The 56,694-nt window shown below is 69.8% G+C and carries 54 protein-coding genes and 2 pseudogenes (1 of these 56 cut by a window edge); 31 read left to right on the top strand and 25 right to left on the bottom strand.

Features of this window, described 5'->3' with window-relative positions; all coding sequences use genetic code 11:
- Positions 1-120: 120 nt before the first annotated feature.
- Positions 121-1,128, bottom strand: coding sequence for a hydroxyacid dehydrogenase (locus tag AB0I04_RS06050; protein WP_360879734.1), 1,008 nt, complete (start codon positions 1,126-1,128; stop codon positions 121-123).
- 271 nt (positions 1,129-1,399) lie between these two features.
- Between AB0I04_RS06050 and AB0I04_RS06045 the strand changes: the two genes are divergently transcribed.
- The 6 genes from AB0I04_RS06045 to AB0I04_RS06020 are packed head-to-tail and all read left to right on the top strand — an operon-like array spanning position 1,400 to position 10,379.
- Positions 1,400-2,713 carry a sugar ABC transporter substrate-binding protein gene (locus AB0I04_RS06045; RefSeq protein WP_360879731.1) on the top strand — a complete coding sequence of 438 codons (1,314 nt, stop codon included), beginning with the start codon at positions 1,400-1,402 and terminating at the stop codon, positions 2,711-2,713.
- A 2-nt stretch (positions 2,714-2,715) separates the two neighbouring features.
- A complete protein-coding gene (locus AB0I04_RS06040) occupies positions 2,716-3,699 on the top strand; it encodes a sugar ABC transporter permease (protein ID WP_360879728.1) in 984 nt (327 codons plus the stop codon).
- Positions 3,696-4,598, top strand: coding sequence for a carbohydrate ABC transporter permease (locus AB0I04_RS06035; RefSeq protein ID WP_360879725.1), 903 nt, complete (start codon positions 3,696-3,698; stop codon positions 4,596-4,598). The genes AB0I04_RS06040 and AB0I04_RS06035 overlap by 4 nt, the downstream gene beginning before the upstream one ends.
- A 29-nt stretch (positions 4,599-4,627) precedes the next feature.
- Entirely contained in the window at positions 4,628-7,570 is a 2,943-nt protein-coding gene (locus AB0I04_RS06030) for a hypothetical protein (RefSeq protein ID WP_360879722.1), read from the top strand.
- Between the two features lie 44 nt (positions 7,571-7,614).
- Positions 7,615-9,258, top strand: a complete 1,644-nt coding sequence (locus tag AB0I04_RS06025; RefSeq protein WP_360879720.1) for a glycoside hydrolase family 43 protein — start codon at positions 7,615-7,617, stop codon at positions 9,256-9,258.
- The gene (locus tag AB0I04_RS06020; protein ID WP_360879717.1) at positions 9,228-10,379 is read left to right on the top strand and encodes an alginate lyase family protein; all 1,152 of its coding nucleotides are present in this window, start codon (positions 9,228-9,230) and stop codon (positions 10,377-10,379) included. The genes AB0I04_RS06025 and AB0I04_RS06020 overlap by 31 nt, the downstream gene beginning before the upstream one ends.
- 115 nt (positions 10,380-10,494) lie before the next feature.
- Here AB0I04_RS06020 and AB0I04_RS06015 read toward each other — a convergent pair whose 3' ends face one another.
- Positions 10,495-11,271, bottom strand: a complete 777-nt coding sequence (locus AB0I04_RS06015; protein ID WP_360880004.1) for an alpha/beta hydrolase — start codon at positions 11,269-11,271, stop codon at positions 10,495-10,497.
- A gap of 159 nt (positions 11,272-11,430) precedes the next feature.
- Here AB0I04_RS06015 and AB0I04_RS06010 point away from each other — a divergent pair, with 159 nt between their 5' ends.
- From AB0I04_RS06010 to AB0I04_RS06000, 3 genes are all read left to right on the top strand, one after another.
- Complete coding sequence (locus tag AB0I04_RS06010; RefSeq protein ID WP_360879714.1) at positions 11,431-13,434, top strand: alpha-galactosidase; 2,004 nt, start codon at positions 11,431-11,433, stop codon at positions 13,432-13,434.
- Between the two features lie 39 nt (positions 13,435-13,473).
- Positions 13,474-13,785 carry an SDR family NAD(P)-dependent oxidoreductase gene (locus AB0I04_RS06005; RefSeq protein ID WP_360879711.1) on the top strand — a complete coding sequence of 104 codons (312 nt, stop codon included), beginning with the start codon at positions 13,474-13,476 and terminating at the stop codon, positions 13,783-13,785.
- A gap of 106 nt (positions 13,786-13,891) precedes the next feature.
- Positions 13,892-14,746 carry an ATP-grasp domain-containing protein gene (locus AB0I04_RS06000; RefSeq protein WP_360879708.1) on the top strand — a complete coding sequence of 285 codons (855 nt, stop codon included), beginning with the start codon at positions 13,892-13,894 and terminating at the stop codon, positions 14,744-14,746.
- Positions 14,747-14,775: 29 nt separating this feature from the next.
- Here AB0I04_RS06000 and AB0I04_RS05995 read toward each other — a convergent pair whose 3' ends face one another.
- The 11 genes from AB0I04_RS05995 to AB0I04_RS05945 form a co-directional block, all read right to left on the bottom strand.
- The gene (locus AB0I04_RS05995; protein ID WP_360879705.1) at positions 14,776-16,059 is read right to left on the bottom strand and encodes a PQQ-binding-like beta-propeller repeat protein; all 1,284 of its coding nucleotides are present in this window, start codon (positions 16,057-16,059) and stop codon (positions 14,776-14,778) included.
- Between the two features lie 281 nt (positions 16,060-16,340).
- Entirely contained in the window at positions 16,341-17,009 is a 669-nt protein-coding gene (locus AB0I04_RS05990) for a Clp protease N-terminal domain-containing protein (protein ID WP_360879702.1), read from the bottom strand.
- A 6-nt stretch (positions 17,010-17,015) separates the two neighbouring features.
- Positions 17,016-17,261, bottom strand: coding sequence for an RNA polymerase subunit sigma-70 (locus tag AB0I04_RS05985; protein WP_360879699.1), 246 nt, complete (start codon positions 17,259-17,261; stop codon positions 17,016-17,018).
- A 171-nt stretch (positions 17,262-17,432) separates the two neighbouring features.
- Positions 17,433-17,981: a hypothetical protein gene (locus tag AB0I04_RS05980; protein ID WP_360879696.1), complete on the bottom strand. Its 549-nt coding sequence runs from the start codon at positions 17,979-17,981 to the stop codon at positions 17,433-17,435.
- Between the two features lie 50 nt (positions 17,982-18,031).
- On the bottom strand, positions 18,032-18,166 hold the full coding sequence (locus tag AB0I04_RS05975; RefSeq protein WP_360879693.1) for a hypothetical protein: 135 nt from the start codon (positions 18,164-18,166) through the stop codon (positions 18,032-18,034).
- Positions 18,167-18,248: 82 nt separating this feature from the next.
- Positions 18,249-18,992, bottom strand: a complete 744-nt coding sequence (locus AB0I04_RS05970; protein WP_360879690.1) for a protein phosphatase 2C domain-containing protein — start codon at positions 18,990-18,992, stop codon at positions 18,249-18,251.
- A gap of 63 nt (positions 18,993-19,055) precedes the next feature.
- Complete coding sequence (locus AB0I04_RS05965; protein ID WP_360879687.1) at positions 19,056-19,310, bottom strand: hypothetical protein; 255 nt, start codon at positions 19,308-19,310, stop codon at positions 19,056-19,058.
- 55 nt (positions 19,311-19,365) lie between these two features.
- Positions 19,366-20,409 (bottom strand): serine/threonine-protein kinase, encoded by a 1,044-nt coding sequence (locus AB0I04_RS05960; RefSeq protein ID WP_360879684.1) that lies wholly within the window; start codon positions 20,407-20,409, stop codon positions 19,366-19,368.
- A 352-nt stretch (positions 20,410-20,761) separates the two neighbouring features.
- The gene (locus AB0I04_RS05955) at positions 20,762-21,937 is read right to left on the bottom strand and encodes a hypothetical protein (RefSeq protein WP_360879681.1); all 1,176 of its coding nucleotides are present in this window, start codon (positions 21,935-21,937) and stop codon (positions 20,762-20,764) included.
- Between the two features lie 239 nt (positions 21,938-22,176).
- Entirely contained in the window at positions 22,177-23,364 is a 1,188-nt protein-coding gene (locus AB0I04_RS05950; protein ID WP_360879678.1) for a hypothetical protein, read from the bottom strand.
- 152 nt (positions 23,365-23,516) lie between these two features.
- A complete protein-coding gene (locus tag AB0I04_RS05945; RefSeq protein WP_360879675.1) occupies positions 23,517-25,349 on the bottom strand; it encodes a serine/threonine-protein kinase in 1,833 nt (610 codons plus the stop codon).
- A gap of 712 nt (positions 25,350-26,061) precedes the next feature.
- Between AB0I04_RS05945 and AB0I04_RS05940 the strand changes: the two genes are divergently transcribed.
- Positions 26,062-26,406 (top strand): RNA polymerase-binding protein RbpA, encoded by a 345-nt coding sequence (locus AB0I04_RS05940; RefSeq protein ID WP_360879672.1) that lies wholly within the window; start codon positions 26,062-26,064, stop codon positions 26,404-26,406.
- 63 nt (positions 26,407-26,469) lie between these two features.
- On the opposite strand, the gene AB0I04_RS05935 is transcribed toward AB0I04_RS05940, so the two are convergent.
- Positions 26,470-26,979: an FxsA family protein gene (locus AB0I04_RS05935; protein WP_360879669.1), complete on the bottom strand. Its 510-nt coding sequence runs from the start codon at positions 26,977-26,979 to the stop codon at positions 26,470-26,472.
- A gap of 400 nt (positions 26,980-27,379) precedes the next feature.
- Between AB0I04_RS05935 and AB0I04_RS05930 the strand changes: the two genes are divergently transcribed.
- The 6 genes and pseudogenes from AB0I04_RS05930 to larA all read left to right on the top strand — a co-directional run bounded on the left by AB0I04_RS05930 (position 27,380) and on the right by larA (position 30,718).
- Positions 27,380-27,652 (top strand): hypothetical protein, encoded by a 273-nt coding sequence (locus tag AB0I04_RS05930; protein ID WP_360879666.1) that lies wholly within the window; start codon positions 27,380-27,382, stop codon positions 27,650-27,652.
- A gap of 67 nt (positions 27,653-27,719) precedes the next feature.
- A pseudogene (locus AB0I04_RS05925) lies at positions 27,720-27,974 on the top strand (hypothetical protein); the annotation flags it as partial.
- Between the two features lie 92 nt (positions 27,975-28,066).
- Positions 28,067-28,213: pseudogene (locus AB0I04_RS05920) on the top strand (ATP-dependent DNA ligase); the annotation flags it as partial.
- 54 nt (positions 28,214-28,267) lie between these two features.
- On the top strand, positions 28,268-28,651 hold the full coding sequence (locus AB0I04_RS05915; protein ID WP_360879663.1) for a hypothetical protein: 384 nt from the start codon (positions 28,268-28,270) through the stop codon (positions 28,649-28,651).
- A gap of 213 nt (positions 28,652-28,864) precedes the next feature.
- Positions 28,865-29,305, top strand: coding sequence for a hypothetical protein (locus AB0I04_RS05910; protein WP_360879660.1), 441 nt, complete (start codon positions 28,865-28,867; stop codon positions 29,303-29,305).
- A gap of 132 nt (positions 29,306-29,437) precedes the next feature.
- Positions 29,438-30,718 (top strand): nickel-dependent lactate racemase, encoded by a 1,281-nt coding sequence (gene larA / locus AB0I04_RS05905; protein WP_360879657.1) that lies wholly within the window; start codon positions 29,438-29,440, stop codon positions 30,716-30,718.
- Positions 30,719-30,805: 87 nt separating this feature from the next.
- Here the strand turns inward: larA and AB0I04_RS05900 are convergent, their stop codons facing one another.
- The 6 genes from AB0I04_RS05900 to AB0I04_RS05875 all read right to left on the bottom strand — a co-directional run bounded on the left by AB0I04_RS05900 (position 30,806) and on the right by AB0I04_RS05875 (position 37,834).
- Positions 30,806-31,549 (bottom strand): polyprenol monophosphomannose synthase, encoded by a 744-nt coding sequence (locus AB0I04_RS05900; RefSeq protein ID WP_360880001.1) that lies wholly within the window; start codon positions 31,547-31,549, stop codon positions 30,806-30,808.
- 12 nt (positions 31,550-31,561) lie between these two features.
- Complete coding sequence (lnt, locus tag AB0I04_RS05895) at positions 31,562-33,220, bottom strand: apolipoprotein N-acyltransferase (protein WP_360879654.1); 1,659 nt, start codon at positions 33,218-33,220, stop codon at positions 31,562-31,564.
- A gap of 712 nt (positions 33,221-33,932) precedes the next feature.
- Entirely contained in the window at positions 33,933-34,346 is a 414-nt protein-coding gene (locus AB0I04_RS05890; RefSeq protein ID WP_360879651.1) for a hotdog fold domain-containing protein, read from the bottom strand.
- A gap of 46 nt (positions 34,347-34,392) precedes the next feature.
- On the bottom strand, positions 34,393-35,220 hold the full coding sequence (locus AB0I04_RS05885) for an OAM dimerization domain-containing protein (protein ID WP_360879649.1): 828 nt from the start codon (positions 35,218-35,220) through the stop codon (positions 34,393-34,395).
- Positions 35,217-36,812: a lysine 5,6-aminomutase subunit alpha gene (locus tag AB0I04_RS05880; RefSeq protein WP_360879646.1), complete on the bottom strand. Its 1,596-nt coding sequence runs from the start codon at positions 36,810-36,812 to the stop codon at positions 35,217-35,219. Before AB0I04_RS05880 ends, AB0I04_RS05885 begins: the two co-directional genes overlap by 4 nt.
- Positions 36,809-37,834: an L-erythro-3,5-diaminohexanoate dehydrogenase gene (locus tag AB0I04_RS05875; protein WP_360879644.1), complete on the bottom strand. Its 1,026-nt coding sequence runs from the start codon at positions 37,832-37,834 to the stop codon at positions 36,809-36,811. Before AB0I04_RS05875 ends, AB0I04_RS05880 begins: the two co-directional genes overlap by 4 nt.
- 100 nt (positions 37,835-37,934) lie before the next feature.
- Here AB0I04_RS05875 and AB0I04_RS05870 point away from each other — a divergent pair, with 100 nt between their 5' ends.
- A complete protein-coding gene (locus tag AB0I04_RS05870) occupies positions 37,935-39,371 on the top strand; it encodes a lysine 2,3-aminomutase (RefSeq protein ID WP_360879641.1) in 1,437 nt (478 codons plus the stop codon).
- Between the two features lie 25 nt (positions 39,372-39,396).
- On the opposite strand, the gene AB0I04_RS05865 is transcribed toward AB0I04_RS05870, so the two are convergent.
- Positions 39,397-39,627 (bottom strand): hypothetical protein, encoded by a 231-nt coding sequence (locus tag AB0I04_RS05865; protein WP_360879638.1) that lies wholly within the window; start codon positions 39,625-39,627, stop codon positions 39,397-39,399.
- Between the two features lie 33 nt (positions 39,628-39,660).
- Between AB0I04_RS05865 and AB0I04_RS05860 the strand changes: the two genes are divergently transcribed.
- The 3 genes from AB0I04_RS05860 to AB0I04_RS05850 all read left to right on the top strand — a co-directional run bounded on the left by AB0I04_RS05860 (position 39,661) and on the right by AB0I04_RS05850 (position 42,226).
- Positions 39,661-40,212: a hypothetical protein gene (locus AB0I04_RS05860; RefSeq protein ID WP_360879635.1), complete on the top strand. Its 552-nt coding sequence runs from the start codon at positions 39,661-39,663 to the stop codon at positions 40,210-40,212.
- A 202-nt stretch (positions 40,213-40,414) separates the two neighbouring features.
- The gene (locus tag AB0I04_RS05855) at positions 40,415-41,590 is read left to right on the top strand and encodes a cytochrome P450 (protein WP_360879632.1); all 1,176 of its coding nucleotides are present in this window, start codon (positions 40,415-40,417) and stop codon (positions 41,588-41,590) included.
- A gap of 105 nt (positions 41,591-41,695) precedes the next feature.
- A complete protein-coding gene (locus AB0I04_RS05850) occupies positions 41,696-42,226 on the top strand; it encodes a DUF1707 and FHA domain-containing protein (protein WP_360879629.1) in 531 nt (176 codons plus the stop codon).
- Between the two features lie 80 nt (positions 42,227-42,306).
- Here the strand turns inward: AB0I04_RS05850 and AB0I04_RS05845 are convergent, their stop codons facing one another.
- The 3 genes from AB0I04_RS05845 to AB0I04_RS05835 are packed head-to-tail and all read right to left on the bottom strand — an operon-like array spanning position 42,307 to position 44,506.
- Positions 42,307-43,923, bottom strand: a complete 1,617-nt coding sequence (locus AB0I04_RS05845; RefSeq protein WP_360879626.1) for a DHA2 family efflux MFS transporter permease subunit — start codon at positions 43,921-43,923, stop codon at positions 42,307-42,309.
- 57 nt (positions 43,924-43,980) lie between these two features.
- On the bottom strand, positions 43,981-44,325 hold the full coding sequence (locus AB0I04_RS05840; protein ID WP_360879623.1) for a VOC family protein: 345 nt from the start codon (positions 44,323-44,325) through the stop codon (positions 43,981-43,983).
- A 1-nt stretch (position 44,326) separates the two neighbouring features.
- Positions 44,327-44,506, bottom strand: coding sequence for a CopG family transcriptional regulator (locus tag AB0I04_RS05835; RefSeq protein ID WP_360879621.1), 180 nt, complete (start codon positions 44,504-44,506; stop codon positions 44,327-44,329).
- Between the two features lie 98 nt (positions 44,507-44,604).
- Here AB0I04_RS05835 and AB0I04_RS05830 point away from each other — a divergent pair, with 98 nt between their 5' ends.
- The 9 genes from AB0I04_RS05830 (at position 44,605) to AB0I04_RS05790 (ending at position 54,264) form a co-directional block, all read left to right on the top strand.
- The gene (locus AB0I04_RS05830; RefSeq protein WP_360879618.1) at positions 44,605-45,231 is read left to right on the top strand and encodes a TetR/AcrR family transcriptional regulator; all 627 of its coding nucleotides are present in this window, start codon (positions 44,605-44,607) and stop codon (positions 45,229-45,231) included.
- Positions 45,228-46,727, top strand: coding sequence for an MFS transporter (locus AB0I04_RS05825; RefSeq protein WP_360879615.1), 1,500 nt, complete (start codon positions 45,228-45,230; stop codon positions 46,725-46,727). Before AB0I04_RS05830 ends, AB0I04_RS05825 begins: the two co-directional genes overlap by 4 nt.
- Positions 46,728-46,936: 209 nt before the next feature.
- Positions 46,937-48,136, top strand: a complete 1,200-nt coding sequence (locus AB0I04_RS05820) for an ROK family transcriptional regulator (RefSeq protein WP_360879612.1) — start codon at positions 46,937-46,939, stop codon at positions 48,134-48,136.
- A gap of 42 nt (positions 48,137-48,178) precedes the next feature.
- Positions 48,179-49,501: an ABC transporter substrate-binding protein gene (locus AB0I04_RS05815; protein ID WP_360879609.1), complete on the top strand. Its 1,323-nt coding sequence runs from the start codon at positions 48,179-48,181 to the stop codon at positions 49,499-49,501.
- An 11-nt stretch (positions 49,502-49,512) separates the two neighbouring features.
- The gene (locus AB0I04_RS05810) at positions 49,513-50,454 is read left to right on the top strand and encodes a sugar ABC transporter permease (RefSeq protein WP_360879606.1); all 942 of its coding nucleotides are present in this window, start codon (positions 49,513-49,515) and stop codon (positions 50,452-50,454) included.
- 13 nt (positions 50,455-50,467) lie between these two features.
- Entirely contained in the window at positions 50,468-51,364 is an 897-nt protein-coding gene (locus tag AB0I04_RS05805) for a carbohydrate ABC transporter permease (RefSeq protein ID WP_360879603.1), read from the top strand.
- Positions 51,361-52,623 carry a 6-phospho-beta-glucosidase gene (locus AB0I04_RS05800; protein WP_360879600.1) on the top strand — a complete coding sequence of 421 codons (1,263 nt, stop codon included), beginning with the start codon at positions 51,361-51,363 and terminating at the stop codon, positions 52,621-52,623. The genes AB0I04_RS05805 and AB0I04_RS05800 overlap by 4 nt, the downstream gene beginning before the upstream one ends.
- Complete coding sequence (locus AB0I04_RS05795) at positions 52,620-53,576, top strand: BadF/BadG/BcrA/BcrD ATPase family protein (protein WP_360879597.1); 957 nt, start codon at positions 52,620-52,622, stop codon at positions 53,574-53,576. Before AB0I04_RS05800 ends, AB0I04_RS05795 begins: the two co-directional genes overlap by 4 nt.
- Before the next feature lie 370 nt (positions 53,577-53,946).
- Entirely contained in the window at positions 53,947-54,264 is a 318-nt protein-coding gene (locus AB0I04_RS05790; protein WP_360879594.1) for a hypothetical protein, read from the top strand.
- Positions 54,265-54,350: 86 nt separating this feature from the next.
- On the opposite strand, the gene AB0I04_RS05785 is transcribed toward AB0I04_RS05790, so the two are convergent.
- Entirely contained in the window at positions 54,351-54,980 is a 630-nt protein-coding gene (locus AB0I04_RS05785; protein ID WP_360879591.1) for a M15 family metallopeptidase, read from the bottom strand.
- A gap of 267 nt (positions 54,981-55,247) precedes the next feature.
- On the opposite strand from AB0I04_RS05785, the gene AB0I04_RS05780 reads away from it, so the two are divergent.
- Together AB0I04_RS05780 and AB0I04_RS05775 are read left to right on the top strand one after the other, a co-directional pair.
- Positions 55,248-55,964 (top strand): GntR family transcriptional regulator, encoded by a 717-nt coding sequence (locus tag AB0I04_RS05780; protein WP_360879588.1) that lies wholly within the window; start codon positions 55,248-55,250, stop codon positions 55,962-55,964.
- Positions 55,961-56,694: the 5' portion of an ADP-ribosylglycohydrolase family protein gene (locus AB0I04_RS05775; protein WP_360879585.1), read on the top strand. It continues 268 nt past the right edge of the window; the window shows 734 of its 1,002 coding nt (coding positions 1-734); its start codon is at positions 55,961-55,963; its stop codon lies beyond the right edge, outside the window. Before AB0I04_RS05780 ends, AB0I04_RS05775 begins: the two co-directional genes overlap by 4 nt.

The raw sequence follows: 56,694 nt of genomic DNA, 5'->3' as shown, positions 1-56,694 counted from the left end.
CCGCGTGCCGGACTGTCCACCGTCATGCTATTGGTACAGGCCGCACACGGCGGGCGGACGGCGACCTCGCCGACGCGGCGCCGAGGGGCGATGCCGACGGCGGCTTGCCCGGGGGGTCGCTCAGGCGACGCGTTCCAGATCGCTCTGGGTCACCGGGTGGGCCAGTGGTCGTCTATCCGTCAACCTTTCGATCTCCTCGACCGCGCTCCTGCCGAGCCGCTCCAACTCGTTGCCCATCGAGCCCGCGACGTGGGGAGTGAGGAAGACGTTGGGCATGTGGAAGAGGGGCGAGTCGGCGGGTGGCGGTTCGGGATCGGTGACATCGAGGACCGCACTGATCCGGCCGGTGACCAGCTCGGCGATCAGCGCGTCATGGTCGACGAGGGCCCCTCGAGCGGTGTTGATCAGCATGCCTCCGTCCGGGATCAGGGCCAGGCGCCGCCGGTCGAGCAGTCCCCGGGTCTGCGGGATGTCCGGAGCGTGCATGCTGACGATCGTGCTGGTGCGCAGCAGTTCGTCCAGTGGCAGCAGCTCCGCGCCGAGCCGGGCCGCCTCGGCGGCGTCCAGGTACGGGTCGGCGAGCGTGAGGGCCAGGTCGTAGGGGCGGAGCAACTCGAGCACCCGGCGGCCCACCCGAGAGGCTCCGATGAGGCCGACCCGGCGCCCGTAGTTGCCCGCGGCCGGGTCTTCCTCCCGGCGGCGGAATGCGGGATCGGCGCGGTAGCGCTCCCGCGCGTCGAACACGCCCTTGCCGGCCAGCAGGACTGCGGCCACGGTGTACTCCGCGACGGGCAACGCGTTGGCCTGCGCCGCGCTGGAGACCAGCAGGCCACGCTCCCAGCAGGCGTCATCGATCAGGTGGCGCACGGTGCCCGCGGCGTGCACGACCGCGCGCAGCCGCGGGGCGGCGGCGAGGACGGCGCGGTCCACACGGGGGGAGCCCCACCCGGTGATCATGATCTCGGCATCGGCCAGGGCCAGGGCGACTTCCGGTTGGTCGAACCGCTGAGCCACGAGCGACGGATCGATGTCCACCAGCTTCTCCAGGCGGTCCATGAGCGGTGCCGGGAACAGCTGGGACAGGTACCGCGCATGCATGGTGAACAGGGCCTTGGGCCGATCGGCCATAGATCACTCTCCACGATCGAATAGAAAACGGTTTCTACGTTAGGCGAGCGTTGGCGGACGGGTCAATCACTGGCCGGCGGAGACGTACGGACTCGCCGATGCGACGGACACCATTGCGTGTTACCTGTTCAGGAGGATAGGAGGAAACCCTCGCGAAACCTCGGCGCAACATCCCTGCCGCCAACCTCTTGTGGGAGTGCCAGCGGCGGCCGTACATTCCACAGCAAGCGTTTTCTATCTCAGCATCCAGCATGGACGCCCAGGAGGCCTCATGCGCACGACAGTCAAGGGCCGCGCCGGAACGGTCGCCGCCATCTGCGCGCTCGCCGCGGCCCTGGCGGGCTGCGGTGGCGGTGGTTCGGACTCGCCCAAGGCGAGCGGCCCCGCGACTCTCACGTTCTGGGGGGAGGCCGAGGGCCTGGCCAAGCAGACCGCGGCGTGGAACGCCGCCCACCCCGACATTCAGGTCAAGTTCACCAAGGTCACGCTCGGCTACCCCGACTATCAGAAGATCGCGGCGGCGGTGAAGGCCGGGAACGGTCCCTGCGTCGGCCAGACCGACGCCGAGCACCTGGTCACCTTCGCCTCCCAGGGGCTGGTCCAGGACATCACCAAGTACGCGAGCACGTACCAGAACCTGTTCACCGCCCCGGCGTGGAAGGCGATGAGCCCCGGCGGCACCACGTACGCCCTGCCGCTGTCGGCCTCGCCCAACTTCTTCGCCTACCGCACCGACCTGTACAAGAAGTACGGCCTGACCCCGCCGAAGACGTGGGACGAGTTCATCGCCGACGGCAAGAAGCTGCGAGCCGCGAACCCCAAGCTCACGATGATGAACTACGCGCCGGAGGACCCCAGCGGCTTCGTGGGCCTGGTGTGGGAGGCCGGCGGCACCTGGTACAAGCAGTCCGGCAACGGCTGGCAGGTGACCTTCACCTCCCCGGAGAGCCTGAAGGCCGCGAACGTCCTGCAGCAGTTCGTCGACGAGAAGCTGCTGTCCTCTGTGTCCTACTCCGACCCGGGCGTGTGGAAGACGTGGGACGAGGGCGGCACCCTCTCGATGACCACCTCGACGTGGCAGCTTCCGATCTACGCCAAGTCGTTCCCGAAGTCGGACGGCAAGTGGGCCGTCACCACCGTCCCGCAGTATGCGGCCGGTCAGTCTTCGACCGACAGCGGCTACCGTGGCGTCACCGTCTACAAGGGCTGCAAGGACACGCAGCAGGCCGTGAAGTTCGCCGCCTGGCTGGGCAGCGACAAGGCCCCGGTGACAGCGCTGGCCGACCCCAATTCTGGATCGGGCCTGTTCCCCGCGCTCAAGGACGTGACGCCGTACGTCACCGGCCTGGCCCCCAAGAAGATGATCCCGCAGGACGACGCCGCCCAGGTCATCACGACCGCCGCCGGCCAGGTCAACGCCGCCTGGGAGTTCGGCCCGGACTACGCGACCATGTACCAGAAGATGCAGACCTACTGGCCCAAGGTGCTGTCGGGCCAGATGAAGGTCACCGACATGCTGAACGAGATGCAGCGGTTCGTCGTCGGCGACCTGAAGTCCCAGGGCATCAACGTGGTGGCCGGCTGACCATGGCCATCGAGGCGGACCGGCGACGTCCGGCGACCACACCGAAAGCGGCCCGCGGCGAGGCACCCCGAGCGCCCCGCCTCGGGCGCCGAGCCCGGGGCTCCCGCACGGGTGCGACGAAGGGCCTGCTGTTCACCGTCCCCTACATCCTGGGCTTCCTGGGGGTCTACGTCATCCCGGTGGGCTACACGATCGTCCGGGGCCTGTACCGGCAGCAGCGGTCGGGGCTGGGATTCGGGCCGGCACGCAGCGTCTTCGTCGGACTCGGCAACTTCCTCAAGGTCTTCCACGACGGCCTGTTCTGGACGGGCCTGCTGCGGGTGACGCTCTTCGGGGCGGTGGCGGTTCCGGTCATGCTGGGTCTCGCGCTGCTCCTGGCGCTGCTACTGGATGGCATCACGGCCCGCGCCGTCCGCCTCTTCCGGGTGGGCTACCTCGTCCCGTATGTCGTGCCGAGCGTCGTCGCCGCGCTCATCTGGCTGTACCTCTACAGCCCGGAGGTCAGCCCGATCAACAGCACGGCGCGGCACGCCGGGGTCACCATCGACTTCTTCGGCCCCGTCACCACCTACCTCACGCTGGGCAACGTGCTGGTCTGGGAGCAGATCGGGTTCAACATGATCCTCATCTACTCCGCGCTGCAGGCCATACCCCGGGAGCTGTACGAGGCGGCGCGGATCGATGGCGCCTCCGAACGGCGGATCGCCTGGTCCATCAAGATCCCGAACTTGCGGCCGGTGCTGATCTTCACCGGGATGTTCTCCATCATCAACGCGCTGCAACTGCTCACCGAGCCGTTCGTGCTGCGACTGGTCGGCTGGAAGTCCATCTCCAAGGACTTCACGCCCATGCAGATGATCTACAACGCCGCATCGGCGGAGAGCAACTACGAGTACGCCGCGGCCATGTCCACGGTGCTCGCCGTGGTCACCGGGATCCTCGCGTTCGTCTTCTACCGTCTCACCAACCGGAAGGTCACCGCATGACGGCGCAGACCGCGCTCGGGCGGCGCAGGACCCGCCCGGCGCCCGTCACCACCGGAGTGCGCCCGTCCCGCGGGTCGGTCGCGCTCACCACCGCCCTGATGGTGCTCTTCCTGCTCTACTCGGTGGCGCCGGTCTGGTGGCTGCTGGTGTCGAGCACCAAGGGCCTGTCCGACCTGTACGGGTCGTTCGGCCTGTGGTTCTCCGGCGACTTCCACCTGGGCGCGAACGTCCGGGACACGCTGACCTACCACGACCACATCTACCTACGGTGGATCGGCAACTCGATCCTGTACGCCGGAGTCGGCGCGGCCGGGGCGACGCTGATCTCGCTCGCGGCCGGCTACGGGATGGCGAAGTACCGGTTCCGCGGGCGCGCCGCGCTGTTCGCGACCACGATCGCCGCCTCGCTGCTGCCCACCACGCTGATCGCGCTGCCGCTGTACCTGGTGTTCACCAAGATCGGCCTGACCGGCACCGTCTGGTCGGTGCTGATCCCCAGCTTCATCAACCCCTACTGCGTCTACCTGGGTCGCGTGTACGCCGAGAGCAGCGTCCCGGACGAACTGATCGAGGCGGCCCGCATCGACGGCGCCGGCGAACTCCGCATCTTCGGCACGATCGCGCTGAAGCTGATGACCACCGGCGCGATCACCATCTTCATGCTCGACTTCATCACCATCTGGAACAACTTCTTCCTGCCGCTGTTCATGCTCAGCGGCGAGAAGACCTTCCCGGTCACCCTCGGTCTGTACTCGTGGAACCAGGAAGTGGTGCGGGCGCAGAACATGACGCCGATGGTCGTCACCGGCTCGCTGCTCTCGATCGTTCCGCTCGCGCTGTTCATGATCTCGCTGCAGCGGTTCTGGCGCAGCGGGATCCTCGCCGGAAGCCTCCGCTAAGTCACAGACCCCCCAAGGGAGGGCGAAGCATGCCCGAAAATCGGGTCTCCCGCCGCAATGTCCTGAAGTACACCGCGGCCGCCGGCGTCGGCGTCGCGAGTGCCGGGCGGCTCGCCGGAACGGCGTCCGCGGCCGAGCCGCCCACCGCCGACGCCTCCCGGGCGTCAGGTCCGCTCGACACGCTGCTCTTCGGCGACGCGACGTCGGAGAAGGCGCACGACCTCACAGCGACGCTGTCCGACATCGTTGCCAAGGGCGGACTGGGCCAGAGCGCCCGCGTCCTGCGGCCCACCGAGCCGGCGACGTTCTGGGGCGGCAGGCTCGCGTTCACCATGGCCTGCAATCCCTCCGGCACGACGTACGTGACCGTCAAACTATGGGGCGACGAGTACGACGCGACCTCGCAGGAGGACGCGAGTGGGACCCGGATGTGGCGGCTCCAGCTGTTCTGCGACGGCAGCCAGGTCGGCTACACCGACGAGGGCGCAGTGGACGGCCTCGACATCCTCGACACCGCGCCGCGCGCACCCGGCCGCTTCTTCTTCCACACCCTGCCGCTGCCGGAGAAGCTCACCAAAGGCAGGACCACGGTCCATCTGGAGATCCGCGCCGAGGGACGGATCTGGTCCTACGGCAATACCAGCGCCAGCTTCTTCTACGACATGACGACGGCGTCCCGCGGCGTCTACCGCCTCTACACCCACACCGACCCGTACTTCACACCGCCGACCGGCGACGTCCAGGGGCCGGCGCCCGCGACACGGGCGCGCACCTCGCCGGGGGCCGAGGTGCTCGCCGCGGTCAAGGAGCGGGTGCTCAAGGACACGGCCTACCTGCTCAATGAGGCGACCCCCGCCGCTCTGGACGGCTGGGCCATGCAGCAGCTCGCCGAGGCGTACCTCTGGCCGGACGGGCCCGCATACCAGGACGACCGGGCGCTGGATCGCGCGCTGCAGGCCATCGACGGCCGCTACCACGCCTGGAAGTCCGACTCGAGCGTGCTGACGGGATCGGACCAGCAGTGGCAGGGCTTCGGCCGGGTCGGGCTCGTGCTCGCGCTGCTCTGGGAGCATCTCGGCGACCGGCTGAAGGAGCGCGTGACCGGCTCCCCGTACGCGATCGCCAACCCCGGGTTCGAGGAGGGCAGCGGGACGACGGCGACCGGCTGGGCGGTCATGGGGTGGGTCGCGAACGGCACCGCCACCCGCGACTCGACGGTCCGCCGCTCCGGCTCGTACTCGATGAAGCTGGCGCGCAACCCCTCGGGCGCGAGCGCCATCGCGGTCAGCAACGTCACGAAGGTATCCCTCGACCAGGGCGGCTACGAGTACGGCGTCTGGGTCAAGACGCAGGACGTCACCGGCCGGGGCGTCTACCTGGACGTGCTGTTCTACGACGCGAACGGAACGATCGTCGGCACCGACAACAAGGCCTACTCCCCCACCGGCACCAACGATTGGGCGTACGTGTCCCTCGAACTGGACACCCCGCCCACGGCGACGCTGGCATGGCTGTTCATCGGGGTGCAGGACGGCGGCACCGCCTGGATCGACGACGTGACCCTCGTGGCCCCCTCGTCCGGCACGCACGTCCCCCCGGTGCGCCGCGACGCGTACGTCGAGATGCTCGCTGCCAGCCGGGAGTACTGGCGGCGGCACTTCCCGCACTATTCCAACCAGTCGCAGATCTGCGCGATCGGCCTGTACCAGTGCAACCGCGGCCTGCGGCTGCTCGACGAGAGCAAGGCGTGGCCGGAGGCGAAGGCCCGCGACTTCATGTACCAGTCCATCGGCCTCAAGCCATGGACCGGCCCGGAGGACGCCGACGGCAACCCGACCAAGCCCCTCGGATCCGGCTACCTGCAGGTCACCCGCAAGGGCCTGACCCGCGAGCTCGGCTACGTCGGCAACTACGGCGAGGTCACCGACTGGCTCATCATGATGTACGAGTCGGTCACCCGCGGCCACCAGGCGCAGGAGGCGCCCGAGCTGCGCAACCAGATGATCAAGATGGTCAAGGCGCGCGGCCTCTTCCACCCGTTCGACGTGGACGCCGACGGATGCCGGGTGGCCCGGCTGGAGACCGTGATCGGCTGGCGCAACGAGGTCTACCCGGGCGAGGTCGGGTACGCGCAGCGCACCGCCTGGGACTCCCACCCGCTCCAGGCCGCCGTCGTCTTCGAAGACCCGGAGCTCATCGGCTGGACCCAGGAGATGATGGGCGACGGCCAGCTCTGGCCCCAGCTCCACCTGCTGCAGACGCATCCCTGGACGCGCGTCGGGCTCAACGCCTTCCGGCTCGTCGCCCGCGACTGGGACGCCTTCCAGAAGCTGCCACGGCACGGCGACCGGATGCCCACCGGCTGGGACCGGCCCGACTTCGTGTTCACCGACGAGGAGAACGGCGTCGTCGCGGCCAAGCACGGCCAGGAGATCCTCTACGCCTCGCTGTACTTCCGGGCCCGCCAGGCCGTCAACAACTACGCCCGCGTCCACCTCATCACCCCGGTCGACCAGCGCTCGGCCACGATCCGCGAACGGTCGGCCAGCCTGACCGATGACACCTTCACCGTCCGCGACTGGGTGACCTGGGACTACGCCATCAACGACCCGGCCGCCAGTGTCATCCCGCCCGGCGGATTCCCGCCCCCGGGCGAGACCCTGCACCAGGCCCTGGCCGGGGACGTCCTCCACCGGGCCCCGATCCCCGCCGACGTCCCGGACCCATCGCTCGGCGTGCACTTCGATGGCGTCGAGGAGATGCTGGTCGGCCGGGCGCCGCTCTATGTCTGCGAGTACGGGCCGTACGTCCTCGTGATGAACACCACCACCGACAAGATCTTCACGGTGCCGTCTCTGGGCGACGGGCAGGCACGTGACCTGCGTACCGGCAAGCGGGTGAGCCTGCGGAAGCGCCGCCGGATCGGCCCGCTCACGACGCTGGTCCTGCGCCGGGACCCGGGCGACCGGTGACCGAGGCGGCAGCCGGCTTGTGAGAACAGAAAGGACCTGACCCGATGTCCCGGCAGGTGATCCGTAACCCGGTGCTGCGCGGCTTCGAACCCGACCCGTCGATCCTGCGGGTCGGCGACGACTACTACATCGCCACCTCGACGTTCGAGTGGTACCCCGGAGTCCGGCTCCACCACTCCCGCGACCTCGCTCACTGGCGCTGCGTCGGCGGTGTCCTCGACGATCGCCGGCTCCTCGATCTGGCGGGCGTACCGGACTCCGGGGGTGTCTGGGCGCCCGACCTGTCGTACGCCGACGGCCGCTTCCACCTGCTGTTCACCCTCGTGGACGGGTACGCCGGAGGATGGCGGGACCTGACCAACCTGGTCACCACCGCACCGTCCGTCGAGGGACCCTGGTCCGACCCGATGCCCCTGCACGGACGCGGCTTCGACCCGTCGCTGTTCCACGACGACGACGGCCGCAGCTGGCTGCTGAACATGGCCCTCGACTGGCGCCCCGGGCACCCGAGCTTCGCCGGAATCGAGATCCAGGAGTACGACCGCGCGACCCGCCGCCTGATCGGCGAACCACGGCGGATCTTCACCGGCACCACGGCGGGGGTCACCGAGGGCCCGCACCTGTACCACCGGAACGGCTGGTACTACCTCCTCGTCGCCGAAGGCGGTACCGGATACGACCACCAGGCCACCGTCGCCCGAGCGCGGTCCATCACCGGACCGTACGAGGTCGATCCCGCCGGGCCGATGCTGACCGCACGAGACGACCCGAGCCTGGAGCTGCAGAAGGCCGGGCACGGCTGCCTGGTCGAGACGCAGCGCGGTGAGTGGTACGTCGCGCACATCTGCGCCCGCCCGTACACTCCGCGCGGACGCTGCGTCCTCGGCCGGGAGACCGCACTGCAGCAGGTCGTCTGGAGCGCGGACGGATGGCCACGCGTGCCCGGCGGACAGGCCGCCATCGAGGTCCCCGCACCGGACCTGGCTCCGGCGCCGTTCCCCACGTCGGCCGACCACTCCGAACTCCTCGGATCCCGTCTCGGGCCCGAGTGGAGCACCCTGCGCCGCCCCGCCTCACGCGACTGGCTGAGCGTCGACGGCCACATGCGCGTCAGCGGCGGCCAGTCGCCCACCGGCAGGCGTGCGCCGAGCCTGGTCGCCCGAAGGGTGACCGCGACGCGATGCGGGATCCAGGCCGACGTGCGGTTCACGCCCCGTACGCCCGACCACCTGGCCGGCATCACGGCCTACTACAACACGCGCAACTGGCACTACCTCGCCATCACGGCCGACGATGACGACGGTCCGGTGCTGCGGGTGCTGAGCAGCACGGCAGGAGCGCTCGCCGTCGCTCCTCGGCGCGTGCCCGTTCCGCCCGGCGCCGCCGTACGACTGCACGCCGAGCTCGACGGACCGGTTCTGCGCTTCGGCTACGACCTGGGCACCGGCCCGCAGTGGCTCCCGCTCGAACTGGACGCCACCGTCCTGTCCGACGAACACGCCGACGAATTCGAGGACGGACGGGTGCGCGTCCTCGGCTTCACCGGCGCGATGCTGGGCCTCTGGGCCCACGACCTCGACGGCGGCGGCCGCCACGCCGACTTCACGAACGTGACCTACCGAACCGGCTCCCACCCCGACCGGAGAGGAACCCACCCATGTCCGAGTCCAGCCGCCGGCAGTTCCTGAAGATCACGGCCGTCGGCGCCGGAGCGACCGCGTTGTCCGGTGCCGGCATTCCCCTGACGGCCTCTCCGGCCGGGGCCGTCACCTCCGGCATCACCTCCTTCACCCATCCCGGAGTCCTGCACAACCTGACCGATCTGCAGCGAATCAGGACCAACGTCAAGAACGGCGTCGAACCGTGGCTCAGCGGCTGGAACGCCTTCAAGTCCGATGCCTACTCGCAGTCCACCTACGCCAAGGCGGGCCCGTACACCACCGTCAGCCGCGGTACGGAGGGCTACACCGGCTGGGACGCCCTGTGGATGGACGCCAACGCCGCGTACCAGAACGCCATCATGTGGTACGTCACCCTCGATACGACGCACGCGTCCAAGGCGCTGGAGATCATCAAGGCGTGGACGAACACGTTGACCTCCATCAAGGGCTCCGAAGCGGTCCTGGCCTCCTCGATCGCGGGCGCCAAGCTGGCGGCCGCATGCGAGATCATGCGCTACACCAAGCCGTCCGGCGCCTGGACCTCTACCGAGGTCAACACGACCGTCGCGATGTTCAAGAACATCTTCGTGCCGCTCATCTCCAATTACTGGGAGGCGACGTGGGGCGTGATGTGCATCCGCGGCATGTGCCAGATGGGCGTCTTCTGCGACGACATCTCGATCTTCGACTCGGCCTACAACGCCTTCTACACCCACGCCTGCTGCTCGCTCGGCAAGATGATCCTCCCGTCCGGGCAGTCCCTCGACACCGGCCGCGACCAGCAGCACGCCCAGCTCGCCCTCGGCGCGTTCGCCGAGGTCTGCCAGACCGCCTGGATCCAGGGCCGGGACCTGTACGCGGCGTCCGACCACCGACTGCTCAAAGCGTTCGAGTACACCGCGAGCTACAACCTCGGCAACAGCGTCCCGTACACCACCCAGACCAGCTGCTCGGTCACCTACACCTCGAACTCCTCCCTCTACCGTGGACAGTTGCGGCCGATCTACGAGATGGCCTGGAACCACTACGTCAAGCGCGCCGACGCGGCGGCCCCGTACAGCTATGAGGCGATCCTGAAGATCCGGCCGGAGGGCGCGGCGTTCCAGGCGGACCACCCCGGCTTCGGAACGCTGTTGTTCACCCTCTGACGGCGGGACGCCCCGCCCGCCTGACCGCGCGCCCGTCCGCAGCGGGATCGCGTCGGGCATGAGGACGACCCGGCCGCCGCGAAACGCGCCGTGGGCCGGGTCGTCTCGGCGCCGGTCACCGGCCGGACCACTGCTCGATGAGCCGCACCGTTTCGGTGAATCGCTCCTCGTGGAGGTAGTGGCCGACGCCGGGCCAGTGCTCGACGCGGGCGCCGGGCAGCCGGAGGCCGCCCTCCCAGTCGGCGTGCGCGGCCGAGGTCCAGACGGTGAGCGCCGGACACTTCCGGAGCCTCAGGTACGCCTCGCTGTGTTCACGGATCCCCACCGCCCGCCGATCGGTGTACATCCCGGCGTACGCCTGCACGATGACGTGGTCGGGTGTGCCGAGCATGGTACGGACGTGAGCCGTGCGCAGGCCGGTCGGCGCGTTCGGGGAGAAGGCCGCGGCGACGAACTCGGCGGCGGCAGTGGCGCCGTTCGCCTGGTACGTCCTGAGCCGACGGGGGATGTCGGCCACCTCGTCGCCGTCGGCCCCGTGCGCAGGGTCGAGGGCGATGACGGAGTGGATCGCCTCCGGATGCTCGACGGCGAGCAGGTTGACGACCTGCCCGCCCATCGAGTGGCCGACCGCGACGACCGGTCCCGCCGCGAGACGTGCGATGAGCGCGGCGAGGTCCCGGGCCATCGCACGAGGCGTGTTGTCCTCGGCCGGCACGTCCGAGCGGCCGTGGCCGCGCAGGTCGGGGACGATGACCCGGTGCCTCCCGGCCAGGGCCTCCACATGCGGCGACCACTCGCGGCCGTCCCCGCCCCAGCCGTGCACCAGCAGCAGGACGATGTCCCCCGACCCGTGGTCGGTGTGGAAGAGCCGGACGGTGCCGGGATCGCGCATGGACACGGAACGTCTCCTCTTCGTACGATGCCGTAGAAACCGTTTTCTATCATCTCGACCGGAGGGTTCGTGGCCAGCCGATCCATTCTCGTCTACACCAGGACGACGGCCTACCGGCATCGGAAAATTTAGAAAGCGTTTGCTGCGTCGGAGGGTTCAGTGATCGAACGCTGGGGCGATGAGACGATCACGCTGCTGTTCGAGGACGGTGTCCGGCTCGCCGGGATCAACCGGCCGAGCCGTGCGGCGCTGCCGCTCGTCGAGATCGAACTGGCCGGTCACGGCAGGGCCGGCACCGCGGGCGGCCGGCACGTCGACGGCCAGGTGTCGCGGCGGCTGCGCCCGGTCGGTCACGACAAGGGTGATGGAACGCTGTCGGTGCGGATGCGCGATCCGGAGACCGGTCTGCGGGTCGTCGCCCACTACGAGTTGCGCGGTCAGGTCCTCCGCTCGTGGACCGAGCTGACCGCCGAGCAGGAGGTCACGGTCGAGCACGTCTCGTCCTTCGTCTGCTCCGGAGTCGCCACCACGCTCGGCGTACGGGTCTGGGAGCGCGAGCTCGAACTGTGGACCGCCCACAACCCATGGAGCGGCGAGTACCGCTGGTCGGGCTCGTTCCTGGCGGAACTCGGCCTGTACGACGTGGGCATGGTGCGTTTCGGCCAGACGGGCACCAAGAACCGGCTGTCCCGCACCGGCACCGGGTCCTGGCCGACCTCCGAGCATCTGCCGATGGGCATCCTGCGGGGTCGCGACGGCTGCCTCGCCTGGCAGATCGAGCACAACGGCTCCTGGCACTTCGAGATCGGCGACCGTTTCGGCGATCTCTACCTCTCACTCGCCGGGCCGTCCCAGCGCGAACATCAGTGGTCCAAGCGGCTCCTTCCCGGCGAGTCGTTCACCACGGTTCCGGTGGCTCTCACGCTGAGCGATGACCCGATGGGTGCCCTGACCCGGTATCGGCGCGCGGTGCGGCGACCCCACGCCGACAACGTCGAACTGCCGGTCGTGTTCAACGACTTCATGAACTGCCTGATGGGTGATCCGACGACGGGCCGGCTGCTGCCGCTGGTGAAGGCCGCCGCCCGGGCCGGCGCCGAGTACTTCTGCATCGATGCGGGATGGTTCGACGACGAGATCGACGCCGAGCCCGGTCCGGGAGGGGTGCCCGCCTGGTGGGACGCCGTGGGCACCTGGCAGCCCTCCACCACGCGGTTCCCCCGAGGGCTGGTGGAGGTGACGGACGCGATCCGCGCGGCGGGCATGACCCCTGGCCTGTGGCTGGAACCCGAGGTGGTGGGTGTCAGATCCAGGCTGGATCTGCCGGAAGAAGCATTCTTCCGCAGCGATGGCGTCCGCCTCGTGGAATGGGGCCGGCACCATCTCAATCTCGCGCATCCGGCGGCCGTACGGCACCTGGACGCCACGGTCGACCGGCTCATCGGCGAGTTCGGCCTCGGGTACCTCAAACTCGACTACAACATCGCCGTCACCCCGGGCTCCGGGCTTCTCGAGCACAACCGCGCCTACCTCGACTGGCTCGAACGGTTGCAGGGCCGGTATCCGGGGCTCGTACTCGAGGCGTGCGCGTCCGGAGGCATGCGCGCCGACCACGCGACGCTCGCGCGGGTGCCCGTCCAGTCCCTGACCGACCAGCAGGACGAGACGCTCATCCCCGCGATCGCCGCCGCCGCACCGACCGTGGTGCCGCCCGAGCAGGGCGCCGTGTGGGCGTACCCTCAGCCGGACTTCGACGATGAGCGGATCATCTTCACGATGGTCTCGGCGATGCTCGGCCGGATCCACCTGTCAGGTCGGCTCGACCTGCTGTCCGACCATCAACTCGACCTGGTCACCGGTGCGATCGATGTGTACCGGACCTACCGCCGCGCCCTGGCGAGGGGGATTCCCCGCTGGCCGCTCGGTCTTCCCGGCTGGCGGGACGGCTGGCTCGCCCTCGCCGTCGACTGTGGGCCGGAGACGTTCCTCGCCGTGTGGCGCCGTGACGACGCGGACCCGACCTGTGAGCTGCCGCTCTCCGCCGCCTCCGTGTCGCTCCTCTATCCGGCGGACGCCATGCCTTGCTGGACGTCCACCGGGCCATTGCGCATCACGTTGCCCGAGGCGTACACCGCCCGTCTGCTGCGCCTCACCGGCCAGTGAGTGCCGGGCGGGCCGACGACCCGCCCGGCACGATCGGCGATGCTCGACGACCTCACGTCGGGGATGTACCAGTACCTGCGCGACCTGGTCTACCCGACCTCGAAGGCGGCGGTGAACATGATCACCGGGCAGTACGCCAAGGAACTGCGCGACACCCTGATCAAGGTCAGCGCGGCCATCCCCGGCTACGTCGCCACCGACTTCAACGGCCACACCGGGCACCGCACCCCCGAGCAGGCCGCCGAAATCGTAACCACCCTCGCCACTCTCCCGGCCGACGCGCCCACCGGCCAGTACTGGGGATCCCTCACCGACGCCCAGGACGACGTCCACGAGCACGGCCGCTGGTGACCAGCAGGTTGATACAGCGACCCCCTGAGACCGCCTTCGATTTTCTACGCGGGCCGCTGGAAGATCTTGTTGCGCCAGGTGCTCTTCGCGCTGGGAGAATTCCGGGGTGAGCACACGTCGATCGTTCCTGCTTCCGCCGCGCACGACCACGACGGGCCGGCTTCTGGCAGAAGCGGCTGTGTGGCGGGGAATGGACGTGCGCACACTGCCCGGACATCCGATCCCTGCCGAAATGAAGGGGCACGCCCATCTATACGGCGGCGAACGCTTCGCCGACGCGGTGGCGTCCGCGCTGGACATGGCGTTGTTGGATCCGCCTCTCGATCTGCTTGCGGCCCTGCCCGCGTACTTCACCGGCAGGCATGTCGAGCTGATCACTCTGGGCCAGGCTCGGCGGCACCGCGTCCCTCGATTCGTCAAGCCGGCCGCCGGGAAGCTATTTCCGGCGGGAGTGCGTCCAGACGGCACCGGTCTGCCATCACACCTGCCCGCCGAACTCCCTGTGCTGTCCGCCGACTTGGTCGCATTCGCTGAGGAGTACCGGCTCCATGTCCTGGACGGCGAGGTGCGCACCGCGAGCCGCTACGCCGTTTCCGGGGTTCTCGACAGCGCACCGCTGCCGCCGGGGCATCCCGCGCTCGGCTTCGGCACCGAGTTGCTGAACCACCTGGCGAGCGGGCTGCCGAGCGCTGTCGTGGTCGATGTCGGAATTCTCTCTGACAGCGGCCGGTTCGCGGTCGTCGAGGCCAATGAGGCATGGTTCAGCAACGCCTACGCCGCGGACGCCGAGCGTGTTCTGGACGTCGTCCTGCGGGCGGCTGCACCCGCGCACGAAATACGGGACACCGATCGGCCCTTCGTACGAAGGGCGGCGGAGACACACAACGACGACGCGATGCCCTCGACCCAGCAACCGGGAACGTCACGCCATCGTTCCGCAGGGCGCCCGGCAATTACATAGGCGCCCAACTGCAACGCCCCGTGCCTGGCTCATCCCCCGGCGGCCGAGGTGATAGCGGTACGCCCGTCGACCCCGGCGTCGGCGACGAACACCCGGCCGCCGCCCACCGCGAGCCAGGTGACGCCGTCCTCCTGCCAGTTGGCGCCCTGCAGGCGGACTCCTGGCGGCGCCGGACCCGACCGGACGCGCTGTGCGGCCGGGTCGATCACGTCCAGTCCCGGGGTGGGCCACAGGCGTAGCCCGTACACCCCGCCCGATGCGGGAACCAGCGTCGGGTAGGCACCGGGCGCGGACACCATGGCCGGCGCTCCTCCGTGCCGGTCCGCCACGGTGACGCAGGGCCGCCCCGCCGCGTCGAGGTGGGAGACCACCGCCCGGTCACCGAGGACGGCCAGGCCGCACGTCCACCGGCAGGGATCGCCGCCGCGGATCTCGAACAGCTTCCTGCCTGAGGTGTCGATGAGCTCAACCCAGGAGGCCTCGAAGCGTTTGACCACCAGCACGACGCCCTGCCGTACGGTCACCTCGGGCTGTTCGGCCGGCGTGCGCGACAGCCGCCGCGACCACAGCGTGCGCCCGGTCGCCGGATCAATCGCGTGCAATCCGCCGGCTTGGTCCCTGGCGAGGAACAGGCTCCCGTCGGTGTCGTGGTCGGTGGTCCAGCCGGGAAGGCAGTCCCCGCCGACCTGGACCTTCGCCGCCCAGCGTGGTCGTCCGGTACGGGCGTCGGCACCCGCGAGATCGCATCGTCGTCCGTCCCGCTGCCAGGTCGCGATCGTCCCGCCCCCGGCCAGCGCCCGGAACGGATAGACGGCCTGCACCGCGAGTTCGTCGCGGCGCCACAACTGCCTGCCGTCGAGCGCGTCCAGCCCGACGAGCCGTACCGCCCACGGGGACGGGTTCTCGGGCCCGGGCTTGGCGTCCGCCGTACGCGACTGGCTGCGCACCACCACCGTGCCGCCGGTCACGCCATACGTCGTCAGGTCCATGCCGGGCTCCCGGTGACGCCACCGGACCCGGCCGGTACGCGGATCGCGCGCCACGACACCGTCCGGCAGGGTCGCCGTGACCAGCACCCGGCCGCCGACCAGGTCGAGAGCGGCTCCCTGCGCAGCGTACGGAGTGTGAACCTGCCAAGCGGTGCGCAGCGGGCCCGGGCGCGGCCCGTCGCCGGACAACGGCAGCCCGGGTTGGTCAGGGGTGCCGGGGGCGCGGGTGCCGGGGGCGCGGGAGCAGGCGGCAGCGAGCGCGAGCATCACCAGCGCAAACGCCAGAACGCTCGTCCCTGTCCGGCGTAAGGTCACACCTGCCATGGACCAAAAATCGTAACCCAATCCGCACGCGGCTATGGGCTGTTGAGCCGATCCTGGGCTACTGGACACACCGAACCGTGGGAGCGGCGCAGGCAAGATCCCTTACGGCGTCGAGATGACGCCCAGCTTAGGGGTGGACCGATGTCGCAGAGTAAGGGATCGGGCCTTGGGCATACGTGTGCGTGGTATCGACCCGAATGGACGCACCCTCTTTACCGGCCAGGCATTGGCGGCCGAGTCGGCCTGTGGGTTCGCGAACTGCGGGGTCAGTGATGACCGGCTCAGATGGTCGCGGCCATCTGCGCGAGGATCGCCTGGCGCAGGATGTCGGCAGTCAGGCCGCGCGATTGGAGCATCGCCGGGATGGGACTGGGCCGGTCGGGTTGGGGCCCGCCGCGGCGAGTCCGCATCTGCCGGGCCTGCGGCAGTTTGTAGCAACGAGGCACTTTGGCCGGGTTCTGCGCGTCGTGCAGCAGTCCGAGCAGGACGTGTTCGGGGCCGACCTGCTGGTGACGGGTTTCGGCTTCGGCCAGTTCCAGTGCCCGCTTGACGGCCATTCCCTTACCGCATGGTGGCCGGCTCCATGGGGATGTTCTGCCGGTGCCGCGTCGTGCCACACGCCGTGCGGTCTCTTCCACGATCGTGGCGCCGAAGGCGTCGTTCACGGCATCGCGTACGGCGTCCAGGTCGATCCCGAGGCCGGCCAGCAGTTCGGCGTCGTCGCGGTACCGGCCTGGAAGAACTCCGGACTCGACGAGGCGAATCAGCTCGGCTCGCGCGGCTTCGGTATCGAGGCCGAGCCGTCGAAGGGTTTGTCCGGCGATTCCCTCATCGGCGGTGAGGGCTGCCAGAACGTGCTCGGGACCGACGTAGTTGTGGCCCAGCCGTTCGGACTCTTGGTCGGCCCGTTCCATGACCTGGCGGGCCGGTGGGGTGAACCGTTCGAACACGCTGTCCTACCTCCCGGTGCGGAACAGCCGGTTACCGGCATACTTTTTGTGCACGGCCTGCTTGCTGACACCGAGCCGTTCGGCGATGTCTTTCCAGATCCAGCCCTTGGCTCGGGCGTTTTCGACCTGCAGGGCCTCCAGCACCTCGACCAGAGAGCGCAGCGCCGCCACCGCGGCGAGGCCGACGTCTGGATCCTGGCTACTGGTCGCGGCAGCCAAATTCGTCACCTCTTCCCGCCGGACATCCCTCATGGGAGTCAACCTACGTTGACCGACCCCATGCGGTCAACCCTGGTTGACCGGCTCGCCTGGCTCGGGCGGATCGGACGTGAGGTCGGCGGTGGTGAGCGCATCGCTCCGGCGGCGCTGAGCCCGAACAGGTCACACAGGCGCCGGATGTCGCCACCGCTGGCGGCGAAATGCCTACTGTTCGCGAACCCAGGCGAGGAAGTCAGCGGCGAGCCCGGGCGGGTTGGCTACTTCGGTCTGCTGGGCGATCTGCTCGTAGTACTCGAGCTCGTGGACGAGCACCGGGGCCGGCTGCCCGATGGCTTGTTTGATCTGTCCACTTTCGTGCAGGTGGCGAGCAAGCTGGGTGCAAGCCTCGACGAAGCGGGCGGTGACCCAGAGATGTTCGTCTGCTGTCGAGGCTCCCTTGATCCACTCGTCGCGCTGAGTGGCGCCGTCGGGGTCTTGGATGCTGTCGCCGACGACGGCGAGTTCGTTCTGAAGCCAGTAGGCGTAGTTCCATCGAGCCTCTGCCGGGTCTGGGTAGCGGCGGCCATGGGCGCTGTCGAGGACCTGTTGGACCTGCGCTTCGGTGTTGTAGCCGAGGGTGAGGACCGGCCGCTGCGGATCGTCGTCTTCGTTCCAGAGGTAGAAGGAGATCGCATAGATATCCGCTGCCTCGATGGGAGGGACGGAAGCCAATGCGCTGGTGACGGTCCGCTGCAGGTGATCGTTGAAGGGCATCGCGGAGGATTCTTCCGTTCAGAGTCGTCCGCTGACGTCTGCGGCCCAGTTCAGGAAGAGACCGACATGCCGACAGCAACGCGCGGGATGTCCGACAGGCTCGACATGACCACGCCTACGCCCGCGGTGGTGCCTTCCGCGTCGATCGCCAGGCCGCGATCCGCGCCGCCCAGAACTACCTGCACGCCAGCGGCTACCACGGGTCGGTCACCCGCGGTTCGCGCCGGGGGTGTCGCATGCCACGTTTTCGGCAGACCGTTTGCGGCGCTATGGGCTGGCTTCTTGGTCGTTGAGGTCGATGACGTCGGCGAGGATGCAGGTGATGTTGTCGGGGCCGCCGCCGGCGTTGGCGGCGTCGACGAGGTGGGCGACGACGTGTTCGGGGTCGGTCATGCCGGTGAGAGTTTTGTGGATCATGTCGGGTGTGACGACGTCCCAGAGGCCGTCGGAGCACAGCAGGTATCGGTCACCGACGAGGGCATTGCGCAGCTGAAGGTCGGGGGTGAGCTGGTCGCGGCCGTCCAGGGCCTGCAGCAGCATCGACCGGTAGGGATACGTGGCGACCTGCTCTTGGCTGATCCTCCCGTCGTCCAGAAGGGTCTGCACGAGTGTCTGGTCGTGGGTGATCTGGTACAGGATGCCGTCGCGTAGGAGGTATGCGCGCGAGTCGCCGATCTGGACGATGGCGAGTTGTGATCCGGACCACAGCATCGCCGTCAACGTGGTTCCCATGCCGCGCAGTGACGAATCGGCCTCGACCATGCTGTGCACTCGCTCGTTGGCCTGGCGGACTGCCTGCTCCAGTGTGGCGATGAGCCGGTCCTGGGGAACCTCGACGTCCAAGGCGCGTAGTTCTTCGATCACGGTGGCGCTGGCGACCTCGCCGGCGGCGTGGCCTCCCATGCCGTCGGCGACGGCCAGCACGTGCGGGCCCGCGTACGCCGAGTCCTCGTTCTCCTCGCGAAGCATTCCGACGTCTGACCGTGTCGCGTAACGGATCCCGATCATCATGCACGTAACCCTACCGAGCCCGGCGTTCTCGTGTTTCACGGCGAATGGGCGCGGCCGAGCCGGCTATTTCAGGATGTTCACCGCTCGGGCGATGACCAGGGCGACCGCCACGATCGACACGGCCGACCGGGCGAGCATCGTCATCTTCGCCCACCGGGCGAGCGGCATCATCGCGACGACGACCGTGACCGTCACGGGCAGCCGCTGTTCTCCCTCGGTGCAGCGCAACCAGGCTGGCAGGTGGACATCGTCGAAGCGGTGGGGCAGGTGCGCGTCGTTGTGGAGCACCTTCTCCAGGTGCGCTGTCTGGCGTCGCATCACACCACCTGGGGCGACGCATGCCTTGAGTTGAGTTCACCCAACCGGCGATACCTCAGGTCCTCAATGTGAGCTGCGAGAGGCCGGAACGCAGCTGTGCTGTTGTTGGCCTGTCCTTTGGATCTTTCGCGAGCAGGCTGATGAGCAGCTGGCCCAGTGGTGATCCTGCGCGTTGCGGGGTCCGCGGTGGGTCGGTCAGGACGGCGGCCATTACCGCTGTCAGGCTCGGCCCGCCGAACGCGGGCAGCCCTTCAACAGCGTAGAAGAGCGTGGCTCCAAGTCCCCACAGATCGATGGCGGGTGAGCTCTCCAGCCCTCGGATCTGCTCTGGGGCCATATAGGCAGGGGTACCGATGATGGCGCCCGCTTCGGTTAGCGTTGGGTCACCCTGGAACCTGGCAATTCCGAAGTCGGCGAGTTTTATTGATCCATCTCGCTGCACAAGGACATTCGCGGGCTTAACGTCGCGATGAATGATTCCGAGTTCGTGCGCTTCGGTCAGCACATCGAGCATGTCAAGGCCGATCTCAGCAACTCGTGCGTGAGGCAGCGGCCCCTCCCGCTCCACGGTCTTGGTCAGCGTCAGCGCCTTGACCAGTTCCATCACGATGAGCACCGAATCCTGATCCAGGAGGACATCGTGAACAGTCACCGCGTTCCTGTGGTCGAGCTGCGCGGCGGCCCGCGCCTCGCGGAGCATGCGAGCTCGCGTGGTTTCTCTCGCGTCGGCAGAGAGCCCAGCGGGCGGGAGCAGCTGTTTGATCGCCACTTGCCGACCCAGCACCGTGTCCCTCGCGCGCCAGACCACGCCCATGCCGCCGCGGCCGAGTTCTTCCAACGGCGTGAACCGGCCCGCCGACAAGGTGATGACCCAAGGCTCCCGCGGGGTTGCGGCCAGAGGCGGTGCGGAGTGAGGCTGCGAAGCGACGGCTGCCGGAGCTGCTGTCACCGACTGCGCCGCAGCCCTGGGATGCTGTGCTGCCCGCCGACGTTGTTGTTGACCGCGCCGGATCGCCGCGCGCCACAGGACGAGAACGACGACAAGAATCGCAGCCGGGATGATCGAGGCATAGAAGGACTCAGGCGACCCTACCGGCATGGCTAAGAATTCTCCCTGACAGGCATAACCTAGAAGGCATTCTCAACGGTCATTGTGGCTTCTGTCGGGTGATCCCCAGTGTCCTCCTTGAGGGTACTGCGGTCGCGCTTCCAGCCGATACCGCCCGGCCGACTCCAGACCGTCGCGCATCAACTCTCCTCAGCTCGGGAAGGCGAGGCGCCCACTGTATAGACACATATGTCTGCTAGAAAGCTTAGCTGCGCGGCGGCGTTGGGGTCTTCGGCGGGAGGCCGGCGCGAGCCGGAGGGCTCAATGATCGTCTGAGGCGGTGGGGACCTGGCGGAAATGGCGTGTGCCTGCGAAAACGGCGCGAGGAGCGGGTGGGCGCAGTTCAGCCGGTGCCGGGATCCCAGGTGCCGGTCTCCAGATCGCCTAGATCGTCCACGGCCACGCGGTCGTCGTGGGCCAGGGTCTGGATCATGGTCGCGGCCTCGTCGCGCGTGACGTACCGGCCTCGGGAACGGTGGTGGGCGGGCTCGGGCGTCTCCAGCCAGAGTCTCGGCTCGCCGGGCCCTTGCCACCTCATCTGGACGATGCCTTCCGACCTTCCGGCAAAGACCAGATAGTTTCCGTCGGTGGCGGCAAGCGCGTCCAGCCATCGCAGGCATTCGTCCAGGGAGGTTGGGTGGTCATCGCGGTCGTGACGTCGGCGTTCGCTGTCGCCCACACGCATCATCAGCATGTGCTCGGCCGGCCGCTGCTCCTCCAAAGCGGCGGGCTCGAAGTCGGCGCCGCCGAACAGCGGGCCGAAGACGGCCCAGGCCGAAAGCCGGGGGATGTCCACATCGACGGCCTCGGCCTTACCTGGGATCTGGAGCGTGCCGCGCAGCCGATCCCACTCGCGGTGCAGGCGCAGATCGTGGCCGCGCACGTCCATGACCGACAGCCGGACGCCGTCCGCCAGGGCGGGCAGATCGTGCTGCAACACCATCCTCGCCCCCACCAGCGCAGGCTTCGAACTCCTGCGGCTGTGACGGTTACGCCGGTACAGGCCGCCTACCCCATCGTCCAAGCGCCGAACATCAGCCCTCGGCGACGGCTCGCGGGTCCAGTCGTAGTGCCGGATGGCCAGGTTCTTGCCGATGACGCCCGGCCAGAAGGCCTCGTACTCCTCACCATCGACGGCCTCAGAACGATGCACCGGGATGACCTGCAGCCCGCGGTCCGCCAACGACCTGTTCTTGAAGAAGTCGGTCTGCCCGGGACCGAGCAGGGCGGCCCGGTCCAGCGCGAACCCCGGAACCTCAATCGGGCGCAGCCGAACGATCGAACCGAGGTCGTCGGCGTCCGCGAGATCGTCCACGGCGTCCAGCAGCGCGGCGGCGATGTCGTCACGGTAGCCCTTGTTGGCATGAACCACCAGGATCCGGTCGCCGCGGATCTGGTACACGAAAACCCCTACGAAACCGCTCTCGATCAAGACGTCGTGGTGGCCGACCCGCGCGGGCACCGCGGGACTGGCGCGGCCTTCCTGGATCAGGTCTGTGAGAGGAGCACCATCAGCCATGCGAGACAACCTAGCCCTTCTAGAAAGGGTGGCCGAGCTCTAGGAGCGAGTGGCTTTGCAGCGTTTCAGCCATCTCCGGCCGGCCCGGCAAGCCTCCAGAGCAGTCGCCCACGGTCGCTGACCGTTACAGAGAAACGCTCACTACCGCCGGGCCGCGCAAGGTCACCTCTTGACCGGCCCCGCCCCTTCAGGGATGACCAGTTACCATCCAACGAACCTAGGATAGGCTATCTATTCGGTCAGAAGCCGTGGAACTCCGCTAGCCGGATCGATGTGTCGTCCCACTCTCTTTCAATTGCCTGACGTTGCTCCTCAGGCATGTCCGGACGCCATCCTCGACGTCGCCAGAACGCTTCCCTGTGCGTTAGCCTCGATTTTTCGTGAGGCTCCGCGTGAAAGCGCGAGGTTGGTTTCGGCTCTGGTGTGTCGCTCATTGCAATCGCTTGGACCAGGCGGTCCGCGCGCCATCGGTAGTAGTCGACCCCCTCGGTGACCCCGGCGTCGGCGGCGTCGCGGACCCGAGCGAGGGCAGCGGCGTCGCCAGGATCGACCGAACGGCCAGCGTCCTCGGCGGCACGAGCACGTTCGGCAGCTTGCCGGATCGGGTCGAGGACAGTGTGGAAATTCACATCCGCAGCGGCACGGACTGCCTCGGCCGCATACAGCGCCGCATAATTAAGCGCCTCGGTTTCGATGAACGTCGCCTGGTATGAGTCGAAGGCGTCTTTGTCAGCAAAACGAGCAGCGCCCCGCATGGCCCGGACTCTCACCGACACAGCGACGAAGTCTTGGGAGTGTGCATCCGCGGCCGCGTTCACGGCCGCCACGGCACACGCGGCCGGGTCATCGGGGGTGGAGGTCTGAGCGAGGTCACCGGCAGCCCGCGCGGCCGCCGTCCATTCCGACGGCGCGGGATGGGTACCGGCCAGTTTCCGCCGGTACAGCTCGATGACCTGATCCACCGCACCGCGTTGCGGCGAGCCATCGGCGGTGTGTCGCCGTACGCCGTTGGACTCATCGCCCAGGAGTTCCAGGATCCATTGCGCGACAACAGGCCTCAGGTAAGCGCCCACCGGCATGGCTTCCAGCGCGGCCACCGCGAACGGACGGGCCTCCTGCGCCGGAACCTGTTCGAGGCACTGATGGAGTAGAGCACCGAGCACCCGAGGAATCCCCCACCGCCGCTCGCTTTCATCGAGCCAGTCCACGCCGCTGTCCTCGGCCAGCACCACCGACAGCGACACGCTCTTTTCCTCGGCAACCCGCTGCGCGTTCAAGCTGATATGCAATCCGCCGTGCAGCCGCCCCTCGGACTCCGCGTGTCCACCCTTCCGAAAATCGCCGGACGCCTGAACGGCCCGCAGGCGACCCACGGCGGCGGCCTTCAGTTCCGGCCGATTGTGCCAGGCTCGAATCCACTCAGGCATCATTAACCTCCACCCGGGCGATGCCCGGCAAACGCCCCCCATCGTCAAACTACAAGACCGACGATGTAGTGGCTGAGAAATCGGGCGACGGTGCGGGCGGCCCGCTTCGCCGTCGCGACTTCGGGCATCTGTGGTCGGCGGACGTCATCGGCTCAGGGTGCGTTGATCATCTCCACCTTGGCCAGCAGCCACCGGCCGGCGACCCGGGTCATCGTGGCCCGGAGTCGCGTGAACCTGGAATACGGCTTCTGTGTCCCCTGTGATCGGGCCTGCGTGCCGACGGCGACGAGTACTGTGGCCTGGGACGGACCGGCCGGCGCCACCAGGCCGACATCGATCCTGGTGACCCGGCTGACAGCTTGTGACTTCTCGATCGTCGACCTGAGCTGTGCCTCACCGCCGGTCCACTGATCATGAAATTCGCCGGTGCTGCAGTGACGAACCGCCGCGATCATGCCGTCGAGCCGCTGATAGTCGGTCGAGTACATGGTGCTGATACAGGACTGTGCGGCATGAAACACCGCAGATACCCGCGAGCCGGGCCAGGGGGCGCCTTTGATGGGAGCGGGGGCCGCAGATAGGGCGTCGACCTGATCGATCCGCCACTGTCCCTGCTGCCGGAGCAGCGAGACCCGAAGGTCGGACAGGCTCGTGGCCGGCTCCTGCTGCTGGGCCTTCGTGGACAACTCGTTGAGGAAGATCAGGGCGGTGGCGTGGTCGGCACCCGCCGACTCCAGGCCGGCGGCGACCACCGTGCCCGCGACGACAGCCTTCAGCCGTTGTGCCGACGCGCGGAGGTTCGGCAGGCTCGAGTCGTACTGCTTACGCATCCGGTCCGTCATCTTGCTGTGGGCCGACTGCACGTCGATGTCGAACCTGCGGTAGTCGTAGCTTCCGAGAGCCTGTACGTCGGCCGAGGCGGCTTGCAGGAGCGTCGCTCCGTCTGGGGGGAGCGCGAGCGAGTCCGCCGAGCCGATGCCGGGGGCGTACCGCCACGCGCCGACCGCCGCTGCGGTCAGGACCAGTGTCCCGCACAGGGCTGCGGCTGTTATCAGGGCGATCCGGCGACGGGGTGCCGGGGACACCACCGTGGGTGGCGCCTGGTGGGGCGGCGGTGTGGGCCGGGGTGGTGGGACGGGGGATTGCGCCGGTTCTTTGCCGGGCTCTCCTGGCCGTTCGCCGATCAACTGAAGCAGCAACTCCTGCGCCTGTGGCCGTACCGCCGGATCCTTGGCCAGGCAGCGCTCCAGCAGCGGCAGCAGCGCGACCGGCACCCCGGACAGGTCGGGGGCCGCATTGAGGATCCGGTTCATGACGCTCGGGATCGAGTCGGCGCCGAACGGCGGTCCTCCGGTCGCGGCGAACACCATCGTCGCGGCCCAGGAGAACACGTCGGCGGCCGGTGTGACCCGTTCCCCGGCGATCTGTTCCGGGGCCATGTAGGCCGGGGTGCCGACCACGCCGCTGGCAGTGGTCGAGTCGGCTCCGGACTCCAGCGCCCGGGCAATCCCGAAGTCGATGACCCGTGGCCCATCGGGACCTACGAGGACGTTGGCGGGTTTGAAGTCGCGATGCACGATTCCGGTCCGGTGGATGGCGGCCAGCGCGGTGGCCGCCCCGATCGCCAGCCGGTCCAGCTCGGTACCCTCGCGCGGGCCCTCTTCCATCACAAGCTGCAGAAGGGACGGACCCGGCACGTACTCACTGACGATGTACGGCTGGTCTCCCACCACGTCAGCGTCCAAGACCTGCGCCGTGCAAAACCCAGCGACGCGTTCGATGACCGCCAACTCGCGGGCGAACCGCGCCCGCATCGCCTCGTCGGCGACCAGCTGGGCCCGAAGCAGCTTGACCGCGACCTGCCTCCCGAGGGCATCGCGCCCCAGGTAGACGACACCCTGACCGCCCTCGCCGAGCCTGCCCTCCAGCTCGTAGCCGCCCAGCCGGAGAGGGTCACCCAGCTGCAACGGGCGAGGCTCCACCATCCGCACTCCCCATCTTCAAAAGAACGGTCATGTCTATTCCATCGGTCCAGATCCTAACCTCGATCTCATGAGGCTGGTCGGGTCGCGCGGCGCCTCGGCCGACCTATGTCCTCGGCCCGTGCCTCGGGAGCCGGTGGTGAGATGTGAGATGTTAGATCCAGGTGCGATGGTTGTTTTTGGCCTCTTTGGCGCGGCAGGAGTTGCCGGCCGCCGGCGTCGAGGGCCGGGGCGCTCGTGGCCGCCCAGGCTTGGCGGAGGGTGGCCGTGAGGGTGTCCGCCGCGTTCTTGACCTGCCGACGCCGGGAGGGAGCGGTCCGGCCGCGGGCCAGGGAGACCGCCACGGCGCGACGGGTCGGGTTCCACTGCCAGGTGCCGGCGATCCGCCCGTCGACCATGACGGTGCGCAGTGCCTCGCCGATCTGGTTGAACCCCCGACGACCACTACAGAGCGTGGCATCTTTCAAGTAACCGTTACTTGTCACGCCCTGAGCAGCGCGGAGCGGGGCCAGCTGATCTTGAACGATCCCCGTCCGTCCACACCTGCCTACGGTGCCGCTGATGGACTGTTCATGCAGCTCGAAGGGGGAAAACGGGGTTGACCCGGGAAAACGGTGAGTCTTCCCAGGGTTGGATCAAGGCCAAGACGGGAATCTTGTCTCGGTATCCAGCGTTCACGCTAGGAGAACGCAAGCCGTCTGGGAGGCACGTCACGATGGCCGAGCGCGCACTTCGCGGCACCCGCCTCGGAGCCACGAGCTACGAGAATGATCGAAACACCGACCTGGCCCCTCGTCAGGAGGTCATGTACGACTGCCCGAAGGGCCACCGGTTCACCGTCATCCTGGCCGCTGAGGCCGAGGTGCCGATGACCTGGGAGTGCCGGAGCTGCGGCGCCACCGCCCTGATGGTCAACGGTGAGATGCCTCAGTCCAAGAAGGGTAAAGCGCCCCGCACGCACTGGGACATGCTCATGGAGCGCCGCACGATCGAAGACCTTGAGGAGGTCCTGGCCGAGCGATTGGCCGTCCTGCGCGCCCAGCGCAGAAGGACCGCGTAACCGAACACCGAACGCAGACGAGCCGTGCCGCACGCCCCTCGGCGGCACGGCTCGTGCGTGTTCTCAGCGCCGCTCGCCCTGACGGTCGTCCTCGATGACCTCGCCGCGCACGACCTGCGGCCCCGGACCCGGCTCCGGCTCGTTCGCCCCGGGCCCGTACATCCCGCTCAGGTCCCCGAACCGCAGGCCGCCCCGGCGCCGCGCCGCCGACACCCGCCGCCCGATGTACCACGACAGCAGGCGGCGTACGAGCGGCCGGGTGAACGGCAGCACGAACAGGAACCCAAAAAAGTCCGTCACGAAGCCGGGCGTGAGCAGCAGCGCCCCGCCGACGAGCACGAGCCCGGCGTCGGCGAGCTCCCGGTCGGGCATGCCGCCGCCCCCGAAGGTCTCCTTCAGCGCCCGCCACGCCCGCCGGCCCTCATGCCGGATGATCCACGCCCCCAGAAGGCTCTCGGCCAGCAGCAGCGCGACCGTGGGCCAGCCGCCGATCAGCTCGCCCACCTGGATGATGACGTAGATCTCCAGGACGGGCAGCAACAGGAACGCGAGGAACAGCACCACAGGGAGCATGTCTCCATTGTGACGCGCCGAATGGATGGTTCACGGGCGCGGCCGGGGGACGAGTTGGCCGTGCCGGGAGTTCCCGCTTCGCTCCGGGCGGACACGCCGCGCCCGCGGCGGCACCGAACACCAGCGACCGATACCGGCGCATCGCCGCTGACTGCCGGAGCATGTCCCGACCCACCCTGTATCCCGGCTTGTATACGAGGGCGCGGTTCGGCGGAGACGGAGCGGATGATCTATGGCGTCGTCGACGCCGGCTGGACCGTCATCGACGGCCGCTTCGACGCCGGGCGGTAGCAGTTGGCGGCGATTTGAACACCACGTCGGCGTAGTGGCCCAGGCCCCGGGTACCGCTTCCTATCGGAGGAAAACAGCAGGTCAACAGGGGGTTACGATGCTGAGGCTCATGCGCCGCGCCGGAATCACGTCCGACATGATGTACATCGCCGGCTTCGGATCGATCATGGCGTCGGTCGCCAGCTGGGCGATATCGATGCGGGCCGAGAAGGCCGGTATGGACCGGGCGGACCGCTGGGGGATCTTCGTCGGCGAGTGGGCGCCGACCTTCTTCGCGCTCGGCGTCGCCCTGCGGATGGAGGAAGAGTACGGCGAGGAGACGCCGAGTGAGCGGGCCGAGCGGATGAAGCACCGCGTCCGGGAGGCGATGCCGGTGGGCTGAGCCCCGCACGTACCGGAGAAGGTCACCGGAGCTCCGGTTGGCCGGACTTCCACGGCTCATCCGGCCCATGACGGCCCTCCTGCGGCGGTCCCTGCCGTCCGACCAGGACGCCTACGGCTGGGAGCTGAAGTGGGACGGCGTCCGGGCCGTCGCCTACGTCCAGGAGGGCGGCCTGCGGCTGAGGTCCCGTAACGACAAGGACATCACGCACTCCTACCCCGAGCTGGCCGGCCTGGCCGGGATGCTGCCCCGCCCCGCGATCCTCGACGGTGAGATCGTCGCCCTGCGCGACGGCCGCCCGAGCTTCGCGACGCTTCAGCTGCGGATGCACGTCCAGCACCCCGGCGAGCGACTCGTCCGGTCCGTGCCGGTCCAGTACTACCTGTCGATCTTCTCCACCTCGACGATGAGTCGCTGCTGCCGCTCCCCTACACCGAGCGGCGGGACCGCCTGGACGCGCTCGGCCTCGACGAGGGGCCCGTACGCGTGCCGCCCTGGTGGCGCGACGACGGCGAGGCCGTCTTCGCCGTGGGCCAGGCCCAGGGCCTGGAGGGCGTCGTCGGCAAGCCACTGCGGTCCCGCTACCACCCGGGGCGGCGCGGGCCCTGGATCAAGGTGAAGAACGTCCGCCACCAGAAGGTCGTGATCGCCGGGTGGATCCCCGGGGCGGGCCGCCGCGCCGACCTGATCGGGTCCCTCGCGCTGGGCGTCTACGACGGGGCCCATCTGCGGTACGCGGGGAACGTGGGCACCGGCTTCACCGAGGCGGACCTGCGGGACATGGCCGCGCGGCTGGCGCCCCTGGCCCGGGAGGAGGCGCCCTTCGACCCGCCGGCGCCCCGCGAGGTCGCCCGGCGCGCGCACTGGGTGCGGCCCGCGCTGGTGGGCGAGGTCGCGTTCGGCGAGTGGACCCCGGACGGCGTCCTGCGGCACCCGAGCTGGCGGGGGCTGCGCCCGGACAAGCAGCCCCGCGAGGTACACCGCGAAGACCCCGGTTGACGCCCTTCCCTCCTGTATGCGCGAAAACCCGGCTCTCTTGTCCCGGCGCGCGGTGAAGGCCCGGGTTCGCGGCTTCTCCCGGTGTTCTTCCGGCGTGTCCATTTGCGGGATCATGGTGGCGGAAGCAGAGTTGCCCCGGCGTCCCGGCCGGTCCTGACCCGGCGTCCCGCGTGACGGGTCGCCGCTCGTTCCCCTCACCTTTGGAGTGTCCTCGTGCGCAAGCATGTGCTCGTTCTCGTCGCCGTGGCCGGCCTGGGCCTGGCGGGCTGCGGCAGCGGATCCGCGCATCATGACAAGACCGCCGCATCCGCCAAGACCGGCGGCGCGGCCGCGGGCGTTCCGCTGCCCACCGCCTCCCCCAAGGGCGACAGTGACGCCCCGACGTGCACGACCGTCTCCTACCGCGTCACCGGCGCGGACGTCCAGGTCACCGCCCAGGTGGGCAAGACCCCCATCACCCTCAACTTCGAGGCCGACGACGCCGACGACAATCCCGTCACCGGCGACCCGAAGACCTCGGGCGTCACCTACGCCTTCAAGGGCGGCGACACCCGGCACACCCTGCTGATCAAGGGCGTTCGCTCGTTGAACCACGTCACCGTCATCGGCCTGGGCACCGACGAGAACGACTCCTGCCGCGCCTACGCGGGGTAGCGCGCCCTCGAGGCGGCCCGGCCCGGGCCGCCCCGATACGCTCCACCGGAGTCGGCGTGAACCAGCGCATAACGGCATCGCCGGCGACCAGGCGCCCCCTGACCGCCGGCACCGACTTCCGGAGGACGGATCATGCGAGTGCACCTGGCGTACGGCGAGTCGGGGCTGGACATCGACGTGGACCCCGAGATGGCCACGGTGGTCGAGCCCGTCCACCACGAGGCCGCCGCCGACCAGGTCGCCCTGGTGCGCGCGGCACTGTCTCACCCGGTCGCCGGACCGCCGCTGCGCGAGCGGGTACGCCCCGGTCAGACGGTGGCGATCTCGGTCTGTGACGGCACTCGGCCCCAGCCCCGCCGGCTGGTCGTCCCGGCGCTGCTGGCCGAACTCGACGGCGTCGTCCGGCTGGAGGACGTCGTGATCCTGATCGCCACCGGCACCCACCGCGGCAACACCGACGCCGAACTACGGCAGATGTTCGGCGACCAGGTCGTCGACGCCGTACGGATCGTCAACCACGACGCGCGGCGCCTCGACGAGCTCACCTGGATGGGACGGTTCGGCAAGGACGTGCCGGTGTGGCTCAACCGCGAGTGGACCGAGGCCGACGTGCGGATCACCACCGGCTTCGTCGAGCCGCACTTCTTCGCCGGGTTCTCCGGCGGGCCCAAACTCGTCGCCCCGGGGCTGGCCGCGCTGGAGACCGTTCTCGTCCTGCACGACGCCGCCCGTATCGGCGATCCGCGTGCGACCTGGGGCATCACGCACGGCAACCCGGTCCACGACGACGTACGGGCGATCGCGGAGGCCACCGGGGTCACCTTCGCCATGGACGTGATCCTCAACCGGGACAAGGACGTCGTGGCCGCCTTCGGCGGCGACCTGTCGCCGATGCACGCCGCTGCGACGGAGGCCGCCAAGCGCATGGCGATGCGGCCCGTCGAGGCGCCCTTCGACGTGGTGGTCACCACCAACTCCGGCTTCCCGCTGGACCAGAACCTGTACCAGGCGGTCAAGGGGATGTCCGCCGCCTATCAGGTGGTCCGCCCGGGCGGCACCATCGTCTGCGCCGCCGAGTGCCGCGATGGTTTCCCCGACCACGGCTCCTACCGAGAGGTCCTGGCCTCCGCGTCCTCGCCGCGGGCGCTGTTCGACGCCATCAGCGCCCGCACCGAGACGGTGCCCGACCAGTGGCAGGTGCAGATCCAGGCCCGCATCCAGTCCGGCAGCCGGGTCGTCATGCACACCGGCCATCTCAGCGACGCCGACCTCGCCACCGCCCATCTGGAGCAGACCCGCGACATCTCCGCCACCGTCGCCGACGCCCTGGCGGCGGCAGGCCCCGGCGCCCGGCTCTGCGTGCTGCCCGAGGGGCCGCAGACGATCCCGTACCTGGCCGGGACGGCGCGATGACCCGGCCGGTCACCGGCCGGCCGGGGCATCGGGCTGAGGAAGGCCAGGCCGCCCTGGACGGTCCGGGCCCGGGCCGCCGGGCGTGGTTCAGCGCCGGCCGCGGCCGGTGAGGCGGCCCAGCCAGTAGGCGAAGCCCCACTGGGCGATCCGCTGGAACGCCTCGATCATGATCGCGCGGCTCATCTTGCTGGCGCCGTGGGTGCGTTCGACGAACCGGATCGGGACCTCGGTCACCCGCAGGCCGCCCCGCACCGTGCGCAGCGTCAGGTCGACCTGGAAGCAGTAGCCCTGCGACGAGACACCGTCGATGTCGATCTTCTGCAGGGTCGTCGCGCGGTAAGCGCGGAATCCGCCGGTCGAGTCGCGCACCGGAAGGCCCAGCATGATCCGCGCGTAGAGGTTCGCGCCCCGCGAGATGATCTCGCGGTTGATCGGCCAGTTCTCCACCGTTCCGCCGCGGATCCAGCGCGAGCCGATGACCAGGTCGGCATCGCCGAGCGCGCTGAGCAGCCGGGGCAGCTCCTCCGGCTGGTGGGAGCCGTCGGCGTCGATCTCGACGAGCACGTCGAAGCCGTGCTCGATCCCCCAGTGGAAGCCGGCGATGTACGCCGCGCCGAGGCCTTCCTTGCCGGCCCGGTGCAGGACGTGGACCCGCTCGTCGTCGGCGGCGAGCCCGTCGGCGATCTTTCCGGTGCCGTCGGGACTGTTGTCGTCGGCGATCAGGATGTCGGCCTCGGACACGGCGGCGCGCACCCGGCCGACGATGCTCTCGATGTTCTCCCGCTCGTTGTACGTCGGGATGATCACGAGCACCCGCCCGATGTCCTCCATGATCTGCACCGGTCAGGCCTTCCTCGTCCGTGTTCTCCAGCCGGCGGCGACCGCGGCCGCGAATCCCAGCAGCGCCAACACCCACTCCGGCGCGGCACCCAGATGATCAGTAAGGGTACGCGAGGTGCGCAGTGGCACGCTGCGCACCTGGAGATCCGGGGTGAATTCCTTTGACTGCGTAAGAACCTTCCCGTCCGGGGCGATGATGCCGCTGATCCCGCTCGTGGAGGCCACGAGGACGCTGCGCCCGTGCTCGATCGCGCGCATCCGCGACATCGCGAACTGCTGCGGCGGCAGGCTCGTCTTCCCGAACGTGGCGTTGTTGGTCTGGACGACGAGCAGCGGGGCGTCGGCGACGTCCCGCACGAGTCCGTCGTAGGCCACCTCGAAGCAGATGACGTCTCCGATTTTCACCGGACCGAGCTGAAGGGAACCGCGTGAACGGCCCTTGACGAATTCCCCAACCCGATCGAAACGGGTGATGAGCTTTTTCAGCAGGCCCCGGAAGATCGGGATGTACTCGCCGAACGGCAGCGGGTGGCGTTTGACGTAGTAGGCGCCGGGTCCGGTGGTGGGGCTCCAGACGATCCCGCGGTTCTCGACGTGCTCGCCGTCGCCCGCGTCGATGACGGCGCCGACCAGCACGGGCACGCCGATGTCGCGAACCGCCGCGTCGATCACCCCGCGGGCCTGATCGTCGGAGTACGGGTCGAGGTCGCTGGAGTTCTCCGGCCAGATGACCAGGTCGGGCTTTGCCAGCCGACCCGCGCGGACCTCCTCGGCCAGCCGGTGCGTCTCGCGGGCGTGGTTGTTCAGGACGGCCTCGCGCTGGCCGAGGAAGTCCAGACCGGCGCGGGGCACGTTGCCCTGCACGACCGCGACCGTCACCGTCCGGCCGCCGGTCGGGCGGGGGACGAACACGCCGATCAGCCCGAGCGCGAGCACGCCGGCCAGCGCCACCGCGACCCAGCGGAGCGGGCGACCCGGGGCGGTCCCCGGCGCGGGGTCACCGCCGACGGGCTCGGCAGCGTCAGCGTCCTCATCCGCGTCGACATGGGCGGCCTCGGGACGCGCGGCAGCGGTCCGGCGGCGCCACAGGAGCAGGGCCACCGCGGCCAGCAGCCCGCCGGTGAGCGCGGTGACGAAGCTGACCAGCGGGGCACCGCCGAGCGAGGCGAAGCCGGTGAACGGAGAGGCGCTCTGGCTGAACGCCAGCCGCGCCCAGGGGAACCCGCCGAACGGCACCCGGCCCCGGACCAGCTCCTCGGTGATCCATAGCGCGGCCGTCCACACGGGCCAGCCGGGCAGCCGGGTGACGAGGGCGAGGCCGGCGCCCAGGAGCGCGAAGTACAGCGCCTCGAAGATGCTCAGCGCGATCCACGCGTCCAGGCCGACGGGCCGCAGGCCCTCGAAGGTCGGGAAGCAGAACGCCAGGCCGAACAGCATGCCGAGCCCGAGCCCGCGCCGCCAGGTGCGGCCCCGGAACAGCAGCGCGAGCATCGCCGTGGCGACGGGCGCCAGCGGCCACCACCCGATCGGGGGGAACGCCGCGGCCAGCAGCAGACCGGCCACCACCACACCCGCCGGGCGCGGCAGCCAGGCCGGAACTCGCGACGCCCGGCCGCGTTCGACGGCGGCGGGCGTCTTCTCGGCGAGCAACTCTGACGCCACCGGCACTCCTCATCAGGTCGGACCTTCGGCGGAACGCTACCCGGGATACGGGTAGACCGCTTCTAGGGATGATCCCACTTCCGGGCAGAAGCCGCAGCGCCCGGGGATACAGAAGATGGACGCCGGGCGGAAGGCGGCCGTACGAGAGGCCTCGCCGGACAACGCAGAGTACCCGGACCGGCGGATCGCAAGGGCACGGAAACGGACGAGGACCGAGGCCGACGGAACGCAAGGAGCCGGAAACGGACCGAGGCCGGTGGGACGCAAGGAGGCGAAACGGACCGAGGCCGGCGGAACACAAAGGGGCGAAAACGGAAGAGGACCCGGGCGCTCCCTTCGAACCGGACCCGTCTCGTCGGCGGCGAGCGCGTAGTCCGTTGTCTGATGGGTGCCCAGGCCCTTACCGAGTTCCACCCCCCGCCGGCCGGGGTGCTCCGGCCTTGGGCGGGCGCGTGATCGTGCGTCTGGCACGGACGGATGGGCGCCTGAGCCGGCGCGTGCTCGCAACCCCCGTCGCGGCGCAAGATTCGCGGCGCCCCGGTCGGCCGACCGGTCAGTCCTGCGGTGGACGTTCAGGCAACCTATCGAGATCCGTAGCGATGTCAAGGCGGCCCCGACCTGCGGATTGCCACGTTTCCGCAGGTCAGCCGGGCCGTGACAGGACCTGGAAATCCCCCGGATCCGTGCCGTTCATCGCGTGTCGGTCCGCGGCTCACGTTCCGGCGTGCGGTAGGACGACCGTTCCGGTGGCGGTGACGACGACGATCGGATCTGATAGAACCTCGGCGGCGGACGGGCCCTTGTCCGGGCGCGCCCGGCACACGACCCGCGCCTCGAACGCGAGGCTGCGGCTGCGGCGCCCCGCCCGGACCACCGTCGCGGTCGCCTCCAGGACGTCCCCGGCCCGGACGGGCGCGCGGAACTGCACATCGTCGTAGGAGGCGAACAGACCCTCGTCGCCGCCGTCACGGATGCACACCTCCGTGGCGACGTCCCCGAACATGCCCAGGACGTACGCGCCGTCGACGAGGTCGCCGCCGTAGTGGGCGTGGGCGTAGGGGACGTAACGGCGGTGCGTGACGCTCAGGCCGACGCGCGGGTCGCCGTCCTCGGGTTCGGTGGTCACGCGGCCTCCAGACGCGCTGCGCTCATGATTCGCTCGCTCCGCTCGCTCATGCGCTCTCCGCGGGGTTCTCGGGGGTCCAGCTGGGCAGCAGGGCGTGCACGAGGTAGCTGGCGACCTCGCCGGGAGTGGTGCCCTTGCCGAAGATGCGGTCGACGCCGAGCTCCTGCTCGGTGACGGTGTCGAAGCGCGGTCCGCCCGCGATGAGCAGCGGCCGTCCCATGCCGGGCCCGACCGCGGTCGGGTAGGCGGCGTGGAAGGCCGCGGCCATCTGCTTGGTGTTGTGGATGTGGGCGTTCTTCTGGGTGACGACCTGGGAGACGAGCACGGCGTCGGCGTTCTCGGCCTTGGCCCGCTCGACGAGCTCCTCGACGGTCACCTGGGCGCCCATGTTGATCACCTGGATCTCGCGGTGGTACTCCAGGCCCTTCTCCCCCGCGAACCCCTTGACGTTGAGGATCGCGTCGATGCCGACGGTGTGCGCGTCGGTGCCGATGCAGGCCCCCACGACGACCATGCGGCGGTTCAGGACGGTGCGGATCGCCAGGTCGATCTCCTTGCCCGACAGCAGCGGGTACTCCCGGCCCTCGGGCACCTCGATGCCGACGTAGTCGATGAGGTGGTTGACCTTGCCGTACACGATGAAGAACGTGAAGTTCGGCCCCATCGCCTTGGAATGCACGACGCTGGCCGGATCCAGGCCCATCTTCCCGGCCAGCTGCAGGGCGGCCAGTTCGGCGCGCTTCCCGGCGGGCACGGGCAGGGTGAACGACACCTGCACCATCGCGTCGCCGGTCGTGTCGCCGTACGGCCGGATGATCGACGGCAGGTCCTGGACGTCGGGCCGGTCGGTTCTGGTGGCGTCCTGCGGTCTCACTCTGCGCTCCCTGCGGTCGTCGGGACGGCGGCGGCGTGCGGGTCCTCCGACTCGAGGATCTCCAGGACGGGGTTGAGGTAGCCGTCGGCGCGCTCGACGACGCCGTCCAGGCCCTTGCCACCGTCGGCGGGTCGGCGGGTCACTCCGAACGTCCCGTCGGCGATCGCGGCCAGCAGTGTGTCGTCGCAGATCCGCTCGAGCAGGTCGACGGACTCGGACAGCACCTGCCGGGCGCGCCGGACGATGAACCCGTCCGGGCGCGGCACGAAGTCCTCGGCGAGTGCGCCGCAGGCGTCCCGGACGTACCGGACGTTCTCGAGGGCCAAGTCGCGGTCGGACAGCCAGGGGGTGTGAATGCCCTCGGTCATCATCCCGATCAGGATGATCGACTGGCCGGTCATCACGCCGGCGAGGTTGAAGAAGGCGTCCAGCAGGTAGCCGGCGAAGATGTTGCCGGTCATGTGCTTGGTCGGCGGCATGTACTTCAGCGGCGCGTCCGGGAACAGCTCCCGTACGAGCTGGGCGTGGGCCAGCTCGAGGCGGAAGGAGTCGGGGATCGCCGGGTTGATCTCGAAGGCGTGGCCGAGGCCGAGCTGCCAGTCGGCCAGGCCCGCCTCCGTGCCGAACCGCTCGTTCAGCAGCTGGCTGACGACGACGGTGTGGGCGGCGTCGACAGCGTCGGCGGTGGTGAGGTAGTTGTCCTCGCCGGTGTTGATCACGATGCCGGCGCGAGCGTGGATCTGCCGGGAGAACCGCTGGTCGATGAAGGTCCGCCGCGGGTTGATGTCGCGGAAGATGATGCCGTACATGCAGTCGTTGAGCATCATGTCGAGGCGTTCGAGCCCGGCGAGCGTGGCGATCTCGGGCATGCACAGACCCGACGCGTAGTTGGTGAGCCGCACGTACCGGCCGAGCTCGCGGGAGACGTCGTCGAGCGCGCCGCGCATGAGCCGGAAGTTCTCCTGCGTGGCGTACGTCCCGGCGTACCCCTCGCGGGTGGCGCCCTCGGGCACGTAGTCCAGCAGCGACTGCCCGGTCGAGCGGATCACCGCGACGACGTCGGCGCCCTCGCGGGCGGCGGCCTGCGCCTGCGGGATGTCCTCGTAGATGTCGCCGGTGGCCACGATCAGGTAGATCCAGGGCTGGCGGGGGTCGCCGGTCTCGTGCAGCATCGCGGCGCGTTCGGCGCGGCGCGCGTCGATGCGGCCGATGCCGTGGCGGGCCGCGCGGCGGGCCAGCTCGGCGGCCGTGTCGGCGTCGCCTCCGGTCGGCAGGCGGAAGGTCACCGCGCCCAGCGCGGCGGCCCGCGCCAGGTCGCCCAGGTCCTCGTACGGCTCGCGCAGCAGGGCGTCGAAGACCGGCAGCGCCACGCCGTGCTCCAGGCCCACCTGGTCGCGTACGGCGTCGACGAGGTGGTTGACCCAGGGCAGGCCGTCGGAGTCCGCACCGGTCAGGCCGGCCAGCCGCAGCTGCGCCCGCTCCACGGACACGGTCGTGTGGGTGCGGGCCATCTCGATCACCGGCCGGGCGGCGCGCTCGGCCAGCGCCCGGGCCTTGCGCACCACCTGGGGGTCAAGATCCAGTTTCGTCATTCCGTCTCCACCCGATCCTCGAAGATCCTGCGCAGGCTCGGCTCGGCGCGCAGTAGGTCCAGGGCCAGCTCCGCGTGACCGGGGACGTACCCGTTTCCGATCAGCATGGTCACGTCGGCCGCGAGTCCTTCGGCGCCGAGCGCCGCGGCCGAGAACGACGTGGCCATCGAGAAGAAGATCACGGTCCCGCCGGAGGCGGTGGCCAGGATCGCGCCGTGCTCGCAGCCGGGAACGTCCACGCACACGACCGTGACGTCGGCCCCGGTGCCGCCGACGGCGTCGGCGAGCGCGATCGGGTCGCGGGCGTCGGCGAGCACGACCTCGTCGGCCAGGCCGGAGGCGCGCAGCCGCGCGGCCTCGGTCTCGTTCGGCACGACGCCGACGGTCCGTTTGGCGCCGGCGCGGCGGGCGGCCGCCAGGGACAGCGATCCGCTCTTGCCCGCCGCGCCCACCACCGCCACGACCGGCGAGGCGTACGAGCCGACGACGCGGGAGGTCAGGGCGGGTGCGCCGCACACGTCGAGGACGGCCAGGGACAGCTCGGGCGGCAGGTCGGCGGGCAGCTCGGCGGCGATCGAGCGGGCGAACAGGATCGCGTGCCCCTCGGCGGGCACCTGTTCGCTCCGCCCGTCCCAGCGGGCGAGGCCGTCGGTGATCTTCAGCGGGGTGAGCGTCAGGGAGACCAGGGTGGCCACGCGCATGCCGGGCCGCAGCCCGAGCGGGGAACGGGGACCGGCCTCCTCGACGACGCCGATCAGCATGCCGCCCGAACCGGTCACCGGGTTGTGCATCTTCCCGCGCGTCTCGATGATCTCGGCGACCTCGGCGCGGATCCGGCCGGGGTCGCCGCCGTGCTTGGTGTGCAACTGCCGGTACGAGGCGGCGTCCAGGTTGAGCCGCTCGACCCGCAGCCGTACCTCGTCGTCGTGGATCCGGGGGTCGGTGTCGAGGCGGTCGGCCGCCTGCGGCAGCACGCCCGGCGGTTCGGCGACCCGGTGCAGACCGACCGGAGAACTTCTCATCCCTCACCTCGCTGACGGAAAATCTTCTGGGTACGCTTGGCTCTAGAAGAATATTTCTCGTATCGTCAGGCTAACGCAAGAGTTCATCCTGGAGGGCATTGTGACCGCTGTCGCCGCGGAGTCCGCGCACGCGCCCGGAGGGCACCCGCAGCCGTACGCCTACCGTCAGCACGAGCTCGTCGAGCCCGACTGGCGGCGGTTCCCCGGCTGGCGGGAGGTCACCGCCGCGGAGTGGGAGTCGGCACAGTGGCAGCGCGCGCACTGCGTGAAGAACATCCGCCAGCTGCGCCAGGTGATGGGCGACCTGCTGAGCGAGGAGTTCTACGCCGACCTGGAACGTGACCAGCGCGAGCGGGCGACCATGTCGATGCTGGTGCCGCCGCAGATGCTGAACACGATGGACGTGAGCTCTACGGAGGCGTTCTACGCCGACCCGGTGCGCCGCTACATGCTCCCCGTGTTCAGCGACCGGCGCACCGACTGGCCCTCCCACCCGGTCGCCAGCCGCGACTCGCTGCACGAGGCGGAGATGTGGGCGGTCGAGGGACTCACCCACCGCTACCCGACCAAGGTCCTCGCCGAGCTGCTCCCGACCTGCCCGCAGTACTGCGGGCACTGCACCCGCATGGACCTGGTCGGCAACTCCACCCCGCAGATCGACAAGCACAAGTTCACGCTGAAGCAGCCCGACCGGGTCGAGACGATGCTGGACTACATGCGCCGCACGCCGCAGGTCCGCGACGTCGTCGTCTCCGGCGGCGACGTGGCCAACATGCCGTGGGCGCGCCTGGAGTCCTTCGTCGACCAGCTGCTCGACATCGACAACATCCGCGACATCCGGCTGGCGACCAAGGCGCTGATGGGCCTGCCCCAGCACTGGCTCCAGGACGACGTACGCGCCGGCGTCGAGCGCCTGGCCACCAAGGCGCGTTCCCGGGGCGCGCAGCTGGCGATCCACACGCACGTCAACGCCGCCCAGTCGATGACCCCGCTGGTCGCCAAGGCCGCGCGGGCGATGCTGGACGCCGGCGTCCGCGACGTGCGCAACCAGGGCGTGCTGCTGCGCGGCGTCAACACCACCGTCGAGGAGCTCCTCGACCTGTGCTTCGCGCTGCAGGACAACGGCGTGCTGCCGTACTACTTCTACCTGTGCGACATGATCCCGTTCAGCGAGCACTGGCGGCTGTCCCTCGGCGAGGCGCAGCGCCTGCAGCACGGGATCATGGGCTACCTGCCCGGCTTCGCCACGCCCCGCATCGTCTGCGACGTGCCGTACGTCGGCAAGCGCTGGGTGCACCAGGTCGCCGAGTACGACACCGAGCGCGGCATCTCCTACTGGACCAAGAACTACCGGACCGCCCTGGAGAGCGACGACCCGGAGGCCCTCAACCGGCGTTACGAGTACTACGACCCCATCCACACCCTGCCCGAGGCGGGGCAGGCCTGGTGGCGCGCGCACGCCCGGGAGATCCCCGGCAAGGCCGCCGACCTGGCCGCCGCCAGCCGCACGGCCTCCGAGGCCCTGATCACGGACTGACCGAGGGCCCCGCGGGGGCGGGCCCTCAGGACACCGCGAAGCCGTCGCAGCCGATGTAGTAGGCGTCCCCGGTCGGGTGGACGTGGTACCAGATCACCGTCCAGTCGCCGGTCTGCAGGTCGTACGCCCAGTCCTTCGGCTGGGTGAAGTCCCGCAGATCGTGCAGCGTCACCCAGTCCGATCCCTTCACCCGGACCGGCCGAGTCTTGACGACCCCGGTGACGTGGTTACCGCGCAACGCGACCGGGGGACGCATCTCGGCCGCGACGTATGCCTGCGATCATGAGATGTGCGCGACGACGAGCGGTTCCGGGACCGAGGGTGGCGGCTGTTCGACTTCGCCCAGGAGATCCTCGTGGTCTGCCCGCGCTGCGCCGGCCGGGCGCACGTCACCGTCCACCCCGACCACCGGGCGTGCCGACGGTACGCCCTCGCATTCCTCATCGAGCCACACCGTCTGACCTGCCCCGGCTGCGGGCACACCCGCGGCTGGTCCCCGCGGCCCGGGCGGAAGGGCGACGCGGACCTGTACTTCGCCGGCGGTCCCCCGCTGGCCGTGCCGCGCCTGACCGGCCCGGACGACCCGTTCTTCGGGCTGCCGCTGTGGCTGTCCCGCCGGTGCTGCGGGCGGACCCTGTGGGCCTACAACGCCGCCCACCTGGACGTGCTGGAGGGCTACGTCACGGCCCGGCTGCGCGAACGCCACCCGTACACCGGATCCGGCAGCCTCGTCGAACGCCTCCCCGCGTGGATCAAGGCCGCCGGCAACCGCGCGGAGGTCCTGGCCGCCATCCACGACCTGCGCGTCCGCGCCTCGGAAGGTCATGCACGGGAGAGGTGACGGGCGAGGTAGGCGACCTGGTCCGGCAGCATGCGGCGGCGGAACGCCGCGTCGTGGCAGCCGGCGTGGATGCCGCCGGTGACCTCGGCCCGGCCCGCGCCGCGCAGCCGCGCGAGCAGATCCCTGGTCGGGCCGGCGAACAGGTCGTCGCGCCCGCGCAGCCGAACAAAGATCCACCGGACGCGGCCCCTAGTCTGGACGCGTGGAGTTCACTGTCGGTGCCCGTGTCACCCTTGAAGAATTGCAGGCAGACCCCCATCCTGTGCTGGCCCGGCTGCGCGCGGCCGAGCCGGTCTCGTGGATCCCGGGCTTCGACGGCTGGCTCGTCACCCGGCACGACCTGGCGCTCCGGGTCATGCGCGACGCCCGGGCCTTCACCGTCGACGATCCACGCTTCTCGACGGCGCAGGTGGTCGGCACGAGCATGCTCTCCCTCGACGGAGCGGAGCACACTCGGCACCGTGACGCCTTCGCCCGGCGGTTCCGGCCCGCCGAGACGCGCGCCCGCTTCACGGCGTTCGTCGAGGGCGAGGTCGACCGGCTGATCTCGGCGGTCGCGGCGCGCGGGCACGCCGAGGTCCGGGCCGACCTCGCCGGTCCCCTGGCCGTCGCCGTCGTCACCGAGGCCCTCGGCCTGCGGGACGTCACGGCCGCCACCGTACGGTCGTGGTACGACGCGTTCGTCACGGCGGTCTCGGCGATCACGGCGGGTCGTCCGGCGAACGCCACGGACGCGTACGCGCGGTTGCGGGCGAAGGTCGAGGCGGCGCTCGCCGACGGCGGAGTCGCGCCGGCGGGCGACGCTCCCCCGCTCCTGGCCGCCGCCGCGCGCGACCTGACGACGGACGAGGTCGTGGCGAACGCGGCGGTGCTGATGTTCGGCGGCATCGACACGACCGAAGGCATGATCACGAACGCCGTCCTGCATGTGCTGAGCCGTCCGGATCTGGTGGGGCTGCTGCGCGACGAGCCGGGTCTCCTCCCCGCCGCCGTCGAGGAGTCGGTACGCCTGGAGCCCGCCGCATCGGTGGTGGACCGCTACGCCACCCAGGACGTCACCCTCGGGGGCGCCCGCATCGCAAAGGGCGACCTCGTCCGCGTCTCGATCGCCGCCGCGAACCGGGATCCGGCCGTCTTCGCCGATCCGGACCGGTACGACCTCCGGCGGGCCGACATCGACCGGCATCTGGCGTTCGCGCACGGCCCGCACTTCTGCTTCGGCGCGCACCTGGCACGCCTGGAGACGACGACGCTCCTGGGCGCGCTGCTGCGCCTGCCGGGCCTCCGCCTGACCCGTGCCGCCACGCCGGAGGGACTGGTCTTCCGGAAGCCTTCCGCGTTGGACGTCGTGTGGGACGGTTCTTCGAAGATTTCGTGAAACCGAGCGCCTTTACTTTGTAGATCAACGATCTTCGCCACGCCCTGACGAGGGACGGCGGGGCGTTGCTGGACAAGGGACTTTTCGGACCCGATACTTCCTGTCATGGAGGGCCTGCCGGTACGCGCTTCGGATGAAGATCGCGACCGCGTCCTTCGCGTGCTCCGCGACCGCGCCGCCGAGGGCCGGCTGTCCCACGAGACGTTCGAGCGCCGCGTCGAGTCCGCGCTTCAGGCGCGCACCCAGGCGGAGCTGTCCCAGCTGGTCCACGACCTGCCGCCGGGCAACCGCATCGTGCGCGGCCTGACCGGCGTCGTCTCCTCGCTGTCGTCGATGACGGCGCGCGTCGAGGCGGCCTGGCGCGCCCCACGGCTCCCGCGCTTCGTCCTCCCCCCGCGCGATCGGGCGCGCCTGGTCATCGGGCGGGCGCCGACGTGTGAGTTCGTGGTCACGGACCTGACCGTCTCCCGGCTCCACGCGGAGCTGCGCCGGACCGGGAACACCTGGCTGCTGTCGGACCTGGGATCGATGAACGGCACTCAGGTCAACGGGTACCGCATCTCCGGCCCGACCCGGGTGCGGCCCGGCGATGAGATCACCTTCGGCCGGCAGCGGTTCATCCTGACCGCCGGCTGACCTTCCGCCGCTATCCTGACCGCCGGCTGACCTTCCGCCGCTCCGGCCCGAGCGGTCAGACCAGACGTGTGTGGGACCTACTAGGCCGAGGTGCCCACGTCGGCGGTCTCCGGAGCGCCGGGCCTGGCGTCGGCCGGTCGGCGTCGTACCAGGGCGCACGAGGCGGCGCCGACCATGACCACGGCGATGGGCAGTGCCAAGGTCGGCCGCATCGCGTGGATGAAGCCGTGCTCGAACGTGGACGCCGCCACCCGCTGAACGTGGTGGGCGACGCTCGCCGGCGTTCCCGTCGACGGCGTGATCGCCGCGCCGGTCTGCCCGGTGCCGACCTCCAAGCCGCCCGCGGCGGTGTTCTTGAAGGCGGCCACGAACTGGCCGCGGACGCTCTCCGGAAGGGCGGCGGCCCGCTCGGCCGCCTCGTGCCGGAGCGAGACGGCGAGGCGATTCTGCAGCACCGCGCCGACCGTGGCACTGCCGATGACCGTCCCGATCTGCCGAATCGTGTTCAGCACGCCGGAGGCGGCCCCGGCCATCCTGGGCTCCACGTTGTACATCGCGACGGTGATCATCGGTCCGAACACGCAGCCGATGCCGAACCCGGCCACGATCAGCGCCGGCTGGAACACGTACCACGCGCGACCCACGCCGGCGGCCGCGGCGAGCCAGGCCATGCCGACGGCGAACAGGGCCAGGCCGGTCATCAGGATGTACTTGCCGCCGGTCCGATCCGCCATCCGGCCCGCGAGCGGCGACACGAATGCCGACACCACCATCGCCGGCGCCATGACCAGGCCGGCCTTCAGCGCACTGAAGCCCAGCACCGACTGCAGGTAGATCATCACTGGTAGGAACAGGCCGATCATTCCGACCTGGACGGTCGCGGACACCAGACTCATGACCGCGTAGTCACGGTCGCGGAACAGCATGAAGGGCAGCAGCGGTTCACCGCGCTGCCGGGTGCCCTGATAGATCAGGAACACGACGAGGAGCAGCGCCGCCCCGCCCAGCAGCGCCCAGATCCCGGTGTTCCAGTCGTACCGCTGGCCCTCGGTGAGCCCGAAGGTGAGGCCGAGCAGCGTCGCGGTGGCGAGTACGACGCCCGGCACGTCCAACCTGCGCCGGACGCCGTGCCGAACGTCCGGCACGAGAGTGACCGCCATCGCGAGCACCACCGCGCCGATCGGAACGTTCACGAAGAAGATCCAGCGCCAGCCGGCCGCGCTGACCAGGAAACCGCCGAGCGTGGGCCCGGCGATCGTGGCCACGCCCGCGACCGCTCCCCAGACGCCGAGCGCCGCGCCCCGGCGCTCGGGCGGGAAGGTCCCGATGATGATCGTCATCGTCTGCGGCATCAGCATCGCCGCGCCCAGGCCCTGCGCGGCGCGGGCTGCGATGAGCTGGGCCGGATCCTGGGACACCCCGCACAGAACGGACGCCACCAGGAACAGCGCGACGCCCCAGATGAACATCGTGCGCGGCCCGCGCACATCGCCCAGCCGGCCGGAGGTGATCAGCAGCGCGGCGAGGACGAGGATGTAGACATTGATCACCCACAGCACTTCGTCGAGCGACGCGTGCAGCTTGTCGATCATGCTGGGGATGGCGACGTTGACGGCCGTCAGGTCGAGCAGCGTCATGAAGAATCCCAGGCTGAGCGTGAGCAACACCACCCATGGATTGCCGCGCCATCTACTCATTCATCCCTCTCCATTCGTCCCTCCGCGCTATCAGGCCGCTCGAATCGCCGACATGTGTCAGCTCTTGGCGGGAGCCTGGAGGCTCCAGAGCCGTCCGTCGGGGTCGCGGACGATCATTTCCCGGGTCCCGTAATGGGTGTCCTCGAACGGTGTGACCACGTCGACGGCCGGATCGGGACGGAACGCGTCCGCGTCGGCCACTTTCAACGCGAGCTGCATTTTGGGCTCTCGGTCCTCGGGAATCTCGGAGACGACGAGAAAAGGACCCTCGCCGTTTCGGAACACGCCGGAACCGTCGCCAGTGGTGATTTCCAGCTCGAAACCCAGGGCCTGGAAGAACTTCGCGGCCTTTCCCCAATTGTGGGTCTCCAGGAAAACCGCTTCGAATCCTTCGGTCGCCATGTCATGACTCCTTTCCAGATGATTGCCGTCGCTGCCCGCGTGCGTCGTCGAGGTAGGCGCGCAGCGCGTCGGCGACCAACGCCGACAGGGACATGCCCTCCTCGATGGCGTGATGCTTGACCTGCTTGATCAGCTCCACCGGCAGGTACACGTTGAACTGCTTGACCTCCGCATCACCCATGAGGCCGATGCTAGCACGCTAGCTTCCTATTTCCCTAGCGCGCAACGTCCTTCCGGGCGTGATTGACGGAGTGAGTACTCACTCCGTACGGTTAGAGCATGACGGGAACCTCCTCGAAGCCCTCCCGGCGCCGCGCGCCGGCCATGGACGCCGACCAACGCCGCGCGATGATCGTCGCCGCGACCCTTCCCCTCGTCGTCGAGTACGGCGCCTCGGTGACGACGGCGAAGATCGCCAGAGCCGCGGGCATCGGCGAAGGCACGATCTTCCGGGTGTTCCCGGACAAGGACGCCCTGCTCAAGGCCTGCGTGGCCGAGGCCGTACGGCCCGACGACACCGTCCGGCACCTGGGGGCGATCTCGCTGGACCAGCCGCTCGCGGACCGGCTCGCCGAGGCGGCCGAGGTGATCCGTGGTCACCTGACCCGCATGGGCGCCGTGATCTCGGCTCTGGCCGCGACCGGGCGACTCGAGCCTCCCAAGCCGGACGCGGAGGGCCGCCTCCCGGATCGCGAAGCGGGACTGGCGGCACCCCGCGCGGCGCTGGCCGCCCTGTTCGAACCCGACCAGGACCGGCTGCGGCTCTCCGCCGAACGGCTGGCGGACGCCTTCCAGCTCATGGTGATGTCCGCCGGTCGCCCCGGCGCACCCGACCCGCTGACGATCGAAGAACTGGTGGATCTGTTCCTGCACGGCGCGACGTCCTCGGGCCAGGGCGATCGGTGACCGCGGCCAACGCGTACGAAGAACTCGCGCCCCGTCGCCGGACGCTGGTGACATTCGCGCTGCTGGGCTGCGCCTTCCTGGCCATGCTCGACGGCACCGTCGTCGGCACCGCGCTGCCGCGCATCGTCGAGCAGGTCGGTGGCGGCTCCTGGTACATCTGGCTCGTCACCGCCTACCTGCTGACCTCCTCGGTCAGCGTGCCGGTCTACGGGCGCTTCTCCGACCTGTACGGCCGCCGCGCACTCTTGCTCGGCGGGCTGTCGATCTTCCTGGCCGGCTCGCTCGCCTGCGGCCTCGCCGGCTCCATCGAGACGTTGATCGTCTCGCGTGCGGTCCAGGGTGTGGGCGCCGGCGCCCTGCTCACCCTCGGCATGGCCCTGATCCGCGACCTGTACCCGCCCGGCCGCGCGCAGGGGCTGATCCGCATGCAGACCGTGCTGGCCACGATGATGGTGCTCGGTATGGTGGGCGGCCCGATCGTCGGCGGTCTGCTGGCCGACCATGCCGGCTGGCGCTGGGCGTTCTGGCTCAACCTTCCCATCGGCCTGGCCGCCGCGACGGTCCTCGTCCTCGCGCTGCCCGGGCATCGTCCCGCCGCGGCGCCCGCCGGCCGCCTCGACGCGGCCGGGGTCCTCCTGCTCACCGCCGGCCTCTCGCTGGTCCTGATCGGCCTCAGCCTCAAAGGCAACGCCACCGCTGCGGCGCCCCGGTCCTGGACCGATCCGCCGATCGTGGGCTCTCTGCTCGGCGGCCTGGCCCTGCTCGTCCTGCTCGTGCCCGTCGAGCGGCGTGCGGCCGTCCCCGTCCTGCCGCTGCGGCTGTTCCGCAACCGCACCTACACGGCACTGCTGAGCGCCGGTTTCTTCTTCCAGGTCGCGGCGCTGCCGGTGGGGATCCTGCTGCCGCTGTACTTCCAGCGCGTCCGCGGTGAGTCGGCGACCGTCTCCGGTCTGCTGGTCCTCCCGCTGCTGATCGGGATGACGCTGGGAAACCGGCTCACCGCCGCCGCCGTGCTGCGCAGCGGCCGCGCCAGGCCCGCGCTCCTCACCGGCGCCGGGCTGCTCACCGTCGGCACCGCGGCCTTCTTCACTCTGGACGCCACGACGCCGCCCGCTCTGGCCTGCGCGTGGCTGCTGCTCATCGGGCTGGGCATCGGACCGGCGATGGGGGGCATCACCATCGCCACCCAGAGCTGCGTGCCGCACGCCGACATGGGCACGGCCACCGCCGGCTCCGCCCTCACCAAGCAGCTCGGCGGCACGTTCGGCCTTGCCTGTGTCCAGTCCCTGATGGGCGGTCACGCCGCGGCCGCCCCCACCGCTTCGGCGACCGGCTCCACCGTCGCCTGGGGCGGAACCGTCGCCGGGCTCCTCGCCCTGACGGCGCTCCTGTTCATGCGCGACGTGCCCATCCCCATGGCCGGCGAGCAGCCCGCCCCGCGCCAGGACCCGGCCGGCGCCCAGCCCTCACCGGCGCGCGGCGGACCCGCCGACTGAGATCGGCCGCCCTCCGGCCGGCGGATCGGCGCCGGCGCGTTCCGGGCACTGCGCATCCCCTCCGGCGCGGGGCCTGGTCGCCCAGGCCGGCGCGACCACCGTTCGATAACGAGTGCGTCGCACCGTCTTGACGCCGGGAGCGGACGGTCGTAGGTTCCCGCACATGGGTTAGGAAAGTTTCCTAACCACGTCTGAGCAGCGGAGACGCCGTGACCACCTCGACGCCTGGGACTCCCAGCCTGCTGCGGGCCATCAACGACCGCGCCGCGCTGGAGGCGTTGCTCGCTCGGGGCCCGCTGACCCGACCCGAGATCGGGGCCCTCACCGGCCTGTCCAAGCCCACCGCCTCCCAGCTCCTCACCCGGCTGCGGGAGGCGGGCCTCGTCGTCCTCGACGGGATCCGCGAGGGCGGGCCGGGGCGCACGGCGGAGCTGTACCGCATCAACCCGGACGCCGGGTACGTCGCGGGACTGGACGTCCGGCGCGCCCGCATCCGGGCCTCCGTCGCCGACCTCACCGGCGCCGTCACCGGAACGTTCGAGCTGCACACGCCGGGCACGTCCGGCGGCGACGCCGTGGCGCGGGCCCGCGCCGCCGTGGAGGGCGCCGCCGAGGCCGCCGGCCTGACCCTCGACCGGATCGACCGGATCGTCATCGGCCTCCCCGGCGCCCTGGACCCACGGACCGAGCGGCTCGGGTACGCCTCCCACCTCCCCGGCTGGCACGTTCCCGACCTGCTCAGCCGGCTACGAGACGGCATCGGCCGGCCCATCGCCGTCGAGAACGACGTCAACCTCGTCGCCATGGCCGAGCTCACACGCGGCCAGGCCACGGGATCCCGTAATTTCGTCCTGCTGTGGGTCAGCGCCGGCATCGGCATGGCGATCGTGCTCGACGGCTCACTGGTCCGCGGCGCGACCGGAGGCGCCGGCGAGGTCGGCTACATGCCGGTCGCCGCGGCTCCGATCATCCGCGAGCCGGGCCGCGCCAACACCGGTGGTCTGCAGGCCGTCGCGGGCGCACCCGCCGTGCTCAAGCTGCTGCGCGCCCACGGCTTCCGCGGCAGCGACGCCGGGCAGATCGTCGACCGGGCCCGTACGGCGCTGGAGGCCGGTGACGAACGGGCCGCGGCCGGGCTCGGCGAGCTCGGCGCCCGGCTCGCGACCGGCCTGGCCGCGATCGTCAGCGTCCTGGACCCCGAACTGATCGTGCTCGCCGGTGACATCCCCATCGCCGGCGGGGAACCGTTGCGCTGCATAGTCGCGCGCGAGCTGTACTCGATGACCATCCCTCGTCCCCCCTTGCGGCTCAGCTCGGTCGGCGGCGATCCCGTCCTGGCCGGCGCGCTCCACCTCGCCCTCGGCGAGACCCGAGAACAGATCTTCTCCAACACCGTTCGCCAACCCTGATCCCGACCGTTTCCCCGGCCGGCCGCGTTAAGGAGAACAGGAGTGTTCCCACGCCATCGGCGGCTCGTAACCGCCCTCATCGTCACCCTCACCGCGACGGCCTGTACGGCGGGCAGCGGCGGGTCCGCCACCGAGTCCGGGCCCAAAGCGGAGGCCGCGCAGACCATCGAGGTCTGGCACGGCTGGAGCGCCCCGCACGAGGTCCAGGCATTCGACGACGCCGTCGCCGGGTTCCGCAAGCTGCACCCCAACATCACCGTCAAGCTGGTGAAGGGCCAGGACGACACCAAGATCCTCAACGCGATCCGCAGCGGCAACCCGCCGGACGTGGTCTCGTCCTTCTCCACCAACAACGTCGGCCAGTTCTGTTCGAGCGGGGCGCTGCAGGACCTGACGCCCTTCCTGAAGAAGGACAAGGTCGACACGAGCATCTTCCCGCAGACCGTGCAGACCTACACCCAGTACAAGGGCGTCCGCTGCACCCTTCCCCTGCTCGCCGACGACTACGCGCTGTACTCCAACAAGGCGCTGATGAAGGGCAACCAGCCGCCGAAGACGATCAGCGAGCTGACGGCCCTCGCCAAGAAGCTCACGGTCCGCAACCCGGACGGCACGATCAAGGTCGCCGGGTTCCTGCCCTCGGTGACGTACTACGAGCATGTGGGCGAGCACGTCGCCCCAAGCTTCGGCGTCAACTGGCTGAACGGCCAGGGCCGGGCCAACTTCGCCACCGACCCGGGCTTCACCAAGTACCTGCAGTGGGAGAAGAGCCTGCTCGACTGGTACGGCTATGACAACGTCAAGAAGTTCGTCCACTCGATGGGACAGGAGTTCGAGGCCTCCAACCCGTTCGAGAAGGGCAAGGTCGCCATGGCGATCGACGGCGAGTGGCGCGTGAAGTTCCTCCAGGATGAGGCGCCGAAGGTCCAGTACGACACCACGCCCGTGCCGGTGAACGACGACCGGCAGAACGCCTACGGCGGCGGCTTCGTCACCGGCACCATCGTCGGGATCCCGCGCGGCGCCAAGCACGCCCAGGCGTCGTGGGAGTTCGTGAAGTACCTGACGACGAACACCGACGCGCTGGTCACCTTCGCCAACGGCCTCGGCAACGTGCCGAGCACGATTCCGGCACTGTCCTCGCCGAAGCTGACGCTGCCGCCGCAGTTCCATACCTTCCTGGACGTGTTCAAGAACCCGAACAGCACGACGATCCCGTCGACGGTCAACGGCGGTGACTTCGTCGTCAAGTTCGACAGCTTCGTGCAGGACCAGTGGGAACCCGGCAAGGTGCCCAACCTGCAACAAGGCCTTACGAGCCTGGACGACAAGGTCAACAGCGCCCTGAAGCTGGCGGGCGGCTGACGATGGCGGCCGTGCTCTCGGCCGGCGCGGTGACGGCGGCGCGTGCCCGCCGCCGTCACCGGCTCCGCGTCCTGGCGTTCATGTCCCCGTGGCTGGTCGGGTTCTCGCTGTTCTTCGCCTACCCGCTCGCCGCGACCGTCTACTTCTCCTTCTTCCGCTACAACCTGTTCCAGCTCACGCCCGTCGGGCTGGCGAACTACAAGTTCCTGTTCAAGGACCCGTACGCCTGGACGGCGATCAAGAACACGCTGTGGCTGGTCGTCGTCATGGTGCCGCTGCGGGTGCTGTTCGGGCTCGGCCTCGCCCAGTTGCTATCGAAGATCAAACGAGGCGGGAACATCCTGCGCTCGATCTTCTACCTGCCGTTCCTGATCCCGCCGGTCGCCGCCACGGTCGCGTTCGTGTTCGTGGTCAACCCCGGCACCGGGCCGATCAACGGCCTCTTCGCCAAGGTCGGCATCCACCTTCCGGACTGGTTCAACGACCCGACGTGGACCAAGCCGGGCCTGACGCTCCTGGCCCTGTGGGGCATCGGCGACGTCATGATCATCTTGCTGGCCGCGCTGCTGGACGTGCCCAAGGCGCTGTACGAGGCGGCGGCCATCGACGGGGCGAACGCCTGGCAGCAGTTCCGCCAGATCACGCTGCCGACGATCTCGCCGGTGCTGATGTTCTCCGCCGTGACGGGCGTCATCCAGACGCTGCAGTACTTCACGCAGGCGATGGTCGCGGCACACGTGTCGCAGGGCAATGCCGACCAGGCGGGCACGACCACCGCCCCCGGCTACCCGGACGGGGCGTCGCTCACCTTCCCGCAGACGCTCTACAACGAGGGCTTCCAGCAGTTCAACATGGGCTACGCCTGCGTGCTGGCCCTCGTTCTGTTCGCCGTCGCGATGTTCTTCACCCTGATCCTGCTCCGCCGGTTCCACGCGTTCGGCGACGACGACTGAAAGGAGGCGACACATGACCGGCACGACTCTCGCCGTACGCCCATCGGCCGTCGGCTCGTCACCGCGGCCCGGCATACGCGGGCGGCGCGGGCGGCGCTTCCTGTACTGGACGGCGACCCACGCGATCGCCATCGCCCTCGCGATCATGTTCCTGGCGCCGTTGATCTTCATGTTCCTCACCGCGGTGATGAGCTCCGACCAGACCCTCACCGGCGCGCTGTGGCCGAGCAGCTGGCACTGGGGGAACTTCTGGAAGGCGCTGACCACCGACAACGGCGTGATGCTGCACTGGCTCGGCAACACGCTGATCTACGCGGTCCTGGCCACCGCCTTCATGCTGGTCTCGAGCGTTCCGGTGGCGTACGCCCTGGCGAGGTTCCGCTTCCGCGGCCGAAAGCTGGCATTCGTCCTCGTCATCACGACGATGATGCTGCCGCCGCAGGTGACGATCGTGCCCTTGTACATCCTCTGGGCGCGCTTCCAGCTGACCGGCACGCTGTGGCCGCTGATCCTCCCACTACTGTTCGGCGACGCCTTCTCGATCTTCCTGCTCCGGCAGTTCCTGCTGACAATCCCGAAGGAGTACACCGACGCGGCGCGCGTCGACGGCTGCGGGGAGTTCCGCGCGATGATCCGGGTGATCCTGCCGATGGCCCGGCCGGCGATCGCCGCGGTGGCGCTGTTCCAGTTCTTCTACGCCTGGAACGACTACTTCGGCCCGCTGATCTACACCAAACCGGAGACCTGGACCCTCGCCGTGGGCCTGTCGACCTTCCGCGCAGCCCACCACGTCGAGTGGAACCTGACCATGGCCGCGACGCTCCTGACCGTGCTGCCGGTGATCGTGGTGTTCTTCCTGGCACAACGCGTGTTCATCCAGGGCGTGACCCTGACGGGGGTGAAGGGATGAAGATCTGTGTGGTCGGCGGCGGGTCGACGTACACGCCGGAGCTGGTCGACGGCATCGCCCGCCTGCGCGCGACCCTGCCGGTCTCGGAGCTGGCGCTGGTCGACCCGGACAAGACCCGCCTGGACCTGGTCGGCGGGCTGTCCCGGCGCATCTTCGCCCGGCAGGGGCATCCCGGATCGATCCGTACGACGTCCGACCTGGACGAGGGCGTCGACGGGGCCTCGGCCGTGCTCCTGCAGCTGCGCGTCGGCGGGCAGGCGGCCCGCCACGTCGACGAGACCCTGCCGCTGGACTGTGGCTGCGTCGGGCAGGAGACGACCGGCGCGGGCGGACTCGCCAAGGCGCTGCGCACCGTGCCCATCGTGCTGAACATCGCCGACCGGGTCGCCGCGCTGGCGCCGGACGCCTGGATCGTCGACTTCACCAACCCGGTCGGGATCGTCACCCGGGCCCTGCTGGACGCCGGACACCGGGCGGTCGGCCTGTGCAACGTCGCGATCGGCTTCCAGCGCCGCTTCGCCGCCACGCTCGGCGTCCGGCCCGACCGCGTACGCCTCGGGCACGTCGGCCTGAACCACCTGACCTGGGAACGCGCGGTGTACCTCGACGAGGAGGACGTCCTGCCGCGACTGCTGGCCGACCACGCCGAGGAGATCGCCGCCGACCTCGAGCTGCCGGCCTCCCTCATCCGCCGCCTCGGCATCGTCCCGTCGTACTACCTGCGCTACTTCTACGAGCACGACGCGGTCGTGGCCGAGCAGCTGCACGCGCCCTCGCGGGCGGAGCAGGTGGCGGTGATCGAGGAGGGGCTGCTGGAGATGTACGCCGACCCGGCGCTCGACGAGAAACCGGCCCTGCTGGAGGAACGCGGCGGGGCGTTCTACTCCGAGGCCGCCGTCGACCTGGTCGCCTCCCTGGCCGGCGACCGCGGCGACGTCCAGGTCGTCAACCTCCGCAACGGCGGCCGGCTGCCGTTCCTATCGGACGAGGCGGTGATCGAGGTCCCGGCCCGGGTCACCGCGTCCGGGCCGGAACCGCTGCCGGTCGACCCGGTCGAGCCGCTGTACGCCGGGCTGATCGCGCACGTCGCCGCGTACGAGGAGCTGGCCCTGGAGGCGGCACTGAAGGGCGGCGTGGACCGGGTCGCCGACGCGCTGCTGGCCCACCCGCTGATCGGGCAGGCGAGCATCGCCGACGAACTCGCCCCGCGCCTCGTCGCCGCGAACGCCGCCCACCTGCCCTGGGCGGTGAACGCGTGATCCTGGCGATCGACGGCGGGAACAGCAAGACCGACGTCGCCGTGCTGACCGCCGGCGGCGATGTCCTGGCCACCGCGCGCGGCGACGGGTTCCGCCCGGTCGCCGACGGCGTGGCCGAGGCGGTGGACACCGTCGCCGAGGCGGTCACGCGCGCCCTCTCGGCGGCCGGGGCGGGCACGCCCGTCGATCACGTCTCGGCCTACCTGGCCAACGTCGACCTGCCCGTGGAGGAGGAGCGGTTCCACCGGCTGTTCACCGATCGCGGCTGGGGCCGCGGCGTACGGGTCGGCAACGACACCTTCGCGCTGCTGCGGGCCGGAGCCACCGAGCCGTGGGGCGTCGCGGTCGTGTGCGGGGCGGGCATCAACTGCGCCGGCGTCGCCCCCGACGGGCGGGTCGCGCGGTTCCCCTCGATCGGGCGGGTGACCGGCGACTGGGGCGGCGGTCACCACCTCGGCGAGGAGGCGCTGTGGCACGCCGTCCGCGCCGAGGACGGCCGCGGCCCGCACACCGCCCTGGCCGCCGCCGTCGCCGAACACTTCGGTCGCGCCGGCGTCGAGGACGTCGCGCTCGCGATCCACTTCGGGGAACTCTCCGAAGCGCGGCTGGGAGAGCTGTCCCCGGTCCTGTTCGCGGTCGCGGCGGCGGGCGACCCGGTCGCGCGAAGCCTGGTCGACCGCCAGGCGGAGGAGATCGTCGCGCTCGCCACCGTGGCGCTGCGCCGCCTGGACCTGCTCGACGCCCCGGTGGAGGTCGTCCTCGGCGGCGGCGTGCTCGCCGCAAGGCATCCCCAGCTGATGACCGCGATCGAGGACCGGCTGGCGGGCCTCGCCCCGCAGGCCAAGCCCGTCATCGTCGAGGCTCCCCCACTGCTGGGCGCCGCCCTCCTCGGCCTCGACGCCGCCAACGCCCCACCGGAGGCGTACGACCGCCTGCGCGCCCATTTCGGCTAGGGCGTGATCGCGGGCGATGTGAGGGAGGACGGTCGCCTGCCACCACGAAAAAGGGCTCAGCGAACTTCAGTCGCGATGTCGGGATTTTTCCCGTCTTGTAGCACGGGTGCGGATCGGACAAAGCACCGCCAAGCGCCGATATGGTCGGCCGAGCGAAGAGTTCTGCCCGGTCTAGCGGCCAATGCGGCCCCTAACTGCCATACAGCACGATAGGTCCGATTTGCAGGACTGCGCCTTTGTTGCCATCTTACCTTGCAGTTGTCTTGTCGGGAATCTACCGGGGAATGCTACAAATTGCAGCGCAGTCCCGAAAAGCGGGAGCGCGCGGCTAGCGACGGCTATCGCTTGATTCCGACAAAAGGAGATTGACGTGCTGAAGAAGACGTGCATCGTCGGCGGCCTGTTCCTCACCACGGCCGCCGGTGCCCTGTTCACAGGCTCGGCCGCGTCTGCGTCGGTTCCCGCCTGGGGCGGCGGCGGCTGCTGCGGCAGCTCCAGCCATTTCCGGTTCTTCTCGCACCACCGGAACTTCAACGCCAACCAGAACGAGCTGTTCAACCACCTCCGCATCCGGATCCACAACCGGAACAACAACATCGCCATCGCGCGGAACCAGCAGGCGCAGGCGGAGCGGCAGAACCAGTTCGAGCGCCAGTTCGAGCGTCAGCGGCAGTTCGAGATCGACTAAGAATATTCGTCATCGGGTCGCGCTCGTTTCACAGGGCGCGACCCGATCGCGCTTCCCAGCACGCCCCATCACTCAAGCCGGCCGGCTCAGATCGGCCCGTAGATCGCGCTCTTCGCGCCGGTGGTCAAAGCCCAGTAGCGGTCGCCGAATGACCAGTGCCACCACTCCGTGGGGTAGTTGACGAACCCTACGGCGGTCATCATCTCGGCCAGCAGGTCACGGTTGGCCCGAGCAGTGCTGGAGACAGAGGCGTTCATCGGGCAGGTGTCCTCCTGGCCCGTACGGTGACCGTTCACCGGACCGCCCATATCAAGCTCGAGACCGTCGGCGGCTGCGAGGGTCAGGTCCACCGCGGCGCCGGCGCAGTGCGGTGCGACGTCCACCGGCGAGACGAACACGCTTGTCCGCTTCCGCAGCTCAGCAGGGTCGCTGATGCCGTCGCTCCGAAGCCGTTCTTCATGGCGCGCGAACCGCCGAGCTTGTTCGGCGGTCGTGCGATGGCCTTCGATGACGAGCAGCTCGACCCCATCGGGAAGCCTCGCGGCCGCTGTGCGGAGGCGGTCCAGGACACCCGCCCTCACACGACCGTAGGCGCCCTCGGCGTCCCGTTCACGCGAATCCAGGCGCAGTCCCGGGACCACACCGACGTCGACAAGAGGCTCCCCGCAGTCGATCACAGGAACGCGCTGGACCCGAGGATCACTGAGCAACAGCAAGAAGCGTCCATTCGCCGGGAGCCGACCGCCATCGCCTCCATGATCGCATCAAGGCCGACGGCGCTCCCGCGGGAGGACGCCGCCGCGTCGACGACCATGCGACGCGTGACGCCGAGTACGACGACGGCGACTCCTGCGCTCAGCAGCCACCAGGTGCGTGGATTGTCACCGAGGATGGCCGAATGTCCGTTTTAGGGCTTGTCGGGCCGCACACCTCGGGCGTACGGTGCTGGACATGTCTGAACAGGTCAGGGAACAGGAGTGGACATGACGGACGCTCCTGTCCTCAAGCACCAGAACATCGCCCGCACCCTCGCCGGGGAGATCCGGGCGGGCCGGTTGAAGCGAGGCAGCAGGCTTCCCGGCGAGCACGCCCTCGCCGCCCGGTTCTCGGTCAGCCGGAACACCATTCGCTCGGCGCTGACCGAGCTGAGCCGGGAAGGGCTCATCTCGACCCATTCGGGCAAGGGATCGTTCGTCACCTTCGACGGTCGCCTACTCGACGATGGGCTTGGCTGGGCCCGCGCCCTGGCCGACCAGGGCGTGGCCACCGAGACCCGGCTGCTGCGCCTGGAGAGGGTCGACGACCCCGGCCTCGCGGAACGGCTCGGCCTGGAGTCGTCGTCGTTCTTCGCCGTCGACCGCGTGCGGACCCTGACGGACGGGCCGGCGGTATCGCTGGAGCGCAGCCGTATCCCCGGCGTCGACGGCCTGCTCGATCTGCCCGCCAGAGGCCTGATCGAAGGATCGCTGACCGCGACACTGGCCTCCGTCGGGCTGTACGCCGACCACGGCGATGAATGGGTTTCGGCCGGGCCCCTCGAGACCGCGGACGCGGAGGAGCTGGGCCGCCGGCCCGGTGAGTGGTTCCTGCGCACGCGGCGCGTCAGCTGGACCGCGGCCGGTGACCTCGTGGAGCACGTCGAGAGCCTGCTCGACCCGGCGCGGTTCCAACTGCACCTGCGTTTCGGGGCCTCCTCATGACCGGTGCCGCCGACCGTGCCCTCGGAGCGCTGTACGGGCTGGCGATCGGTGACGCGCTCGGCATGCCGACCCAGTCGCTGCCCCGGCAGGCGATCCAGGAGACGTTCGGGACGCTCACCGGATTCGAGGCCGCTCCGCCCGACCAGCCCCTGGCGGCCGGAATGCCGGCCGGAGCGGTCACCGACGACACCGAGCAGGCCGTCCTGCTCGCCCGCCTGCTGATCGACGGTGGTGGGCGGATCGACCCGGTCGTGCTGGCGCGGTCCCTCCTCGACTGGGAGGACGACATGCGCCGGCGGGGTTCGCTGGACCTGCTCGGCCCGTCGACGAAACGCGCCGTGGCGGCCGTCGCCGGTGGCACTTCGGTCGATGAGGCCGGCCGTCACGGCGACACCAACGGCGCCGCCATGCGGATCACGCCCGTCGGCATCGCCGCAGGCAGGGGCGGGCCCGACTCCCTTCTCGACAGCGTCGTCGAGGCGAGCCGTGTCACCCACAACACCAGCGTCGCCCTCGCCGGCGCCGCGGCGGTCGCGGCGGCCGTGAGCGCCGGGATCGACGGCGCGGACGTGAAAGAGGCCGTCCGGCACGCCGAGCACGCCGCGGCGGCCGGTGTCCGCCGTGGTCACTGGGTGGCCGCCGCCGACATCGCCGCGCGCATCCGGTGGGCGACCGGCCTCGTGGCCGGCCGGCCCGTCGCGGCCGCCGCCGAGGACATCTACGACCTCGT

Origin of the sequence: Actinoallomurus sp. NPDC050550 (assembly GCF_040655075.1) — a bacterium.
In the GTDB taxonomy this organism is placed as follows: Bacteria; Actinomycetota; Actinomycetes; order Streptosporangiales; family Streptosporangiaceae; genus Actinoallomurus.
This window is presented reverse-complemented; position numbering and strand designations above follow the sequence as displayed.

Bases quoted from the DNA above. Each gene is read 5' to 3' on its own strand.
- AB0I04_RS06005 (WP_360879711.1), top strand. From the start codon at position 13,474: ATGCTCGACGACCTCACGTCGGGGATGTACCAGTACCTGCGCGACCTG.
- AB0I04_RS05950 (WP_360879678.1), bottom strand. From the start codon at position 23,364: ATGCCTGAGTGGATTCGAGCCTGGCACAATCGGCCGGAACTGAAGGCC.
- AB0I04_RS05930 (WP_360879666.1), top strand. From the start codon at position 27,380: ATGCGCCGCGCCGGAATCACGTCCGACATGATGTACATCGCCGGCTTC.
- AB0I04_RS05965 (WP_360879687.1), bottom strand. From the start codon at position 19,310: ATGCGACGCCAGACAGCGCACCTGGAGAAGGTGCTCCACAACGACGCG.
- larA (WP_360879657.1), top strand. From the start codon at position 29,438: ATGCGAGTGCACCTGGCGTACGGCGAGTCGGGGCTGGACATCGACGTG.
- AB0I04_RS05840 (WP_360879623.1), bottom strand. From the start codon at position 44,325: ATGGCGACCGAAGGATTCGAAGCGGTTTTCCTGGAGACCCACAATTGG.
- AB0I04_RS06035 (WP_360879725.1), top strand. From the start codon at position 3,696: ATGACGGCGCAGACCGCGCTCGGGCGGCGCAGGACCCGCCCGGCGCCC.
- AB0I04_RS05845 (WP_360879626.1), bottom strand. From the start codon at position 43,923: ATGAGTAGATGGCGCGGCAATCCATGGGTGGTGTTGCTCACGCTCAGC.
- AB0I04_RS06040 (WP_360879728.1), top strand. From the start codon at position 2,716: ATGGCCATCGAGGCGGACCGGCGACGTCCGGCGACCACACCGAAAGCG.
- AB0I04_RS05900 (WP_360880001.1), bottom strand. From the start codon at position 31,549: ATGGAGGACATCGGGCGGGTGCTCGTGATCATCCCGACGTACAACGAG.
- AB0I04_RS05935 (WP_360879669.1), bottom strand. From the start codon at position 26,979: ATGCTCCCTGTGGTGCTGTTCCTCGCGTTCCTGTTGCTGCCCGTCCTG.
- AB0I04_RS06025 (WP_360879720.1), top strand. From the start codon at position 7,615: ATGTCCCGGCAGGTGATCCGTAACCCGGTGCTGCGCGGCTTCGAACCC.
- AB0I04_RS05960 (WP_360879684.1), bottom strand. From the start codon at position 20,409: ATGCCGGTAGGGTCGCCTGAGTCCTTCTATGCCTCGATCATCCCGGCT.
- AB0I04_RS05865 (WP_360879638.1), bottom strand. From the start codon at position 39,627: ATGCGTCCCCCGGTCGCGTTGCGCGGTAACCACGTCACCGGGGTCGTC.
- AB0I04_RS06015 (WP_360880004.1), bottom strand. From the start codon at position 11,271: ATGCGCGATCCCGGCACCGTCCGGCTCTTCCACACCGACCACGGGTCG.
- AB0I04_RS05985 (WP_360879699.1), bottom strand. From the start codon at position 17,261: ATGAGGGATGTCCGGCGGGAAGAGGTGACGAATTTGGCTGCCGCGACC.
- AB0I04_RS05800 (WP_360879600.1), top strand. From the start codon at position 51,361: ATGAAGATCTGTGTGGTCGGCGGCGGGTCGACGTACACGCCGGAGCTG.
- AB0I04_RS05780 (WP_360879588.1), top strand. From the start codon at position 55,248: ATGACGGACGCTCCTGTCCTCAAGCACCAGAACATCGCCCGCACCCTC.
- AB0I04_RS06030 (WP_360879722.1), top strand. From the start codon at position 4,628: ATGCCCGAAAATCGGGTCTCCCGCCGCAATGTCCTGAAGTACACCGCG.
- AB0I04_RS06020 (WP_360879717.1), top strand. From the start codon at position 9,228: ATGTCCGAGTCCAGCCGCCGGCAGTTCCTGAAGATCACGGCCGTCGGC.
- AB0I04_RS05805 (WP_360879603.1), top strand. From the start codon at position 50,468: ATGACCGGCACGACTCTCGCCGTACGCCCATCGGCCGTCGGCTCGTCA.
- AB0I04_RS05880 (WP_360879646.1), bottom strand. From the start codon at position 36,812: ATGACGAAACTGGATCTTGACCCCCAGGTGGTGCGCAAGGCCCGGGCG.
- AB0I04_RS05955 (WP_360879681.1), bottom strand. From the start codon at position 21,937: ATGGCTGATGGTGCTCCTCTCACAGACCTGATCCAGGAAGGCCGCGCC.
- AB0I04_RS05995 (WP_360879705.1), bottom strand. From the start codon at position 16,059: ATGGCAGGTGTGACCTTACGCCGGACAGGGACGAGCGTTCTGGCGTTT.
- AB0I04_RS06050 (WP_360879734.1), bottom strand. From the start codon at position 1,128: ATGGCCGATCGGCCCAAGGCCCTGTTCACCATGCATGCGCGGTACCTG.
- AB0I04_RS05940 (WP_360879672.1), top strand. From the start codon at position 26,062: ATGGCCGAGCGCGCACTTCGCGGCACCCGCCTCGGAGCCACGAGCTAC.
- AB0I04_RS05980 (WP_360879696.1), bottom strand. From the start codon at position 17,981: ATGCCCTTCAACGATCACCTGCAGCGGACCGTCACCAGCGCATTGGCT.
- AB0I04_RS05875 (WP_360879644.1), bottom strand. From the start codon at position 37,834: ATGAGAAGTTCTCCGGTCGGTCTGCACCGGGTCGCCGAACCGCCGGGC.
- AB0I04_RS05835 (WP_360879621.1), bottom strand. From the start codon at position 44,506: ATGGGTGATGCGGAGGTCAAGCAGTTCAACGTGTACCTGCCGGTGGAG.
- AB0I04_RS05970 (WP_360879690.1), bottom strand. From the start codon at position 18,992: ATGATGATCGGGATCCGTTACGCGACACGGTCAGACGTCGGAATGCTT.
- AB0I04_RS05850 (WP_360879629.1), top strand. From the start codon at position 41,696: ATGGAGGGCCTGCCGGTACGCGCTTCGGATGAAGATCGCGACCGCGTC.
- AB0I04_RS05945 (WP_360879675.1), bottom strand. From the start codon at position 25,349: ATGGTGGAGCCTCGCCCGTTGCAGCTGGGTGACCCTCTCCGGCTGGGC.
- AB0I04_RS06045 (WP_360879731.1), top strand. From the start codon at position 1,400: ATGCGCACGACAGTCAAGGGCCGCGCCGGAACGGTCGCCGCCATCTGC.
- AB0I04_RS05830 (WP_360879618.1), top strand. From the start codon at position 44,605: ATGACGGGAACCTCCTCGAAGCCCTCCCGGCGCCGCGCGCCGGCCATG.